This is a genomic window from Streptomyces sp. NPDC056580, assembly GCF_042793175.1.
Classification (GTDB): Bacteria; Actinomycetota; Actinomycetes; order Streptomycetales; family Streptomycetaceae; genus Streptomyces.
Window position 1 is genome coordinate 222,699 of record NZ_JBHTVE010000004.1, and the last position, 55,411, is coordinate 278,109.

The window sequence follows — 55,411 nt, forward strand, 5'->3', positions numbered from 1 at the left end:
CGATGATCGCCGTCCTCACCGCGGCCACCACCCCCCGCATCACCTTCTGCGTACTGCTGGCCGGCTGCGCCTTCGCCGCGACGTACACCACGGCCGGCCGCGTGCTGCGCTCGGTGACCCGCAAGGCCCGGCGCACCGACCGGGCGGCCCAGGCGCTGGCCGACCTCGCCGACAACGGCCCGCTCGCCGGGTTCGTGGCACGTGCCGGCCGGGTCCGCCTCGGCGCCCCGCTGCCGGTCGCCCTGGTGGGCGCCGCCGTGCTCGCCGCCTCCCTCTTCTCCGGCCCGGGCTGGGCGCCCGTCGCCGGCGCCGCCGTCTACGCCGCCACCGCGGGCCAGGCCCTGCGCCGCCCCCTCAAGGGCGCCCTCGACTGGCTGGTGCCGCCGCTGTTCCGCCTCGCCGAGTACGGCACCGTGCTGGTGCTGGCGGCCCACGCGGACGTGAACGGAGCCCTTCCCGCGGCTTTCGGCCTGGTGGCGGCCGTCGCCTACCATCACTACGACACGGTGTACCGCATCCGCGGCAACGCCGGAGCGCCCCCGGCCTGGCTGGTGCGCGCCGTCGGGGGGCAGGAGGGGCGGACGCTGCTGGTCACCGTCCTGGCCGCGGTGCTCACCGCCTCGCAGTTCAAGGTCGCGCTCACGGTCCTCGCCGTGGCCGTCGCCCTGCTGGTGCTCGTCGAGAGCATCCGCTTCTGGGTGTCCGCAGGGGCGCCCGCCGTACACGACGAAGGAGAACCCGCATGATCGGCCTCGTGCTGGCGGCCGGCGCCGGACGGCGTCTGCGCCCCTACACCGACAGCCTTCCCAAGGCTCTGGTGCCGGTGGGCCCCGCGGGCATAGAGGGCGAACCGACGGTCCTGGACCTCACCCTCGCGAACTTCGCCGAGATCGGCCTGACCGAGGCCGCGATCATCGTCGGCTACCGCAAGGAGGCCGTGTACGAGCGCAAGGCGGCCCTCGAGGAGAAGTACGGCCTCAAGCTCACCCTCATCGACAACGACAAGGCCGAGGAGTGGAACAACGCCTACTCCCTGTGGTGCGGCCGTGACGCCCTGAAGGACGGTGTGATCCTCGCCAACGGCGACACCGTGCACCCGGTCTCGGTCGAGCGGACCCTGCTCGCGGCCCGCGGCGAGGGCAAGCGGATCATCCTCGCGCTGGACACCGTCAAGTCCCTCGCGGACGAGGAGATGAAGGTCGTCGTGGACCCCGCCAAGGGCGTCCGGAAGATCACCAAGCTGATGGACCCCGCCGAGGCCACCGGTGAGTACATCGGCGTCACCCTCATCGAGGGCGGCGCCGCCCCCGAACTGGCCGACGCGCTGAAGACCGTCTTCGAGACCGACCCGCAGCAGTTCTACGAGCACGGCTACCAGGAACTGGTGAACCGCGGCTTCCGGATCGACGTCGCGCCGATCGGCGACGTGCAGTGGGTGGAGATCGACAACCACGACGATCTCGCCCGGGGACGGGAGATCGCGTGCCAGTACTGACCCGGCTGATCCCCTCGCCGGTCGTCGTGGACATCCGTCCGGGTGCCCTGGACGACCTGGCCGGGGTCCTCGCCGACGAGCGCATCTCGCAGTCCGGCCGGCTCGCCGTCGCCGTCAGCAACGGCTCGGGCGCCCGGCTGCGCGAGCGCCTCGCCCCGTCGCTGCCCGGCGCCACCTGGTACGAGGTCGGCGGCGGCACCATCGACGACGCGGTCCGGCTGGCCGGGGACATAAAGGCCGGCCGCTACGACGCCGTCGTCGGACTCGGCGGCGGCAAGATCATCGACTGCGCCAAGTTCGCCGCCGCGCGCGTCGGGCTGCCGCTGGTCGCCGTCGCGACCAACCTCGCGCACGACGGTCTGTGCTCGCCGGTCGCGACCCTGGACAACGACGCGGGCCGCGGCTCGTACGGCGTGCCGAACCCGATCGCGGTCGTCATCGACCTCAACGTGATCCGTGAGGCGCCCGTCCGTTTCGTGCGCTCCGGGATCGGCGACGCCATCTCCAACATCTCCGCGGTCGCCGACTGGGAGCTGGCCAACCGGGTCAACGGCGAGAAGATCGACGGTCTCGCCGCCGCCATGGCCCGGCAGGCCGGCGAGTCGGTGCTCAGGCACCCCGGAGGCGTCGGCGACGACGGCTTCCTGCAGGTGCTGGCCGAAGCCCTGGTCCTGACCGGCATCGCCATGTCCGTGTCGGGCGACTCCCGGCCCTCCTCCGGGGCCTGCCACGAGATCAACCACGCCCTCGACCTGCTCTACCCGAAGCGGGCGGCCGCCCACGGCGAGCAGTGCGGCATCGGCGCGGCCTTCGCGATGCACCTGCGCGGAGCGCACGAGGAGGCCGCGTACATGGCCCGGGTGCTGCGCCGCCACGGGCTCCCGGTGCTGCCGGAGGAGATCGGCTTCTCGGTGGACGAGTTCGTCCGCGCCGTGGAGTTCGCTCCGGAGACCAGGCCCGGCCGCTACACCATCCTCGAACACCTCGACCTCAAGACGAACCAGATCAAGGACACCTACGCCGACTATGTCAAGGCCATCGGTAGCTGAACTCCGTCCGGTCGTCCACCCCGTCGGGGTGAAGGACCGGCGCAGCGGTGAGCACTGGGGAGGACGCCTCTACATGCGAGAGATGTCCCTGCGCGTCGACCGCTACCTGGTGAACACCCGGGTCACGCCCAACCAGCTCACGTACCTGATGACCCTCTGCGGGGTGCTCGCGGCCCCGGCGCTGCTGGTGCCGGGGATCACGGGCGCCGTGCTCGGCGTGGTCGCCACCCAGCTCTACCTGCTGCTGGACTGCGTCGACGGCGAGGTCGCCCGCTGGAAGCAGCAGTACTCGCTCAGCGGGGTCTACCTCGACCGGGTGGGCGCCTACCTCACCGACGCGGCCGTCCTGGTCGGCCTCGGCCTGCGCGCCGCCGACCTGTGGGGCAGCGGGCGGATCGACTGGCTGTGGGCCTTCCTCGGCACGCTCGCCGCGCTGGGAGCCATCCTGATCAAGGCCGAGACCGACCTGGTCGGCGTCGCCCGGCACCAGGCAGGGAAGCCGCCGGTCCAGGACGCGGCGGCCGAGCCACGCTCCTCCGGCATGGCGCTGGCCCGCCGGGCCGCCTCGGCCCTGAAGTTCCACCGGCTGATCCTCGGCATCGAGGCCGCGCTGCTGATCCTGGTCCTGGCGATCGCCGACCAGATCCACGGCGACCTGTTCTTCACCCGGCTCGGCACCGCCGTCCTCGCGGGCATCGCCATGCTGCAGACCGTGCTGCACCTGGTGTCCATCCTGGCGTCCAGCAGGCTGAGGTGAGTGCCATGAGGGTCGGCGCGGTCATCATCACCATGGGCAACCGGCCCGAGGAGCTGCGGGCGCTGCTCGACTCCGTCGCCAAGCAGGACGGCGACCGGGTCGAGGTGGTCGTCGTCGGCAACGGCTCGCCCGTCCCGGACGTCCCCGAGGGCGTCCGGACCGTCGAACTGCCCGAGAACCTGGGCATCCCCGGCGGCCGCAACGTCGGCATAGCGGCCTTCGGGCCGGCCGGCCGCGACGTCGACGTACTGCTCTTCCTGGACGACGACGGCCTGCTGGCCCGCCACGACACCGCCGAGCTGTGCCGCGAGGCCTTCGCCGCCGACCCGAAGCTCGGCATCATCAGCTTCCGCATCGCCGACCCCGACACCGGCGAGACCCAGCGCCGGCACGTGCCCCGGCTGCGCGCCTCCGACCCGATGCGCTCCTCCCGGGTCACCACCTTCCTCGGCGGCGCCAACGCCGTGCGCACCCGGGTCTTCGCCGACGCCGGCGTCCTCCCGGACGAGTTCTTCTACGCCCACGAGGAGACCGACCTGGCCTGGCGGGCCCTCGACGCCGGCTGGATGATCGACTACCGGTCCGACATGGTGCTCTACCACCCGACGACCGCGCCCTCGCGGCACGCGGTGTACCACCGCATGGTCGCCCGCAACCGGGTCTGGCTGGCCCGGCGCAACCTGCCCGCGCTCCTGATCCCGGTCTACCTCGGGGTCTGGCTGCTGCTCACGCTGCTGCGCCGGCCCTCGGGCCCGGCCCTCAAGGCCTGGTTCGGCGGCTTCAAGGAGGGGTGGAGCAGCCCCTGCGGACCGAGGCGCCCGATGCGCTGGCGTACGGTGTGGCGGCTGACCCGGCTGGGCCGGCCCCCGGTGATCTGACAAGCTCGACCGTACGGCCCCGCCCCCCGCGGCCGGGCCGGCCGCCCGCGAAGACCAACGTGCACGACGTACTCGGAGACGAAAGCTTCCACCCGTGAGTGAGACAACGCATGACGCCGGAGTCGCGGTGACCGCGGCCCCGTCGCCCGACGAAGGGCTGACGGCGGCCGAGCTCGCCGGCAAGTACGGACTCGCCGTGAGCGGCGCCCGGCCCTCGCTCGCCGAGTACGTCCGCCAGCTCTGGGGGCGCCGCCACTTCATCCTCGCCTTCTCCCAGGCGAAGCTGACCGCCCAGTACAGCCAGGCCAAGCTGGGCCAGATCTGGCAGGTGGCGACCCCGCTGCTGAACGCGGCGGTCTACTACTTCATCTTCGGCGTCATCCTGCACGCGAGCCGGGGCATGTCCCAGGACGTGTACATCCCGTTCCTGGTCACGGGCGTGTTCGTGTTCACCTTCACGCAGAGCTCGGTCATGTCCGGCGTCCGCGCGATCTCCGGCAACCTGGGCCTGGTGCGCGCCCTGCACTTCCCGCGCGCCTCGCTGCCCGTCTCCTTCTCGCTGCAGCAGCTCCAGCAGCTGCTGTTCTCGATGGTCGTGATGTTCCTCGTGACGATCGGGTTCGGCAGCTACCCGGGCCTGTCCTGGCTGCTGATCGTCCCGGCGCTGGTGCTGCAGTTCCTGTTCAACACCGGTCTCGCGCTGATCGTCGCCCGCCTGGGCGCCAAGACCCCCGACCTCGCCCAGCTCATGCCGTTCGTGCTGCGCACCTGGATGTACGCCTCCGGCGTCATGTTCTCCATCAGCAAGATGATGGAGGGCCGCTCCGAGTGGGTGGTCCGGCTGCTCCAGGTCAACCCGGCCGCCGTCTACATGGACCTGATGCGCTTCGCGCTGATCGACGGGTACGACGCCTCGAACCTGCCGCCCCACGTCTGGGCCATCGCCCTGTTCTGGGCCGTGGTCGTCTTCGCCGGCGGTTTCGTGTACTTCTGGAAGGCGGAGGAGAGGTACGGCCGTGGCTGAGACCAACCCCCAGGACATCCCGGACCCGCGCCCGACCGTCATCGCGGACGAGCTGCACATCGTCTACCGGGTCAACGGCACCAGGACCGGCAAGGGCAGCGCCACCGCCGCGCTCAGCCGCATGCTCAGGCGCGGTTCCGACGACGCGGCGCGCGGCGTGCGCAAGGTGCACGCGGTGCGCGGAGTCTCCTTCGTCGCCCGCCGCGGCGAGGCCATCGGCCTGATCGGATCCAACGGCTCCGGCAAGTCCACGCTGCTGCGCGCCATCGCCGGGCTCCTCCCGGCCGAGAGCGGCAAGGTCTACACCGACGGCCAGCCCTCGCTGCTCGGCGTCAACGCGGCGCTGATGAACGACCTCACCGGTGAGCGCAACGTCATCCTCGGCGGGCTCGCGATGGGCATGTCCCGCGAGCAGGTCAAGGAGCGCTACCAGGAGATCGTCGACTTCTCCGGGATCAACGAGAAGGGCGACTTCATCACCCTTCCGATGCGGACGTACTCCTCCGGCATGGCGGCCCGGCTGCGCTTCTCCATCGCCGCCGCCAAGGACCACGACGTCCTCATGATCGACGAGGCGCTGGCCACCGGTGACCGCAACTTCCAGAAGCGCTCCGAGGCGCGCATTCGCGAGCTGCGCAAGGAGGCCGGCACGGTCTTCCTGGTCAGCCACAACAACAAGTCGATCCGCGACACCTGCAACCGCGTCCTGTGGCTGGAGCGCGGCGAGCTGCGCATGGACGGGCCCACCGAAGAGGTCCTCAAGGAGTACGAGAAGTTCACGGGCAAGTGACCCGCTTTCGGCCAGGGCCCCGCAGGATCTCTCCTGCGGGGCCCCGCGTCTGCAAAGGAAGCGTCAACTCGCGCTCCGCGCAGGAATCTTGACACCGATCGGTGTGTTGTTGTCATCCGGCGGACACCCCGCCGGTCCAAGCTGCGTTCTACAACGTAAGCTGTACCGGTCCCCGAAAGCGGCAAGTGGGGCCATAATGCGCGACACCCTCCGCCGGGCCGCTCCACGGAGGGCCAGGCGGCGTGTCCGAAATAGTGTGTATCGGATCGGCAGTGTAGAACGGGAGATGTGACGGCAATGGCTACGGAAACTCCCCAGCTCAACGCAGCATGTGCCGTCCACGTCCCGGGCAGCCCGTGGTGACGGCAGCCGGCCCGGCGCAGGACCTGGAGCGCGCCACCCTGGACAAGGCCGCGAGCGAGAACTTCCCCGTGGCCCCCTTCTTCCTGCCCCGGGCCTGGCGCGACGATCTCATGGCCGTGTACGGCTTCGCCCGCCTGGTGGACGACATCGGCGACGGCGACCTCGCCCCCGGTGGCGCCGACGCCCGCGCCCTCGGGGTGCCGCCCGCCGCGGCCGGGGACCGGCTCGCCCTCCTCGACGCCTTCGAGGCCGACCTGCGCCGGGTCTTCGACGGCACCCCGCGCCATCCGCTGCTGCGCCGCCTGCAGCCCACGGCCCGCCGCCGCTGCCTCACCCCGGAGCCGTTCCTGGGCCTGATCGCCGCCAACCGCCAGGACCAGCTCGTGCGGCGCTACGAGACCTACGACGACCTCCTCGCCTACTGCGAGCTGTCCGCGAACCCCGTCGGCCGCCTCGTCCTCGCCGTCACCGGCACCGCGACCCCGGAGCGGATCCGGCTGTCCGACGCGATCTGCACCGCGCTGCAGATCGTCGAGCACCTCCAGGACGTCGCCGAGGACCTCGGCCGGGACCGGATCTACCTGCCGGCCGAGGACATGAAACGTTTCCACGTCCAGGAAGCCGACCTCGCCGCGAAAACCGCGAGCGCTTCGGTGCGCGCCCTGGTTGCATACGAGGCACAACGCGCCCGCGATCTGCTGAATGAAGGCGCCCCCCTGGTGGGTAGCGTCCACGGCAGGTTGAGGCTGCTGCTCGCGGGGTTCGTGGCGGGGGGAAGGGCGGCGGTCCGGGCGGTCGCCGCCGCCGAACACGACGTACTTCCCGGCCCGCCCAGGCCCGGCAAGCTGCAGTTGCTGCGTGAGGCGGGCGCGACTCTGCGAGGAGAGGGGTGATCCGGACCGTGGAGTCTGTGCCGCACGTGTCCGCACCGGTACTCGCCGCCTACGGCTACTGCGAGGCCGTCACCGGGCACCAGGCCCGCAACTTCGCCTACGGCATCCGGCTGCTGCCGACGCCCAAGCGGCGTGCCATGTCCGCGCTCTACGCGTTCTCCCGGCGCGTCGACGACATCGGCGACGGCGGTCTGCCGGGCGAGGTGAAGGTCGCGCGGCTCGAGGACACCCGGGCCCTGCTCACCCGGATCCGCGCCGGAGAGATCGAGGAGGACCACACCGACCCGGTGGCGGTGGCGCTCGCCCATGCCGCGCGCGCCTTCCCGATCCCGCTGGGCGGCCTGGACGAGCTGATCGACGGCGTCCAGATGGACGTGCGCGGGGAGACCTACGAGACCTGGGACGACCTGAAGGCCTACTGCCGCTGCGTGGCCGGCGCCATCGGCCGCCTCTCGCTCGGCGTGTTCGGCACGGAGCCGGGCGCGCGCGGCTGCGAACGCGCCCCCGAGTACGCCGACACGCTGGGCCTCGCGCTCCAGCTCACCAACATCCTCCGGGACGTCCGCGAGGACGCCCAGGGCGGGCGCACCTATCTGCCCGCCGACGACCTGGCCAAGTTCGGCTGCTCGGCCGGCTTCGACGGGCCCACTCCACCGCAGGGCTCCGACTTCGCCGGCCTCGTGCACTTCGAAGTGCGACGGGCCCGCGCCCTGTTCGCCGAGGGCTACCGGCTGCTCCCCATGCTCGACCGGCGCAGCGGCGCCTGCGTGGCCGCCATGGCCGGCATCTACCGCCGGCTGCTGGACCGCATCGAGCGCGACCCCGAGGCCGTGCTGCGCGGCCGGGTCTCGCTGCCCGGACGCGAGAAGGCCTACGTCGCCGTGCGCGGCCTGTCCGGCCTCGACGCCCGGCACGTCTCCCGGCAGACCGTCAGGAGGCGCGCCTGATGGGCCCCGCGGAACCGTCCGGCTCCGGCCGCCCGGCGCGGCGGGCAACCCCGCGCCACGGCGTGGCGTCCCTGACTGCGACGGCCGAACGTGCACCGTTCATCCAGCACGCCCGGCACGCACGGAAGGACGCAGGATGAGCCACGGCTCCCGCGCCGCACAGGCGCACGCCGGTGCGCCGGCGCCGGGCGCCCCGGGGCGGCGCACCGCCGTCGTGGTCGGCGGCGGTCTCGCCGGCATCACCGCGGCGCTCGCGCTGGCCGACGCGGGCGTCGGCGTCACGCTCCTCGAAGGCAGACCCAGGCTGGGCGGCCTCGCCTTCTCCTTCCGGCGCGGCGACCTGACCGTCGACAACGGCCAGCACGTGTACCTGCGCTGCTGCACCGCCTACCGCTGGTTCCTCGACCGGATCGAGGGCACGGCGCTGGCACCGCTGCAGGACCGCCTGGACGTGCCCGTCGTCGACGTCGCCAGGCCCGAGGGCAGACGGCTCGGCCGGCTGCGGCGCGACCCGCTGCCCGTCCCCCTCCACCTGGGGCGCAGCCTGGCCACCTACCCGCACCTCTCGCTCGCCGAGCGCGCCGCCGTCGGGCGTGCCGCGCTCGCGCTCAAGGGGCTCGACCCCGCCGATCCGGCCCTGGACGACCAGGACTTCGGCGGCTGGCTGGCCGCGCACGGCCAGTCGGCGCGCGCCATCGAGGCCCTGTGGGACCTGGTCGGCGTCGCCACCCTCAACGCGGTCGCGGGCGACGCCTCACTGGGGCTCGCCGCGATGGTGTTCAAGACCGGTCTGCTGTCCGACCCGGGCGCCGCCGACATCGGCTGGGCGAGCGTCCCGCTGGGCGAACTGCACGACCGGCTGGCCCGCAAGGCGCTCGACTCCGCGGGCGTCCGTACCGAGGTCCGTACACGCGTCACCTCCGTCTCCCACAACGGGAACGGAGGCTGGAGCGTTCAGGTTCCCGGCGAGACGCTCCGGGCGGACGCGGTCGTCCTCGCCGTACCCCAGCGCGAGACGCACGGCCTGCTGCCGCCCGGCGCCCTCGACGCCCCCGGGCGGCTGCTCGAGATCGGCACCGCGCCCATCCTCAACGTGCACGTCGTCTACGACCGCCCGGTGCTCGCCCGGCCCTTCCTGGCCGCGCTCGGCACCCGCGTGCAGTGGGTCTTCGACCGCACCGACGCCTCCGGGCTGCGCGAGGGCCAGTACCTCGCGGTGTCCCAGTCGGCCGCGCAGGACGACATCGACGAACCGGTCTCCGTGCTGCGCGAGCGCTACCTGCCCGAGCTCGAACGGCTGATCCCCGGTACGCGCGGCGCCGTGGTGAAGGACTTCTTCGTGACCCGGGAGCGCACGGCGACGTTCGCCCCCACCCCCGGCGTCGGCCGGCTGCGGCCCGGCGCCCGCACCAAGGCCCCCGGCCTGTACCTGGCCGGAGCGTGGACCGCCACCGGGTGGCCCGCGACCATGGAGAGTGCGGTCCGCAGCGGCGTGAGCGCGGCCGACGCAGCGCTCGGCGCCCTGGGCCGGCCCCGCCCCGCCCGCCTCTTCGGGTTCGAGGAGGCGGCCTGATGACCCGGCGAAACGCGGCGGGGCCCCGCACCCCCGGTAGAGCAACAACAGGAGAGACTGTGCCCACTGTGCCCCCTGCCTCGACGGCCGATCCGAGGCCCGCGGTGGACGTGACCGCGCTGCTGGAGCGCGGCCGCACCCTGGCCACCCCGGTCCTGCGCGCGGCCGTCGACCGCCTGGCGCCGCCCATGGACACCGTCGCCGCCTACCACTTCGGCTGGATCGACGCCGCGGGCAACCCGGCCGACGGGGACGGCGGCAAGGCCGTCCGCCCGGCCCTCGCCGTGCTCTCCGCCGAGGTCACCGGCGCCGCCCCCGAGGTGGGCGTGCCCGGCGCGGTGGCCGTCGAACTCGTCCACAACTTCTCGCTGCTGCACGACGACCTGATGGACGGCGACGAGCAGCGCAGGCACCGCGACACCGTCTGGAAGGTGCACGGCCCCGCCCAGGCCATCCTGGTCGGCGACGCCCTGTTCGCGCTCGGCAACGAGGTCCTGCTGGAACTCGGCACCGTCGAGGCCGGCCGCGCCACCCGCCGGCTGACCACCGCCACCCGCGCCCTGATCGACGGTCAGGCCCAGGACATCTCCTACGAGCACCGCGACCGCGTCAGCGTCGAGGAGTGCCTGGAGATGGAGGGCAACAAGACCGGCGCGCTGCTCGCCTGCGCCTCCTCGATCGGCGCGGTGCTCGGCGGCGCGGACGACGCCACCGCCGACGCGCTGGAGCGCTACGGCTACCACCTCGGCCTCGCCTTCCAGGCCGTCGACGACCTCCTCGGCATCTGGGGCGACCCGGAGGCCACCGGCAAGCAGACCTGGAGCGACCTGCGCCAGCGCAAGAAGTCCCTGCCGGTGGTGGCCGCGCTCGCGGCGGGCGGCGACGCCTCCGGGCGGCTCGGCGAGATCCTCGCCGCCGACGCCAAGAGCAGCGACTTCGAGAACTTCTCCGAGGAGGAGTTCGCGGCCCGGGCCGCCCTCATCGAGGAGGCCGGCGGCCGCGAGTGGACGGCCGGGGAGGCGCGCAGGCAGCACGCGATCGCCGTCGAGGCCCTGGACGCCGTCGACATGCCCGACCGGGTGCGGGCCGCCTTCACGGCGCTCGCCGATTTCGTCGTCGTACGGAAGAGATGATCACTATCGGTCGAATAGCCCTCGCGTAGTCGCCGGCCGGTGTCGCGGATGACGGCACCGGCCGACGGCGGACCCACAGCAGCACGACTCGCACGACTGCACGAAGGGGAAGCCATGACAGCGACGACCGACGGAAGCACCGGAGCGACCCTGCCGCCCCGCGCTGCCGCGGCCAGCGAAACAGACGTCACCACCCCCGCGGCGGCCGGGGTACCAGAAGCCGCCCGAAGCGCCGCGCGGCGCGCCACCGACTTCCTGCTCGCGCGGCAGGACGCCCAGGGCTGGTGGAAGGGCGACCTCGAGACGAACGTCACGATGGACGCCGAGGACCTGCTGCTCCGCCAGTTTCTCGGCATCCTGGACGAGGAGACGACCCGGGCCGCCGCCCTGTTCGTCCGCGGCGAGCAGCGCCCGGACGGCACCTGGGCCACCTTCTACGGCGGCCCCGGCGAACTGTCCACCACCATCGAGGCGTACGTCGCGCTGCGCCTGGCCGGCGACGCCCCCGACGCCCCGCACATGGCGAAGGCCTCCGCCTGGGTCCGCGAGCAGGGCGGCATCGCAGCCTCCCGGGTCTTCACCCGCATCTGGCTCGCCCTGTTCGGCTGGTGGAAGTGGGAGGACCTGCCCGAACTCCCGCCGGAGCTGATCTACTTCCCGCGCTGGATGCCGCTCAACATCTACGACTTCGGATGCTGGGCCCGGCAGACCATCGTCCCGCTGACCATCGTCTCGGCCAAGCGCCCGGTCCGCCCGGCCCCCTTCCCGCTGGACGAGCTGCACACCGACCCCGCCGACCCCAACCCGGTCAGGCCCCTCGCTCCGGTGGCGAGCTGGGACGGCGCCTTCCAGCGCCTGGACAAGGCGCTGCACCGGCTTCGCAAGGTGGTCCCGCGCCGGCTGCGCAGGGCCGCGATGAACTCCGCCGCCCGCTGGATCATCGAACGGCAGGAGAACGACGGCTGCTGGGGCGGCATCCAGCCCCCGGCCGTGTACTCGGTCATCGCGCTGCGGCTGCTCGGCTACGACCTCCAGCACCCGGTGATGCGCGAGGGCCTCGCCTCGCTGGACCGCTTCGCCGTGTGGCGCGAGGACGGCGCCCGGATGATCGAGGCCTGCCAGTCCCCGGTGTGGGACACCTGCCTCGCCACCATCGCGCTCGTCGACGCGGGCCTGCCCGTCGACCACCCACAACTGGTCAGGGCGGCCGACTGGATGCTCGGCGAGGAGATCGTCCGGCCCGGCGACTGGGCCGTCAAGCGGCCCCAACTGCCGCCCGGCGGATGGGCGTTCGAGTTCCACAACGACAACTACCCGGACATCGACGACACCGCCGAGGTCGCCCTCGCGCTGCGCCGGGTCCGCCACCACGACCCCGAGCGGGTGGACCACGCCATCGGCCGGGCGGTGCGCTGGAACCTGGGGATGCAGTCGAGGAACGGCGCGTGGGGCGCCTTCGACGCCGACAACACCAGCCCGTTCCCCAACCGGCTGCCGTTCTGCGACTTCGGCGAGGTCATCGACCCGCCGTCCGCGGACGTCACCGCGCACGTGGTGGAGATGCTGGCCGCCGAGGGACTGGCCCACGACCCGCGCACCCGGCGCGGCATCGACTGGCTGCTCGCCGAACAGGAGGCGGACGGCTCCTGGTTCGGGCGCTGGGGCGTCAACTACCTCTACGGCACCGGCTCCGTGGTGCCCGCGCTCACCGCGGCCGGCCTGCCCGGCTCGCACCCCGCGATCCGGCGGGCGGTGGCCTGGCTGGAGCGGGTGCAGAACGACGACGGCGGCTGGGGCGAGGACCTGCGCTCCTACAAGCACGTCAAGGAGTGGAGCGGCCGCGGCGCCTCCACCGCCTCGCAGACCGCCTGGGCGCTGATGGCGCTGCTCGCGGCGGGGGAGCGGGACTCGCAGGCCGTGGAGCGCGGCGTCCAGTGGCTGGCCGCCACCCAGCGGGAGGACGGCTCCTGGGACGAGCCGTACTTCACCGGCACCGGCTTCCCCTGGGACTTCTCCATCAACTACCACCTGTACCGGCAGGTGTTCCCGCTCACCGCGCTCGGCCGCTACCTGCACGGCGACCCCTTCGAGCGGCCGCCGCTCGCCCGGGCCAGGAGGCCCCGCTCCGACGGCAGGAAGCCGCTGCCCGAGGCCACGGTGAGCTGAGGTGAGCACCCGGCCCGCCGCGTCCGCGCTGCTGATCGCCTGCGCGCTCGGCATCGAGCACCTCGCCCTGCGCACCGGGGACCGGGGCGGGGCGAGCGGGCCGGTCACCTTCGTCCGTACCGGCATGGGCGCCCGGGCGGCGGAACGGTCCGTCACCCGGCACCTGTCCGAACCGGCGCTCACCGCCGCGGCCGTCCTGGCCACCGGCTTCTGCGCCGGACTCGTCCCCGGCATGCACCCCGGCGACCTGGTCGTCGCCGAGGAGACCCGGGACCCGCGCGGGACCGTCCCGTGCGTGGGCACCGAACCGCTCGTCAGGGAACTCGCCCGGGTCCTGCCCGGGCGCACCGTCCACACCGGGCCGCTCATCGGCTCCGACCACGTCGTCCGGGGCCCGGAGCGGGCCGCGCTGGGCGCGACCGGCGCGATCGCGGTCGACATGGAGTCCGCGGCCACCCTGCTGAGCGCCGTGCGCGCCGGTGGGCGTCCGGTTGCGGCCGTACGGGTGGTGGTGGACGCTCCTGAACACGAACTCGTCCGGATCGGCACGGTACGCGGTGGTATATCGGCCTTCCGCGTGCTCCGCTCCGTTCTTCCCGCATTTTATGAATGGCACCGTTCTTTGTCGCTCCCCCGGAGGTGAGCCAGATGGCCATGCCGTTGCGTCAGTCCATCAAGGTCGCTACATACCTGGCCGAACAGAAGATCCGCAGGCGGGACAAGTTTCCGCTCATCGTCGAGCTGGAACCGCTCTTCGCCTGCAACCTCAAGTGCGAGGGCTGCGGCAAGATCCAGCACCCGGCCGGTGTGCTCAAGCAGCGCATGCCGGTCGCCCAGGCCGTGGGCGCGGTGCTCGAGTCCGGTGCGCCGATGGTGTCCATCGCCGGCGGCGAACCGCTGATGCACCCGCAGATCGACGAGATCGTGCGCCAGCTCGTGGCAAGGCGGAAGTACGTCTTCCTCTGCACCAACGCGATGCTGCTGCGCAAGAAGATGGACAAGTTCACGCCCTCGCCCTACTTCGCCTTCGCGGTCCACATCGACGGGCTGCGGGAGCGGCACGACGAGTCGGTCGCGAAGGAGGGCGTGTTCGACGAGGCGGTGGCGGCCATCAAGGAGGCCAAGCGGCGCGGCTTCCGGGTGACCACCAACTCCACCTTCTTCAACACCGACACCCCGCAGACGATCGTCGAGGTGCTCAACTTCCTCAACGACGACCTGGAGGTGGACGAGATGATGATCTCGCCCGCCTACGCCTACGAGAAGGCGCCCGACCAGGAGCACTTCCTGGGCGTGGACCAGACCCGCGAGCTGTTCCGGAAGGCGTTCGCCGGCGGCAACCGCCGCAAGTGGCGGCTCAACCACTCGCCGCTCTTCCTGGACTTCCTGGAGGGCAAGGTCGACTTCCCGTGCACGGCCTGGGCGATCCCGAACTACTCGCTCTTCGGCTGGCAGCGCCCCTGCTACCTGATGAGCGACGGCTACGTCCCGACGTACCGCGAGCTCATCGAGGAGACCGACTGGGACAAGTACGGCCGCGGCAAGGACCCGCGGTGCGCCAACTGCATGGCGCACTGCGGCTACGAGCCCACCGCCGTCCTCGCCACCATGGGCTCCCTGAAGGAGTCGCTGCGGGCCATGCGCGAGACCGTCTCCGGAAACCGTGAGTGACGCCGTGACCGCCGTCCCCCTGGGCGTCCCCGAGGTACCGGCCCGCCCGGTCGCGCCGCGGCGTCTGTCGCGGCGGATCCACGTCGGGCCGGTCGCGGTCGGGGGCGGAGCCCCGGTCTCGGTGCAGTCGATGACGACGACCCGCACGTCGGACATCGGCGCCACCCTGCAGCAGATCGCCGAGCTGACCGCGTCCGGCTGCCAGATCGTCCGTGTCGCCTGTCCCACGCAGGACGACGCGGACGCCCTCGCGACCATCGCCCGCAAGTCGCAGATCCCGGTCATCGCGGACATCCACTTCCAGCCCAAGTACGTCTTCGCCGCCATCGAGGCCGGCTGCGCCGCCGTCCGCGTCAACCCCGGCAACATCAAGCAGTTCGACGACAAGGTCAAGGAGATCGCGCGGGCCGCCAAGGACCACGGCACCCCGATCCGGATCGGCGTCAACGCGGGCTCCCTGGACCGGCGGCTGCTGCAGAAGTACGGCAAGGCGACCCCGGAGGCGCTGGTCGAGTCCGCGCTGTGGGAGGCGTCCCTCTTCGAGGAGCACGACTTCCGCGAGATCAAGATCTCGGTCAAGCACAACGACCCGGTCGTCATGATCGAGGCCTACCGCCAACTCGCCGAGGCCTGCGACTACCCGCTCCACCTCGGCGTGACCGAGGCCGGCCCCGCCTTCCAGGGCACCATCAAGTCGGCCGTCGCCTTCGGCGCCCTGCTCTCCCAGGGCATCGGCGACACCATCCGCGTCTCCCTCTCGGCCCCGCCCGCCGAGGAGGTCAAGGTCGGCATCCAGATCCTGGAGTCGCTGGGGCTGCGGCAGCGGCGGCTGGAGATCGTCTCCTGCCCGTCCTGCGGCCGTGCCCAGGTCGACGTGTACAAGCTGGCGGAGGAGGTCACCGCGGGACTGGACGGCATGGAGGTGCCGCTCAGGGTCGCGGTGATGGGGTGCGTGGTCAACGGTCCGGGCGAGGCCCGCGAGGCGGACCTGGGCGTCGCCTCCGGCAACGGCAAGGGCCAGATCTTCGTCAAGGGCGAGGTCATCAAGACCGTTCCCGAGTCGAAGATCGTGGAGACCCTCATCGAGGAGGCCATGAAGCTCGCCGAGGGGACGAGCGCCGCGGACGGGTTGAGTTGAGGCAAGGCACGGCACGGACCGAGAGGGGGCCCAGCGTGACGATCCTGGAGACCATCCGGCGACCACGCGACCTGAAAGCGCTGTCCGAGGCGGAACTCGGCAAACTGTCCGAGGAGATACGCGAGTTCCTGGTTCACGCGGTGGCCAGGACCGGTGGTCACCTCGGGCCCAACCTGGGGGTGGTGGAACTCTCCATCGCGCTCCACCGGGTCTTCGAGTCGCCGGTCGACCGCATCCTGTGGGACACCGGCCACCAGAGCTACGTGCACAAGCTGCTGACGGGACGTCAGGACTTCTCCAAGCTGCGCGGCAAGGGCGGCCTGTCCGGCTACCCCTCCCGCGAGGAGTCCGAGCACGACGTCATCGAGAACAGCCATGCCTCCACCGCGCTGGGCTGGGCCGACGGCCTCGCCAAGGCCAACCAGGTGCTGGGGGAGCGGGGCCACGTGGTCGCCGTCATCGGCGACGGCGCGCTGACCGGCGGCATGGCCTGGGAGGCGCTGAACAACATCGCGGCCGCCAGGGACCGGCCACTGATCGTCGTCGTCAACGACAACGAGCGCTCCTACGCCCCGACCATCGGGGGCCTCGCCAACCACCTGGCCACCCTGCGCACCACCGACGGGTACGAGAAGGCCCTCGCGTGGGGCAAGGAGGTGCTGCTGCGCACCCCGGTGGTGGGCAACACGATCTACGAGTCCCTGCACGGCGCGAAGAAGGGCTTCAAGGACGCCTTCGCCCCGCAGGGCATGTTCGAGGACCTGGGTCTGAAGTACGTCGGCCCGATCGACGGGCACGACATAGGTGCCGTCGAGTCGGCGCTGCGCCGTGCCAAACGCTTCCACGGACCGGTCGTGGTCCACTGCCTCACGGAGAAGGGCCGCGGCTACGAACCCGCCCTCGCCCACGAGGAGGACCGCTTCCACACCGTCGGCGTGATGGACCCGCTCACCTGCGCGCCGCTCTCCCCGGCCGGCGGGCCGTCCTGGACCTCGGTGTTCGGCGACGAGATCGTGCGCATCGGCGAGGAACGCGAGGACGTCGTCGCGATCACGGCGGCCATGCTGCACCCGGTGGGCCTCGGTCCCTTCGCCGAGCGGTTCCCCGACCGGGTGTGGGACGTCGGCATCGCCGAGCAGCACGCGGCGGTCTCGGCGGCCGGGCTCGCGACCGGCGGACTCCACCCCGTCGTCGCCGTCTACGCCACCTTCCTCAACCGCGCCTTCGACCAGCTGCTGATGGACGTGGCCCTGCACCGCTGCGGGGTCACCTTCGTGCTGGACCGGGCCGGCGTCACCGGAGTGGACGGGGCTTCCCACAACGGCATGTGGGACATGTCCGTCCTCCAGGTCGTGCCCGGGCTGCGGATCGCCGCCCCGCGCGACGCCGGGCAGCTGCGCGCCCAACTGCGCGAGGCCGTCGCCGTGGACGACGCGCCCACCCTGGTCCGCTTCCCCAAGGAGTCGGCCGGCCCGGACGTACCGGCCGTCGGCCAGGTGGGCGGCATGGACGTCCTGCACCGCGACGAGCACCCCGAGGTGCTGCTGGTGGCGGTCGGCGTGATGGCGCCCGTGTGCCTCCAGGCGGCCGAACTGCTCGCCGCCCGGGGCGTGGGCTGCACGGTGGTGGACCCCCGCTGGGTCAAACCCGTCGACCCCGCCCTGCCGGGCCTCGCCGCCGGACACCGCCTGGTCGCCGTCGTGGAGGACAACAGCCGTGCGGCCGGAGTCGGTTCGGCCGTGGCCCTCGCTCTCGGCGACGCGGACGTGGACGTGCCGGTACGGCGGTTCGGCATCCCGGAGCAGTTCCTCGCGCACGCCAAACGCGGCGAGGTGCTGGCCGACATCGGCCTCACGCCCGTGGAGATCGCCGGGCGCGTCAGCGCGAGCCTGGGCGCTGCCGCGAACGTCCCCGCCAGGCGGACGACTGGACTTCCGCAACAGGGCCCGGCCGTCGCGTCCGTCGACGGCGCAGCCAAGGAGAGTGAATGAGCACGGAGTTCGACCTCGGCGCCCTCCTCGCCGAGCGCGGAGCCGAACGCTACGAGCTGCACACCAAGCACCTCAACCCGCAGCTCCCGCGCATGCTGCACACCATCGGCTTCGACCGCGTCTACGAACGGGCCGAGGGCGCCCACTTCTTCGACGCGGACGGCACCGACTACCTGGACATGCTCGCCGGGTTCGGCGTGATGGGCCTCGGCCGCCACCACCCGGTCGTCCGCAAGGCACTGCACGAGGTCCTGGACCTGGGCCTCGCCGACCTCACCCGTTTCGACTGCCAGCCGCTGCCGGGCCTGCTCGCCGAGCGGCTGCTGGCCCACAGCCCGCACCTGGACCGGGTGTTCTTCGGCAACAGCGGAACGGAGGCGGTGGAGACCGCCCTGAAGTTCGCCCGGTACGCCACCGGCAGGCCCAGGGTCCTGTACTGCGACCACGCCTTCCACGGCCTGACCACCGGCTCCCTGTCGGTCAACGGCGAGGACGGCTTCCGCGACGGCTTCGCCCCGCTGCTGCCCGACACCGCCGTACCCCTCGGCGACCTCGACGCCCTCGCCCGGGAGCTGAAAAAGGGCGACGTGGCCGCCCTGATCGTCGAGCCCATCCAGGGCAAGGGCGTGCACGAGGCGCCGCCCGGCTATCTGCGCGCGGCCCAGGAACTGCTGCACCGGCACAAGGCGCTGCTGATCGTCGACGAGGTGCAGACCGGCCTCGGCCGCACCGGCGACTTCTACGCCTACCAGCACGAGGAGGGCGTGGAGCCCGACCTGGTGTGCGTGGCCAAGGCGCTGTCCGGCGGCTACGTGCCGGTCGGCGCCACCCTGGGCAAGGAGTGGATCTTCAAGAAGGTCTACTCGTCCATGGACCGCGTCCTGGTCCACTCGGCCAGCTTCGGCGCCAATGCCCAGGCCATGGCCGCCGGGCTCGCCGTGCTCTCGGTGATGGAGAACGAGCAGATCGTCGCCGGGGTGCGCACGACCGGTGAGCTGCTGAGGTCACGGCTCACCGCGCTGATCGACCGCTACGAGCTGCTCGCGGACGTGCGCGGCCGGGGCCTGATGATCGGCATCGAGTTCGGGCGGCCCTCCTCGCTGAAGCTGCGCGGCCGCTGGACCATGCTGCAGGCCGCCCGCAAGGGCCTGTTCGCGCAGATGGTGGTCGTCCCGCTGCTGCAGCGCCACCACATCCTCACGCAGGTCTCCGGCGACCACCTCGAGGTGATCAAGCTCATCCCGCCGCTGATCATCGACGAGGGCGACGTGGACCGGTTCGTCACCGCCTTCACCGCCGTCATGGACGACGCGCACAGCGGCGGCGGCCTCATGTGGGACTTCGGGAAGACGCTGATCAGGCAGGCGGTGGGCAACCGATAGAGACGCACGCCGAACGGATTTGCCTCTGAGGCAAGAAATTTGCCGCAGAGGCAAATCTGCGGCTCAATGGAGGCATGAACGCCTCAGAAGTCCCGCCGCCGGCGGGCGCGGGCGGCGACCTGCCCGCCGTGGCGCCGCAGCTGCGCGAGCTGCGGCGGCGCGCCGGCCTCACCCTGGAGGCGGCGGCCCGCTCCGCCGGGCTCTCGCCCGCCCACCTCTCCCGGCTGGAGACCGGCGGGCGCCAGCCCTCGCTGCCGATGCTGCTCGCGCTCGCCCGTACCTACGGTACGACCGTCTCCGAACTGCTGGGCGAGCGGGTCGCCGACCGGGACGCCATCGTGCGCGCCGCCGACATGGAGCCCACCCGGGCCGGCGGCTGGACCTACTACCAGGCCGGCGCTTCCGGACGGGGCATGCAGGCGCTGCGCGTCCGGGTGCCCCACGGCGCCCAGGACGACATCGTGCGCGTCCATCCCGGCGAGGAGTGGCTGCACGTCCTCAAGGGGCGTCTCAGACTGCGCCTCGGCGACACCGCGCATCTGCTGGCCCCCGGCGACAGCGCGCACTTCGACTCCCTCACCCCGCACCGTCTGGCCGCCGAGGACCAGGACGGCGTGGAGCTGCTGTTCGTCCACACCCTGCTGCAGAGCCCCACGGCCGCGCTGTGCCTGGGCCCCTCGACTGGAGAACTGCCATGAGCGACTTCGAGGAGAAGTTCCCCCGATCCCTGTGGATCCGGCTGATCATCTACATCGCCGTGGGCCACCTGTTCGCCGCGTTCCTCTACCTGCTGTTCGCGGTGGGCGCCAAGAGCTGACGGAGGTCAGTCGAGCAGGCGCTCCCGCAGCCGCTCACGCGTCCTCTCGGTGAGCCCCAGGCCCTGCTCGAAGTAGGCCTCGACCCCGCCCCACGTCGCGTCGATGCTCGCGAACGCCGCCTGCAGGTACTCCTCCCGAGCGTCGAACAGCGGGCTGAGCAGCTCCATCACCTCAGGGGTGTAGGCGGTGTCGGGGCTGCCGTTGCGGCGCACCTTGTAGCGGCGGTGCTTGGCGTTGGACTCCAGGTAGTCGGCCACGATCGCGTCCCGCTCCACGCCCACCGCGAGCAGGGTGACCGCTACCGAGATGCCCGCCCGGTCCTTGCCGGCGGCGCAGTGCATCAGCGCGGGGACGCTGTCCTCGGCCAGCGAGTGCAGCACCCGGGAGTGCTCGGCGGTGCGCTCGGTGACGATCGTCCGGTACGAGGCGACCATCCGGGCGGCGGCCTTGCCGTCCGCGAGGATGTCGCGCAACTGGTCGAGGTCGCCGTCGCGGACCATCTTCCAGAACTCGGCGCCGTCCGCCGGGTCGCTCAGCGGCAGGTTGACGTTCCGCACGCCCGGCAGGTCGACGTCCGGGCCCTCCAGCCTGTGGTCGGCCGCGTTGCGGAAGTCGAACACCGTGCGCAGGCCCAGGGAGCCGAGGTAGGCGGCGTCCTCCTCCGTCGCGTGCGCGAGGTGGCCGCTGCGGAACAGCACCCCCCGGCGCACCCGCCGGCCGTCCACGGTCGGCATTCCGCCCACGTCGCGGAAGTTGCGCACGCCGGCCAGCTCGGGCTCGGTCGACGGGACCTGCTGCGTCACGGGGGCTCCTCCCGGTCGGACCCCGCCGGCTCGGTTCGCCGGCGGGCGCTGCGACGACGATACGACACCGTCACCTCGGGCAACGAGTTGTCCACAGGCGTTGCCAGCCGAGCGCACGGGCCCCGATGATGTGCGCACCTGAGCGGATCTGTTGGCACCTGTGAGGTCTCGATGGTGGACATCGCCGAGAACGGTCGCACCTGGCTCCTGACCGGGCCCACCAGCGGCTACGCGCTGCACCTGACGGAGGCGGACGAACTGCTCCACCTCCACTGGGGCCCGCGCATCGCGCTCGCCGACGCCGAGGCCCTGGCCCGGAGCCCGCTGCCCGGCTACCGGCCCTTCGAGTCCCCGCTCGACGGCCGCGAGGAGTACCCCGTCGAGGGCGGCCCCCGCTTCGTCCGTCCCGCCCTGTCCGTGCGCACCGGCGAGCGGCGCGGCACCGAGTGGCACTTCGTGTCCTACGAGGTGGCGGACGGCCCGGAAGGCGGCGCCGAGGGCGCGGAGCTGCGGCTGCGCTTCGACGACGACGGACTGGCGATCACCCTGCACCACCGGATGCGCGGCGACGTCGTGGAGCGCTGGGTCACCCTGGACAACCGCGGGCACGCGCGCGTGGAACTGCTGCGCGCCGACGCCGCCACCTGGACCCTGCCCGACCGCGACGGCTGGCGGCTGTCCCAGCTCCACGGCCGCTGGGCCGCCGAGTCCCTGCTCACCCGCGCGCCGCTCACCCACGGCGAGAAGGTCATCGGCAGCCGCCGCGGCCACACCGGCCACCAGCACCTGCCCTGGGTCGCCCTCGACACCGACGCCACCGAGGAGCGCGGCGAGGTCTACGGCTGCGCGCTCGGCTGGTCGGGCTCCTGGCGGATCGCGGTCGCGCAACTCCCGGACGCGCGCGTGCAGATCACCGGCGGCGCCGGCCACGACGACTCGGGCCTGCTGCTCCTGGAGCCGGGGGAGTCGTACACCACCCCCGTCTTCGCGGGCCTGTGGAGCGACGGCGGCTTCGGCGGGGCCAGCCGGACCTGGCACGCCTACCAGCGCGCGCACGTGATCCCGGACGCCGGGCGGGACCGGCCGGTGCTGTTCAACTCCTGGGAGGCGACGTTCTTCGACATCTCCGAGGAGCAGCAGGCGGCGCTCGCCCGGCGGGCGGCCGGCATCGGCGTCGAGCTGTTCGTCGTCGACGACGGCTGGTTCGGCGCCCGCACCAGCGACCGGGCGGGCCTCGGTGACTGGGCCCCGAACCCGGACCGCTTCCCGCACGGCCTCAAGCCCCTGGCCGACCAGGTGCACGGCCTCGGCATGAGGTTCGGCGTCTGGGTCGAGCCGGAGATGGTCAACCCGGACAGCGACCTGTACCGCGCCCACCCCGACTGGGTCCAGTACCAGCCGGGCCGCAGGCGGACCGAACTGCGCAACCAGCTCGTCCTCAACCTCGCCCGCGAGGACGTCCAGGAGTACCTGTGGGAGCGGCTGGACGGCCTGCTGTCCGGCGCCCCGATCGACTACGTGAAGTGGGACTTCAACCGCTGCTTCACCGACGCCGGGTGGCCGGGGGAGCCGTACCCGCAGCGCCTTTGGGTCGACCACGTCCGCGCGCTGTACGCCCTGCTGGACCGGTTGCGCGCCGCCCACCCCGGGGTCGCCTTCGAGTCCTGCTCGGGCGGCGGCGGGCGGATCGACCTCGGGGTGCTGAGCCGCACGGACCAGGTGTGGACCTCCGACAACACCGACCCGCTCGACCGGCTCGCCATCCAGCACGGTTTCAGCCAGATCCATCCCGCGCGCGTGATGGCGGCCTGGGTCACCGACAGTCCCAACACCCAGCTCAACGGCAGGTCGAGTTCATTGCGCTTCCGGTTCGTCAGCGCCATGGCGGGCGTGCTCGGGGTCGGGGGCGACCTCACCGAGTGGACCGACGGTGAGCTGGCCGAGGCCCGTGAGTGGGTGGCCCTCTACAAAGAGATCCGGCCGCTCGTCCAGCGCGGCGACCTGTACCGGCTGCGGCCCCCGGCGGGAGGCCTGAGCGCCGTCCAGTACCTGCTGGGGGACGAGACGGTGGTCCTGGCCTGCCTCCAGGCGCAGAGCTACGGCGAGCCGGTACCGCGCGTGCGGCTGCGCGGACTAGACCCGGCGGCGTCGTACGAATGCCGTGAAACGGGCGAAGTGCACCGAGGTGCCGTGCTGCTGCACCACGGGGTGCGGACCGGCCTGCGCGGCGACCTGGACGCGACGGTCATCCGCCTGCGCCGCATATGATCCTTCTGACCAGGTTCGATTCTTCACTCCAACTTGTCCTGAGATGAGGGGACCTGGTGGGGGAGCGTGTGAGCAGCGTCATAGGCGTGACCGTCCGCTGTTCATCATGTCCACCTGATCCCCATGAGCGGCCGGGGACTTGAGGAAGCCGCGCGGCCCGGAATGCACACACGGTGACCGCGAATCCCCCTTTTCGATCTTCTGGTGCCCGAAAGCCGGGAATCGGCCGCTTGTCTCCCTGTCACCAGCTCGCTTACGTTCACCACCGATCCGGACGGAACGCCGAATCCTGCCGCCGCCCGGAACCCCACACATGACCCGTGATCGGCAGGAGCGGGGGACCCACCAGGCACGACCGCCTGTCCCGGTCTCCGCGACAGGCTCGGGGTGCAGCCGCGCATCGCGCGGCAGGGCAACTCCAGCCCGAACCCGACAGCTCACCCCGCAGGCGCCGGAGAGGAATGCGCCATGCCCGCGAAGGGTAAGCACCGCCGTCCCAGGACCCGGCGTTTCACCCGGTCCATCGCCGTCGCCGGAACCGGCGGCGCCGCCCTGGCCCTGCCCCTGCTGGGGGCCGCCGGAGCGCACGCCGCCACCGCCCAGCCCGTCACCGGGGCGGCCGTGCGGCCGGTGAAGACCGTGCAGAGCACGGCGGCCGTCCAACGGGACGCCGGTGCCCGCACCTACACGGTGAAGTCCGGCGACTGCCTCGCGCGGATCGCCGACGAGCAGCGTGTGAGCGGCGGCTGGCAGCGGCTCTACGCGGACAACCGGCAGGCCGTCGGCGAGGATCCGGCGCTGATCCACCCGGGTCTGAAGCTGTCGCTCGGCAAGAAGGCCGCAGCCCCGGCCCGCACCGGGACCTCCGCCTCCTCCGACACCGCCTCCTCCGACACCGCCACCTCGAACGCCGCATCCTCGGACACCGCGCGGTCCGCGCGGCCGTCGGACGCCCGGGCGGTGGCCCCGGCGAAGGCCGCCCCGGCCACCCAGGCGTCCCCCGCGGCCCGGACGGCCGAGGCCGTGCCGGCCGCCGCCCCGGCCGGCGGCTACACCCTGCCGGTCACGGTCCCCACCGTCGGCACCGGCTACCACGTGGCGGGCAGCATGTGGTCCAGCGGCTACCACACCGGCGTCGACTTCGTCGTCCCCACCGGCACCTCCCTCAAGGCCGTCGGGGCCGGCACCGTCGTCTCCGCCGGCTGGGGCGGCGCGTACGGCAACCAGGTCGTCGTCAAGCTGAACGACGGCTACTACGCCCAGTACGCCCACCTCTCCCGGCTCTCGGTGTCGGCCGGTCAGACGGTGACCGCCGGTCAGCAGGTCGGCCTGTCCGGCGCGACCGGCAACGTGACCGGACCGCACCTGCACTTCGAGATCCGCACCACGCCGGACTACGGCTCGGACGTGGACCCGGTCGCCTACCTGCGCTCGCACGGCGTCGCCCTCTAGTCGCTCCCGTCAGGGGCGCGCGACGCACCACCACCCGCCCGACACGCCTCCGAAGGCCGGACCCCCGATCCCCGGGTCCGGCCTCCGGTGTGCCCGGACGGTCCGCGTAGCGGCTCTATTCCTGGGTTGGCAAATTCTTTACGGGTGTCTCATCTCACCGTTAGTCAACCCCTGCCTACGGTCGCGTAGGTCACATCCGAAGGTGAATCATGGTCCGACGTGGCAGACGATTCGAAGAGTGACAACACATCAGTGATCGGGTCGTACGTGGCGGTGGGGGACAGCTTCACCGAGGGCGTCGGCGACCCCGGGCCCGACGGGGCGTTCGTGGGCTGGGCCGACCGGTTCGCGGTCCTGCTCGCCGACCGGCGCCCCGAGGGCGACTTCAACTACACCAACCTAGCGGTCCGCGGGAAGCTCCTCGACCAGATCATCGAGCACCAGCTCCCGCAGGCGGTCGAACTGGCTCCGGACCTGGTCTCCTTCTGCGCGGGCGGCAACGACATCATCCGGCCCGGCACCGACCCCGACGAGGTGGCCGAGCGCTTCGAGCGGGCCGTCGCCCGCCTCGCGGCGGCCGCGGGCACGGTGATGGTGACGACCGGCTTCGACACCCGGGGCGTGCCGGTGCTCAAGCACCTGCGCGGCAAGATCGCCACCTACAACGGGCACGTCCGCGCCATCGCCGACCGGTACGGCTGCCCGGTGCTGGACCTGTGGTCCCTGAAGTCCGTCCAGGACCGCAGGGCCTGGGACAACGACCGGCTCCACCTCTCGCCCGAGGGGCACACGCGCGTGGCGCTGCGGGCCGGGCAGGTCCTCGGCCTGGAGATCCCGGCCGACCCGGAGCAGGCCTGGCCCCCGCTCCCGCCCCGGGGCACCCTGGAGATCCGCCGGGACGACGTCCACTGGGCCCGCGAGTACCTCGTCCCGTGGATCGGACGCCGGCTGCGCGGCCAGTCCTCCGGGGACCACATCACGGCGAAGGGCGCCCTGTCGCCGGACGACATCAAGACGCGCATCGCCGCGGTCGCCTGACCCCGGTCCACGGCGCGCCCGCACCCGTGCCGGCCCCGTGCCGGCACGGGGCACGCCCGCGCCTCGGGCGGGACCCGGCCCGCGACCCCGTTCCCCGGCGTCAGGCCGGCGCGATGCTTCCGGGCGGTGGCCCGGAAGGGCGCCCGGCCCGGGGTTCCGCGCGGGCCGGCCGGCTCAGCGTCCGCGGGTGGTCAGTTCGCCCGGCCGCAGGCCCAGCTCACGGGCCAGGGCGTCGTCCACCCACTCCTGGGCGCGGGTGCGCGCCACCGCGCCCGGGTAGGACGTGAGCTGTACGGCCAGGCCGTCGAGCAGGGCGGTCAGCCGCAGTGCGGTGCTCGCGGGGTCGGGGCAGGTGAACTCGCCCGCCGCCACGCCCTCGGCGACGACTTCGGCGATCGCCGCCTTCCAGCGCTGGTCGAGGTCCCGGGTGACCGCCCGCAGGGCCGGCTCGCGCAGCGACACCGCCCAGCCCTCGATCCACAGCCGCCAGCCCTTGGCCTGGCCCGTGGGCGCGTACCAGCGCACGGCGGCGCGCAGCCGGCGCAACGCGGAGGTCCGCCGGCCCAGCAGCGCCCGCAGCCGCGTCAGGTCCTCCTCGGCCGCGTAGGCGAAGGCGGCGGCGACCAGCTTCTCCTTCGTCGAGAAGTGATAGAGCACCAGCGCGTTGCTCACCCCGAGCGCCGCGGCCACGTCGGCGATCCTGACCGCCGCCACGCCCCGCGCCTCGATCTGCCCGATGGCCGCCCGCAGCATCTCCTCCCGCCGCTCGGCCACGCTCAACCGCACTCTCGCCACGCGGTCACCTTAGACCGTCCGGGGGACACCGCCCCAGACCCGCCGGTCCCCGCCCGGCGGGCGTCAGCGGTCCAGGCCGAAGCGGTCCGCGATCACCGGCAGGCGGCCCGCCGCCAGGGCGTGGGCGGCGGCGCGCGGAGTCGTCCCGTCGGCCCGCGCGCGGTCCAGCACCAGCCCGGTCAGCGCGCGCATCGAGCGGCGGACGTGGGCGAACGCCTCTTCGGCGTCCGGGCCTATGTCGCCGAACAGCGTCCACCACCACCAGGCGTTGGTTGCGGAGTTGACCACCACGTCCGGCAGCACCGTCACCCCGCGCTCGGCCAGCAGCCGCTCCGCCTCCGGCAGTACGGGCATGTTGGCGGCCTCGGCGATCCAGCGGGCGGTGACCCGCTCCTGCCCGGCGGCGTCGACCGCGTACGACACCGCCGCCGGCACCAGCACCTCGGCGTCCGCCGAGAGCCAGGCGCCGGCGGGCAGTTCGCGGTCGCCCGGGCGCAGCACCGAGCGGTCGAGCGTGCCGTACGCGTCCCGCGCCGCCAGCAGCGCCTCCACGTCGAGGCCGTCCGGATTGGCGACGGTGCCCTTGACGTCGGCCACCGCCACCACCGTCAGACCCGCGCGCGCGAGGAAACGCGCCGTGGCCCCGCCCATCGTGCCCAGCCCCTGCACGGCCACCCGGGTGCCCCGGTACGGCACCGAGGCCCGGTCCAGGGCCGTCAGCACCGATTCGGCCACCCCGCAACCGCCCACCAGCTCGTCCAGGCCGATGCCGTCGACCCGCACCGCGAAGGCGTCCGCGAGCCGGGCCCGGGCCGCCGGCTCGTCGTCCAGCAGCGGGAACACCGCCTGGACGGTGGAGACCAGGCCCGCCTCGGCGGCGGCCCGGTCCACCAGGTCCTGGCTGAGGCCCAGGTCCTCGCCGGTGGTCCAGCAGCTCTCGACGTAGGGCCGCACGGCGCGCAGGTAGCGCACGAGCAGCCCGTAGGCCGCCGGGTCCCGCGGATCGCAGTCGATGCCGCCCTTGGCGCCGCCGAGGGGGACGTAGCGGGCCCGGGGGTCGTAGTGCAGCGCCTCCTTCATCGTCATGCCGCGCGCGAGTCCGGTGACCTCCTCCAGCGTGCAGCCGGGGCGCATGCGCAGCCCGCCGCTGGCCACCCCCCGGACCAGTCGGTCGACGACCAGGAAGCCCTGGCGTCCGGTGACGTGGTCGGTCCACACGAGCGACAGGTGAGGTGCGGCGGTCATGGGGGCTCCCGGGTGACGGTTACTGAACGGCGAGTCAGTATTCGCAGCCGCCGCTCCCCTGTCAAAGCGCCGTGCGGACCGGGACGGCCGCGGTGCGTCGGGCCGGGCGGGGGCGGGGCCGCGCTGTCGGTGGGGCCGTCCATAATGGAGGACCTCAGCGACTCCACTGGAGGTAACCGTGACCGGTCGGCGTTCCAAGAGGTCCGGGCTCGGCGCACTGCGGCCCGAGGCCTTCGGCGCGCAGCCGAGCGGTGAGCGCCTCGCCCGGATCCGCCGTTCCCCGCATTTCAGGAACGGCGTCTTCCAGAACCCGGGCGGCACCGCCCGCACCCGGCCCTCCGGCTCGCCGCTCGACCTCGCCAAGGTCTTCCTCGACAAGGACACCCGGCCCCTGCGCTCCCCGGCCGGCACCGTCCCGGTGCACGCCACCACCCTCGCCGACCTGGCCAAGCCGCCCACGACCGGGCTGCGGGTGACCTGGCTCGGCCACTCCAGCGTGCTCGTGGAGATGGACGGTCACCGCGTCCTGTTCGACCCGGTCTGGGGCGAGCGCTGCTCGCCGTTCCCCTTCGCCGGGCCCAGGCGGCTGCACCCGGTGCCGCTGCCGCTGGCCGCGCTGGGCCCGGTCGACGTGGTGGTCGTCTCGCACGACCACTACGACCATCTGGACATGCCCACGATCAAGGCGCTGGCCGGCACGGACACCCTGTTCGCCGTGCCGCTGGGCGTCGGCGCGCACCTGGAGCGCTGGGGCGTCGCGGCCGAGCGGCTGCGCGAACTCGACTGGCACGAGTCGACCGAGATCGGCGGTCTCACCCTGACCGCCACCCCGGCCCGCCACTTCTGCGGCCGCGGCCTGCGCAACACCCAGCACACCCTGTGGGCGTCCTGGGCCGTCGCCGGCGAGGAGCACCGGGTCTACCACAGCGGTGACACCGGCTACTTCGAGGGCTTCCGGGAGATCGGCGCCGCCCACGGCCCGTTCGACGTCACGATGATCCAGATCGGCGCGTACAGCGAGTTCTGGCCCGACATCCACATGACCCCCGAGGAAGGCGTGCGCGCCCATCTCGACCTGCAGGGCGGCGCTCCGCACGGCGTGCTGCTCCCGATCCACTGGGGCACCTTCAACCTCGCCCCGCACCCGTGGGCCGAACCCGGCGACTGGACCAAGGAGGCCGCCGAGGAGGCCGGCCAGGCGGTGGCCCTGCCCCGGCCGGGCGAGCCCTTCGAAGCCGCCGGGAAGCTCCCCGCCGAGGCCTGGTGGCGATTCGCCTCCGCACCCGTCGCCCACCTCCGGCGCCGGCCCCAGGAGCCGCGGGCCGCGGCGGAGCTGGACCGGGCCGAGGTCGACCTGGCCGGCGAGCGGTGAGGCAGGACCGCCTGCCACGCCGAAGAAAAGGATGTGCAAGGATTCCGTAAAAGGGTGCCGCGGACTACGATCTCGGCCTGTGATGCGCATTCTCATGCAGGCGGGCAACGACCCCTTCAGTGTGCCCTCGGTCGAAAGCACCTTGGTGCGCAACAGCATTCGGGGCAACGTCGGCAATCTGATGTACACGAATGCCGCCTACCGGCACATGTCCGTGCCGGACGCGGAGATACGGGTCGACACGACGCACTTCGCCGAACTGACGGTCGCGGACGCGGACCGGATCAACGACGAATGCGACGTCTTCGTACTACCGATGGCCAATGCCTTCAAATCGAAGTTCATTCCGCACATGCACATCCTCGCGGACCTCATCGGCAAGCTGAAGGTGCCGGTGGTCGTGTTCGGAGTCGGCGCACAGGCGAAGCTCGATTACGACACCGCATTCCTGAAACCCGTCGACGAGGCCGTCAAGCGGTTCGTCGGGGCGGTGCTCGACCGTTCGGCGTCCATCGGCGTGCGGGGCGAGTTCACCCAGCGCTACCTCGGCGAACTCGGCTTCCGTGACGTCGACGTCATCGGATGCCCCTCGGTCTACTTCCGCGGCCCCGGCTTCCGGATGGAGCACCCGGGCGGGCAGGCGCTGCCCGAGGGGGCCCGGATCGCCCTGTCCACCGCGCTGCGGCTGGCCAACGCCGAACTCGCCTCCGCCATCAACGACTCCATCCTCAAGCAGCACCCCGGGCTCACCTACTTCGCCCAGGAGGGGCGCGACCTCCAGACGCTCTACTGGGGTGACACCGCCGTCGCCGCCCGGCAGCCCACGCCGATGCCCGACCTCAGCTCGCACCCGCTGATACGCTCCGCCGACGTGTGCGTCCCGCTGGAGCCGCACAGCTGGATGGACGCCCTGGCCCGGTACGACTTCGCCCTCGGAACGCGCATCCACGGCAATATCGCCGCCCTGGTGGCCGGCACCCCGGCGTTCGTCCTCGCCCACGACTCGCGGACGCTCGAACTGTCCCGCTACCACCACATCCCGCACCGGGTCATCACCGACCTGGACGCCGACGCCGACGTCGCCCGCCTCTATGCCGAGGCCGATTACACGGCTTTCAACGCCGACTATGCCGAGGGATTCCAGCGGCTGCTCGACTTCATGACAAGAAACGGCCTGCGGAACACCTACGAGCACGGGGACGGCGGAGCCGAATACGACCGCCGGGTGCGGGCCGCGGAATTCCCGAGTCCGTTCCGCCGCTCCGAGGCCGAGAGCGTGGACGACCTGCTGTTCCGCATCACCATGCTCCGGGAGCAGAACAAGGCGATAGCGCGCCAGGCCGCCAGGGCCGAGAAGAAGGCCGCCGCCCAGGCCGGCCACATCAGGAAACTCGAAGCCGCGCTCGCCGCGCAGCGAGAGTCCAGCGAGAAGCGGCTGCGGGCCCTGGAGGCCCAGGCGAAGAGGCGGCTGCCCACCAAGGCGCGGCGTCTCGTCAAGCGGCTCAGGCCGAAGTGACGGGGCCCGCCGCGAGTGACGGAAGGTGACTGATCCTCGGTTCCGCCGCCGCGGCCGCCGCCCGCGGCGTCCGGTCGGCCGGACACCGCGATCCGCTCGGCGGCCTTTCCGGGGGCCGGTACGCACACCAGTGCGTACCGGCCCCCGCTGCTTGGTTCTGACCAGTTCTGACCAGGTCGGATCAACTCCTTACGGCTCTGCCCCGTCGGCCCCGCGCGGTCGTCGGTCTGTCGTACGACGCCTCATACCAGAGCGGGACGCTGCCCGGAGGACTTTGTCGACTGGCCATCGCGCCTGATGCACAGGCGACTACTGTGAGTGTCCGTCGCCCGACGCAGGCCTGGGCGAACCAGGCCGACGGACCAGTACGAGGACGCAGATGTCTCATCTCCGTGCACCGGCCGCCCGTGCCGACCGCCGTGAGGGCGGCCGCCACGGAAGGCCGGTCGCCCGACCCGCTCCCGCACTGCCCGAGACGCACATACGGCCCCAGCTCATGCGGCTCGCCGTGCTGCCGCCCGTCGCCGTCGCCCTCAGCGCCACCGCCGCCGTCCTGTTCACCGTCCGCTCCACCGGCGCCCGCCCCGGCGCCGCCCTGTGGGCCGTGCTGACCGGAGCGGTGGCGGTGACCGCCGCGGGCGTCCTGATCGCCGCCGTGGCCGCCGACCGCGCCGCCCGCTCGGTCGCCGGCCGGGTCGACGCCCTGCGCCGCGGCGCCGCCCGCGGCGAGGCCGAACTGCACGCCCTGGTCGAGGCGTTGCGGCAGGGTGAGGCGCCGACCAGGCGGGGGCCGGGCCGGCGGCCGCCCGCGGACGCCGACGACTTCGACCTGCTCGCCGCCGACCTGGCCCGGGCGCACGACGGCGCCGTCACCGCCGTCGTGCGGGCCGCCCAGCTCTCCAGCCAGGCCGGCAGCGAACAGAAGCTGGAGGTCTTCGTCAACCTGGCACGCCGGCTGCAGTCCCTGGTGCACCGGGAGATCTCCATCCTCGACGACCTCGAGAACGAGATCGAGGACCCCGACCTGCTCAAGGGCCTGTTCCACGTCGACCACCTCGCCACCCGGATCCGGCGGCACGCCGAGAACCTCGCCGTGCTCGGCGGCGCGGTGTCCCGGCGGCAGTGGAGCAACCCGGTGGACATGACCGAGGTGCTGCGCTCGGCCATCGCCGAGGTCGAGCAGTACTCCCGGGTCAAACTGGTCCCGCCCGTCGACGGCGAACTGCGCGGCCACGCCGTGGCCGACGTCATCCACCTGCTCGCCGAACTCGTGGAGAACGCGACGGTGTTCTCCGCCCCGCACACCCAGGTGCTGCTCCGCGCCAGCCTCGTCACCGCCGGGCTCGCCGTGGAGGTCGAGGACCGCGGGCTCGGCATGCCCGTCGGCGAGCAGCACAGGATGAACGCCCTGCTCGCCGACCCCGACCAGGTCAACGTGGCCAGCCTGCTGGCCGACGGCCGCATCGGCCTCTACGTGGTCTCCCAGCTCGCCCGGCGGCACGGCATCTCGGTGCGCCTGCAGAGCAACATCTACGGCGGCGTGCAGGCCGTACTCGTCGTCCCCCAGGCCCTGTTGGGCACGGCGCCGGGTGCGGCCGGGGCCGGCGCCGGCGGGACGGCGGTGCCCCAGCCCCGGGATCCGGCGGTGCAGGGCCGATCGGCGCCGTCCGCCCAAGCCCCTTACTCCACGACGGCGTTCGGGTCCGGCTCCGGACCGGCGGACGCGGAGCGGGCCGCCGGAACCGGCCCGGGCGGCGAAGGGCCCGCGCCGGAGCCGGACCCCGCCCCGGCCACCGGCCGGCGGCGGCACGCGCTGCGCGGGTCCGGGCACCCCGGCGACCCGAACGCCGTTGATCGGAAGGGGAGTACGCACCCGGACGAGACGCACGGCGCGACCGCCCGCGGCGAAGCCGAGCGGAGCGGACCGGTGCCGGACGGCGGCGCCCCGGCGCCGCTTCCCGTGCGGGCCGCGCGGGAGAAGCGGGCCAACCCCGCGGAGGCGGTACCGGGCATCGGACCCGAGCACCGGCCGGTGGTCGAATCCCGCGCGGGCGTCCTGCCCGCCCCGCGCGCCGCCACGGCCGTTCGCGGCACCATGGGCAGACCCGGGCTGCCGCGCCGCCGCGCCCGGGAGCACATCGTTCCCCAGTTGCGCGGCGGCCCCGCCCCGCGGCAGGACGCCGGGCCCGTCGCGGGCCACGACCCCGGGCTGATGGCCGCCTTCCAGCGCGGCATGGGGCTGGCCGAGGCGCAGCGGGACACGGAGCCGGATCCGCGCCCCCCGGCCCCGCAGCACGTCCACTCGCCCGCCGCCGAAGGCACCGGCCGCCCCGGCGGGAGCGCACCGGCCGGATGACCCCGCCGTCCGGTCCCACGGACCCCCGCCCCCGTCCCCGGCACCCCCGTCCCCAGCACCACCACCTCCAGCGCTCCGCTGGTCCTCGTACCCCTAGGAGTCGATCCACCATGGCGAGCGATGCGCCGACCGCCCAGGCATCCGACCTCGACTGGCTGCTGAGCGGCCTCGTGCAGCGCGTACCGCACACCTCCAGCGCGGTGCTCCTGTCCTGCGACGGACTGGTGAGGTCCGTGCACGGCCTCGATCCCGACAGCGCCGACCACATGGCGGCCCTGGCCTCCGGCCTGTACTCCCTCGGCCGCAGCGCCGGTGTCCGGTTCGGCGACGGCGGCGACGTCCGCCAGGTCGTCGTCGAACTCGACTCGGCGCTGCTCTTCGTCACCACGGCCGGCTCCGGCACCTGCCTCGCCGTGCTCGCCGGCCGCGAGGCCGACGCCGCGGTGCTGGGCTACGAGATGGCGATGCTGGTCAAGAGCGTGCGCCCCTACCTGGTGACCGCGCCCCGCCGGCACGCCGCCGAACCCACGGCGACGAGGCCTTGAGGGTGGCCGCAGCCGGCGACGGGCCCTGGCTCGACGACGCCGCCGGACGGCTGGTGCGCCCTTTCACGGTCAGCGACGGGCGCACCGAGCCCAGCATCTCCCTCGACCTGATGTCGCAGGTGATGGCCACCGGCGTCACCCCGCTCGGCTACCTGGGTCCCGAGCACGCCCAGGCGCTCGAGGTGTGCCGGGCGCCCGTCCCGGTGGCGGAGGTCGCCGCGCACCTGAGACTGCCCGCGGTGGTCACCAAGGTGCTGCTGTCGGATCTCGTCGACTGCGGGGCGCTGACCACCAAGCCACCCGTCTTCCACCACACGCCCACTGACCGGTCTCTGCTGGAGGCAGTGCTCGATGGACTACGACGACAGCTCTGACCTGTTCCCCACCGCGCTCAAGATCCTCGTGGCGGGCGGGTTCGGGGTCGGCAAGACGACCTTCGTGGGAGCGGTCAGCGAGATCGCCCCGCTCAGCACCGAGGAGTTGCTCACCACCGTCAGCGCCGCCACCGACAACCTCGACGGCATCGAGAACAAGGTCGAGACGACGGTCGCCATGGACTTCGGCCGGATCACCCTCGATCCGCGGCACGTGCTCTACCTGTTCGGCACGCCGGGGCAGGAGCGGTTCTGGTTCATGTGGGACGAGCTGTCGGAAGGGGCGCTCGGCGCGGTCGTCCTCGCCGACACCCGCCGGCTGCAGGAGTGCTTCGCGGCGGTGGACTTCTTCGAGGAGCGCGGCCTCGCCTTCATCGTCGCCGTCAACGAGTTCGACGGCGGCCACCGCTACGACCCCGAGGAGGTGCGCGCCGCCCTCGACCTCGACCCCCGGATCCCCGTCGTCCCCTGCGACGCCCGCATCTCCAGTTCGGGCGTGCAGACCCTGCTCGCCCTCGTGCGCCACCTCATCGCCCACGCCACGGCGCCCGCGCCGAGCCGCGGCGCCCACATGTGATCCAGCCAAACCGCCGACGGAGCCGCCCATGAGGTACGTCCACGACGCCGGAGAACGGTCATGAGCTACGAGCCGCCCCGTCCGGTGAGGGGTCTGCTGCTCACCCCCGAGGACAAGGACGCCCCAGCCCGGGCCTCCAGACTCCGCGAACTCGGCCTGGGGGAGCGGGCCGAGCCCGCTCTAGACGCCTTCGCGGACCATCTCGCCCGGCTCACCGGGGCGCCGTACGCGATGGTGAACTTCGTCGGCGAGGACACCCAGTTCTTCGCGGGCCTGCGCGTCCCGGCCGTCGCCGCCGTGGTCCGGGAGGACGGCGGCAGGCCCGAGGTCGGCCGCTTCCTGCCGCGCGACCACGGCTTCTGCCCGCACGTGGTGGTCCGGCGCAAGGCCCTGGTCCTGGAGGACGTCCGCGACTACCCGCGGTTCGCCGGCAACCCGGTGGTCGACGAGTACGGCATCCGCTCCTACCTGGGCGCCCCGCTCATCGACAGCTCCGGCATGGCGCTGGGCACCGTGTGCGCCGCCGACGTCGCCCCACGGGCCTGGGGCAGGACCGGGCTGGAGACGATCAAGTCGCTGGCCGCCGGACTCGCCGCGCACATGGAGGGATCGGCGCGCGACGGCCTGCCGCTGTGAGGGGACGCCGGCCGGTCCCGGGCGCACGGCGCGGTCCCCGCCCGTGGGGCGTGAAGGAAAGCTGAGGCGGCGGTTAAGAAAAGATCGATGGACCCCGGCGCGCGCGTGCGGCAGATTGCGGGGTGATTCCACCCCTCTGACCCGGTGCGGGCCGCTCGGCATGCCCGCGGGCCGGGACCTCACCCACAGGAGCCGTAGCGTTGAAGGCGCTGGTCAAGGAGAAGGCGGAGCCCGGGCTCTGGCTCACGGACGTCCCGGAGCCCGCCATCGGTCCCGGTGATGTGCTGATCAAGGTCATGCGGACCGGTATCTGCGGCACCGACCTGCACATCAGGGCCTGGGACGGCTGGGCGCAGCAGGCGATCCGCACCCCGCTCGTGCTGGGGCACGAGTTCGTCGGGCAGGTCGTGGAGACCGGCCGCGACGTCGCCGACATCCGGGTCGGCGACCGGGTCAGCGGCGAGGGCCACCTGGTGTGCGGCAAGTGCCGCAACTGCCTGGCCGGGCGGCGCCATCTGTGCCGGGCCACCGTCGGCCTCGGGGTGGGCCGGGACGGCGCGTTCGCCGAGTACGTCGCGCTGCCGGCGTCCAACGTCTGGGTGCACCGCGTCCCCGTCGACCTCGACGTCGCCGCGATCTTCGACCCGTTCGGCAACGCCGTGCACACCGCGCTGTCGTTCCCGCTCGTCGGCGAGGACGTCCTGATCACCGGCGCCGGCCCGATCGGCCTGATGGCCGCGGCGGTGGCCCGCCACGCCGGCGCCCGCAACGTCGTCGTCACCGACGTCAGCGAGGAGCGCCTGGAGCTGGCCCGCAAGATCGGCGTCAGCCTCGCCCTGAACGTCGCCGGGACCACCATCGCGGACGGACAGCGTGAACTCGGCCTGCGCGAGGGCTTCGACATCGGCCTGGAGATGTCCGGCCGCCCCGAGGCGATGCGGGACATGATCGCCAACATGACGCACGGCGGCCGGATCGCCATGCTCGGACTGCCCGCCGAGGAGTTCCCGGTCGACTGGGCGCGTGTCGTCACCTCGATGATCACCATCAAGGGCATCTACGGCCGCGAGATGTTCGAGACCTGGTACGCGATGTCGGTCCTGCTGGAGGGCGGCCTGGACCTCGCCCCCGTGATCACCGGCCGCTACGGCTACCGCGACTTCGAGGCGGCCTTCGCCGACGCGGCCTCCGGCACGGGCGGCAAGGTCATCCTCGACTGGACCGCCTGATCCCCGGCCCGGTTCGCCCCTCCTCCCTCGTACTCGCTGGAGTCCCTCATGTTCACCTCTGTCCGTGACGACCTGCGCGCCACCCTCGAAGAGATCCGCGCCGCCGGTCTGCACAAGCCCGAGCGGGTCATCGACACCCCGCAGTCCGCGACCGTCAACGTCAGCGCCGGCGGCCGCCCCGGCCAGGTCCTCAACTTCTGCGCCAACAACTACCTCGGCCTCGCCGACCACCCCGAGGTGGTCGCCGCCGCCCACGAGGCGCTCGACCGCTGGGGCTACGGCATGGCCTCGGTCCGCTTCATCTGCGGCACCCAGGAGGTGCACAAGGAGCTGGAGGCCCGCCTGGCGGCCTTCCTCGGCCAGGAGGACACCATCCTGTACTCCTCCTGCTTCGACGCCAACGGCGGTGTCTTCGAGACCCTGCTCGGCGAGCAGGACGCGGTGATCTCCGACGCCCTCAACCACGCCTCCATCATCGACGGCATCCGGCTGTCCAAGGCCCGCCGCTTCCGGTACGCCAACCGCGACCTCGCGGACCTGGAGGCGCGGCTGAAGGAGGCGACCGAGGGCGGCGCCCGGCGCAAGCTGATCGTCACCGACGGCGTCTTCTCCATGGACGGCTACGTCGCGCCGCTCGCTGACATCTGCGACCTCGCCGACCGCTACGACGCGATGGTCATGGTCGACGACTCGCACGCCGTCGGCTTCGTCGGCCCCTCCGGCCGCGGCACCCCGGAACTGCACGGTGTGATGGACCGCGTGGACATCATCACCGGCACCCTCGGCAAGGCGCTCGGCGGCGCCTCCGGCGGCTATGTCGCCGCCCGCGCCGAGATCGTCGCCCTGCTGCGTCAGCGCTCGCGCCCGTACCTGTTCTCCAACACCCTCGCCCCGGTGATCGCCGCCGCCTCCCTGAAGGTCCTCGACCTGCTGGAGTCCGCCGACGACCTGCGCGTCCGGCTCGCCGAGAACACCGCGCTGTTCCGCCGCCGGATGACCGAGGAGGGCTTCGACATCCTCCCCGGCGACCACGCCATCGCCCCCGTCATGATCGGCGACGCGGCCGAGGCGGCCCGGATGGCGGAACTGCTGCTGGAGCGGGGCGTGTACGTGATCGGCTTCTCCTACCCGGTCGTCCCGCAGGGCCAGGCCCGCATCCGCGTCCAGCTCTCCGCCGCGCACTCCACCGAGGACGTGGACCGGGCGGTCGACGCGTTCGTCGCGGCGCGCGCCGAACTGTCGGTCTGACCGGCCCGGACATGGGGCGATAATTGACCCCATGATCGAAGCGCGGCGGCTCCACATCCTCCGTGCGGTGGCCGACCACCGCACGGTCACGGCGGCGGCCGCCGCGCTCTACCTCACCCCCTCCGCCGTCTCCCAGCAGCTCACCGCGCTGGAGCAGGAGACCGGCCACCGGCTGGTCGAGCGGAGCGCCAAGGGCGTACGCCTGACCCCGGCCGGCGAGATCCTGCTCAGCCACACCAACGCCGTCCTGGCCCAGTTGGAGCGGGCCGAGGCAGAGCTGGCCGCCTACGGCTCGGGGGAGGCCGGCACGGTCACCGTGGCCGCCTTCGCCACCGGCATCGCCGAGGTGGTGGCGCCCGCCGTGGCCCGGCTGGCCTGCTCGGCGCCCGGGATACGGATCCGGGTCCAGGACGCCGAGGGTGACGCCAGCCTGCCGATGGTGCTGGACCGGCAGGTCGACGTGGCCGTGGCCGTGGAGTACCGGGGCGCCCCGGCCGCCGGCGACCCCCGGCTGACCCATGTCCCGCTGTACGCCGAGCCCTTCGACGCCGTCGTCCCCGTGGGCCACCGCCTCGCCGACGCCGACGAGGTGCCCCTGGCCGAGCTGGCCAAGGACGTCTGGATCGGGCCGTACCCCGGCAACCCCTGCCACGACGTGGTCGTCCTGGCCTGCGAGAGCGCCGGGTTCCAGCCCCGGCTGGAGCACTCCTCCGACGACTTCCGGGCTGTTGTCGCCCTCGCCGCGGCCGACGCGGGCGTGGCCCTCGTGCCCCGCTCCGCGCTGCGCGGCATGGACCTCGCCGGCGTGGTCGTCCGCCCGGTCGACGGGGTGGCCCCCACCCGCCGGGTCTTCGCGGCGGTGCGCCGGGGCGCCGAGGGGCACCCGCTCATCCGCCCGGTGCTCCAGGCCCTGGGACGGGCGGCGGGCGTGAGCCTTCCGTAACACGTCCGTCTCATCTGAGGGATAGCGTCCCGGATGTGAGAACCGAAACCCCCGACCCCGTGGACGCCCGGATCGGCGCCCGGCTGGCCGAACTGCGTGCCGGCCGCGGCTGGTCCCTGGGCGAGCTGGCCGAGCGCAGCGGAGTGAGCAGGTCGACCCTCTCCCGGGCCGAGCGCGCCGAGACCAGTGCCACCGCGTCCCTCCTCAACCGTCTCTGCCACGTCTACGGACGCACCATGTCCCAGTTGCTCAGCGAGGTCGAGGCGGAACCGGCCGCGCTGGTCAGGGCGGCCGAGCAGCGGCTCTGGCAGGACCCAGCCGCCGGCTTCGCACGCCGGTCCGTCTCCCCGCCGCACGGCAGCCTGCGCGGCGAACTCGTCGAGGGCCGGCTCACCCAGGGCGCCGACATCGCGTACGACCGCCCGCCCGTGCCCGGCCTGGAACAGCACCTGTGGGTCCTGGACGGCACGCTGGAGGTGACCACCGGGGACACCAGCCATGCCCTCGGCACCGGGGACTGCCTGCGGATGCGGGTCTACGGGCCGACGCGGTTCCGCTGCCCGGGACCCGGCGGGGCGCGCTACGTGCTGGCGGTGGTGCGGCCATGACCGTGCTGCGCTGGACCGACACCGAACTGCGCGGAAGGTCACGGGAACTGGCCCGCCTGCTGACCGACACCGTGGACGGGGGAGCCTCGGTCGGGTTCCTCGCACCGCTCGGGCCGGCCGAGGCCGCCGGCTGGTGGCGGGAGCGGGCCGACGCGGTGGCGGCCGGCCGGCTCGCGGTGTGGGTGGCGGTGGACGGCACGGACCGGGTGACGGGCACGGTCAGCCTGGCCCTGCCCGACAAGCCCAACAGCCGCCACCGCGCCGAACTCGTCAAGCTGATGGTGCACCGCTCCGCGCGCGGACAGGGCCTCGGGCGCAGGCTCCTCGCCACCGCCGAGCGGGCGGCGGCCTCCGCCGGCATCACCCTGGTCCACCTGGACACCGAGACCGGCAGCCCCGCCGAGCATCTGTACCGCTCGGCCGGCTGGACCCTGGCCGGCACCATCCCCGACTACGCGGCGAACCCGTCCGGCGAACTGCGCCCGACCACCCTCTACTACAAGCGGCTCGCTCCGCCCGCCGGGTGACTGTCAGAGGCGGGGGCTACGGTGCCTGGCATGCCGGACGCAGAAGACGTACGCCGTATCGCCCTGTCCCTGCCGGACACCACGGAGAAGACCGCCTGGAGCATGCCCACGTTCCGCGTGGCCGGGAAGATGTTCGCCACCCTCCCCGAGGCCGAGACGTCCATCGCCGTGCGCTGCCCGAAGGAGGAGCGCGACGAACTGGTGCTGGCCGAACCGGAGAAGTTCTGGATCGCCGGCCACGAGGCCCAGTTCGCCTGGGTGAGGGCGCGGCTCGCCGCGCTGGACGACGAGGCCGAACTGCGCGACATCCTCGCCGACTCCTGGCGCCAGGCCGCCCCGCCCCGGCTCCAGGACGCGCACCCGGACCTGGGGGCGCCGGGCGGCCGCTGAAAACGGCTCGGCGGGCGCCGGCGCGGCATGACATGATCCCGCGCGGCGCACCAGGCGAGGGCGGGGAGCCGGGAGGGGTGGACGCGGGATGACGGGTACGCGGTCACGGCGCCACGGCGTCGCGGAAACGGGTACGGGGCGGGGACGCCGGGACCAGACCGCCGGGGGCCCGGCGGTCTGGTCCCGGGACTTCGCGCTGTTCTTCGTGGCGAGGGCCGTCGCGCGGCTCGGCGACACCATGCTCCCCGTGGCGCTCGCCGCCGGCCTGCTGCGGCACGGGTACGGCGCGGGCGCGGTCGGTCTCGCCATGGCCTCCACGTCCGCCGCCTTCGCGGGCCTCGTCGTGTTCGGCGGGGTGATCGCCGACCGGTTCAGCACCCGCAGACTGATGATCGGCGCCGATCTGGTCCGGCTCGTCACCCAGTCCCTCGCCGCGGGCCTGTTCTTCGCGGGGCACGTGGTCCTGTGGCAGATCTGCGCCATCGGGGTCGTCGGCGGCGTGGCCGCCGCCGTCTTCCAGCCGGGCGTGGCCAGCACCGTGCCCCGGCTCGCCCCCGACGTCCAGGGCGCGAACGGCGCGATCCGCGTCGCCGAGTCCGCGGCCCAGCTCGCCGGACCGGCCGCGGCCGGCCTGCTGGTCGGCTTCGCCTCGCCCGGCGGTGTGTTCGTCGCGCACGCCGCCACCTACGCGGTGAGCGCCCTGTGCCTCCTGCTGCTGCGGCTGCCCCCGCTGCCCGCGGGCGGCCGCACCGCCGGGCCCGGACTGCGCGCCTTCCGGGCCGATCTGCTCGAGGGCTGGCGGGAGTTCAGGTCCCGGACCTGGCTGTGGGGCGTGATCGTCATCTGGGGCGTGTACATGATCGCCACCTGGGGCCCGACCGTGCCGCTGGTGGCCACCGAGGTCGTGCAGCACCACGGCCCGCGCGCCTACGGCCTGATCAACTCGGCCCTCGGCGCGGGCACGGTCGTCGGCGGCCTGTTCGCCCTCCGGCTGCGCCCGCGCCGCATGCTGCGCGCCGGGGCGCTCGCCCTGTTCGCCTTCTTCGGCTTCCCGGTCGCCGTCGGCGCCGGTCTCGGCGTACCGGCCATGGCGGTGGGCGCGGCGGTGGCCGGGGCCGGGATGTCGTTCTGGGGCGTGATGTGGGCGACCAGCGTGCAGACCCAGGTGCCCGGCGACGTCCTCAACCGCATCCACGCCTACGACGTGGCCGGTTCCCTGGCGATGATGCCCGCCGGCCAGGCCCTGGCCGGACCGGCGGCCGCCGCCCTCGGCGCCGGGCACGTGCTGCTGGCCGCGGGCGGCGCGAGCCTGCTGGTGGCTGTGGCGCTGCTCTCGGTCCCGGCGATACGAGACCTCACCCGTGCCGACGGCCAGGCCCCGGCGCGCTGAACGTCCCCGGGCGCCCGCCCGCGCGCCCCCGCGCCATCCGAGAGGCGTACGACCCCAGCCGCCGGAAACGGATGCGCGACCACCGACCCGAGTGCGGTATTGTTTCCCTGCGCGTTTCGACCGGGGAAACCCCAGGTCAAACGGCACCGGGACGTGGCGCAGCTTGGTAGCGCACTTGACTGGGGGTCAAGGGGTCGCAGGTTCAAATCCTGTCGTCCCGACCAGCTTCTTGCGATGGTCGGAGGTCGTTCTCTCAGCGATGAGAGGACGGCCTTTGTCGTGTCCGCCGCTCCTCCGCCCGCGGCTCGCCCGCACCGGCCCCGTCGCCCTTCCCGGCGTCCTCGTCAGCCGCCCCGTCCGGCCCAAGGGTGCGCAGGGCATGGTGTTCCCCGGTGGTGATCTCGGCGACCATCGAGGCCAGTTGCCGGCAGGCCCGCTCGATCTCGCGCTGGGAGTCGGCCCGCTCACCGAGGACCGCGGCGAGCAGCAGCGCGGTCAGGGCGGCGGAACCGTTGAAGGCCTGCAGAGTGATCATGCGGGTGACCAGGTCGTGGCCGGCGAACGGACCCGACCGCCGCGCGGCGGCCACGATCGCGAAGGCCGACACGGCCAGCGCGCAGGGGGCGGCCCCGGCCAGCCGGAAGCGGAAGGCCGCCCAGAACAGCAGCGGGAAAGCCAGGAACAGCAGCGGCGCGCGACCGGCCTCCAGGAAGCCGACGCCGACCGTGACCACGGCGAGCAGCAGCCCCTCCGCCCACCGGACCGGCGCCACGTCCCTCGGCCAGTGGGCCCTGGCCAGCACCAGCAGCACCGGCGTGACCACGAGGACGCCCGTCGCGTCACCGGTCCACCACACCGTCCAGGTCGGCCAGAAGCGGTCGGGGGTCAGCGCACCGGAGATCACCAGGGCCGCGGTGCCCGTCGTCGAGCTGATCAGCATCCCGGTGAAGGCGCCCAGGAAGATCAGCGCCAGCGCGTCCCGCAGCCGGTCCAGTTCCTCGCGGAACCCGGTGCGGCGCAGCAGCGCGTAGGAGCACAGGGGCGCGAGGGTGTTGCCGGCCGTGATGGCCAGCACGGCCGGCAGCGACGGCCCCAGCGCGATGTTGACCAGGAACGCGCCGAGCGTGATGCCGGGCCAGACCCGCGGACCGCGCAGCAGCAGGGCCGCCACCGCGATCCCGCTCGGCGGCCACACGGGAGTGACCTGACCGCGCACCAGCTCCTGGAGCAGGCCCAGCCTGGCCGAGCCGTAGTAGAGAGCTGCGACGACGCAGACCTCGAGGGCGGCCGAACCGCCGCTCCGGAGCCGTTCCCGCCACGCCAGAGACATCGGGCGACCTCCGCTCACCATCGCCCCGAGCCCATCATCCGTCCGTTGCGCGTCCCGTGCCCGTCAGGGCTGCCGGTCCGCGCGCCCCGGTCAGCCGACCGGGGTGCGCAGGGCGAGGATGGCCATGTCGTCGTGGCCGTCGCTGGGGTGGTGGTCCGCCAGCTCCCGGACGAACTCCGGCAGCGGCAGGGCGGCGTACGACGCGGCGAGCTCGGCGAGTTCGCGCAGGCTCTCGTCGATGACGTGGGCGGGATGCTCGATCAGGCCGTCGGTGAAGAAGACCACGGTGGCGGCCGGGGGCAGCGGACGGGAGTGCTCGGGGCGGGGCTGCCCGGGGTCCACGCCGAGCGGCAGCCCGGGCTCGACGAACAGGAACTCCGCCCGGTGCTCCGGTGCGATCAGCATGGGCGGGACGTGGCCGGCGGTGCTCCAGCGCAGCCGCCAGCCCGGCCCCTCGGGTTCGATGCGGGCCAGCGTGGTCGTCGTGACCGGGTTGTCGGTGATCGCCTCCAGCGTCCGGTCGAGCTGGGCGAGGACCGCGCCGGGCGGATTGCGGTGGTCGAACAGCAGGGCGCGCAGCATGTTGCGGGTGGAGGCCATCGCGGCCGCCGCCTGCAGGTCGTGGCCGACCACGTCGCCGATGACGACGGCCAAGGCGCCGTCGGGCAGCCGTACGGCGTCGTACCAGTCCCCGCCGAGCTGACTGGGCTCCGCCGCGGGCCGGTAGATGGCGGCGGCGGTGAAGGGCCGCAGGTCGGGCAGGGTGGGCAGCAGCAGCCGCTGGAACTGCTCGGCGCCGACCCGGACCCGTTCGAACAGCCGGACGTTCTCGATCGCGATGCCGGCCGCGCTGGCCAGGGCGACGACCACGTTCTCGTCGTGCAGGTCGAAGGGGCGCCCGTCCAGCCGCTCGGAGAGGTAGAGGTCGCCGTAGATCTCGCCGCGGACGCTGATCGCGACACCCATCAGCGTCCGCATGGGCGGGTGGCCGGACGGGAAGCCGACGGAGGACGGGTGGGCGGTGATGTCGTCGACCCGCAGCGGCTCCGGGTACCGGATCAGATGGCCGAGGACGCCGAGGCCACGCGGCAGGCCGGACTCTTCCAGCGCCCGGCGTTCGGGCTCCGAAAGCCCCTCCGCGATGAACTGCTCCAGCCCCTCACCGGCCCGGTTGAGCACGCCGAGGGCCCCGTAGCGGGCGCCGACCAGCTCCATCGCCGTGGTCACGATGCGGTGCAGCACAGCGGGCAGCTCGACCTCGCGGCTGATGGCCACGACCGCGTCCAGCAGGCCCTGCAGCCGGTCCATGGTGAACAGCAGCCCGCGCAACTGCTCGTCGATCCGGCCCAGCTCGGACCGCAGGCGCGAGTGCAGGTCGGGCAGGGGCGGACGCCGCGGGTGCCGGCCCTCCCGGTGTCCGGCCATCACGCGCGCCCGGCCGTCCGGCGCCCGGTTCCCGCGCCCGCTCGCCGGCCGCGGCGGACCGGCTCGGACGGCCCCCCGGTCCAGCGGTGCATGCCGGCCTCCTGACACGATCCCCCGTGGCGGCTGTGTCGTCCTTCGATTGTGGCATCGTCGGGCCGCGGCCTCAGCGGGAGCGGGCCGGGGTGCCGCGAACGGGAGCGGCACCCGCCGGCGGCGTCAGGACACGCACCCCACATGGGCGAGGGCCTGCTTCAGCAGCACGCCGTGCCCGCCCGGCATCTCGCTCTGCACGGCCGCCGAGGCGGCCTCCTGCGGGCTGAACCAGACCAGGTCGAGCGCGTCCTGCCGGGGGCGGCAGTCGCCGGTGACCGGCACGATGTAGGCCAGCGACACGGCGTGCTGACGGGGGTCGTGGTACGGCGTGATGCCGGCCGTCGGGAAGTACTCCGCGACCGTGAACGGCTGCAGGGACGCCGGCACCCGGGGCAGCGCGACCGGGCCGAGGTCCTTCTCCAGGTGGCGCAGCAGCGCGTCCCGGACCCGCTCGTGGTGCAGGACCCGGCCGGACACCAGGGTCCGGCTCACCGTTCCGTCCGGCCCGATGCGCAGCAGCAGCCCGATGCTCGTGACCTCGCCGCTGTCGTCCACGCGCACCGGCACGGCCTCGACGTACAGGATCGGCATCCGGGCCCTGGCCATCTCCAGTTCGTCCGAGGTCAGCCAGCCGGGCGTGGTTTCGGTCATGTCAGACATTGCTTGATCATACTTTCCGGGCGGGGCGCTCGCTGAGGTCGCGGGCCGGTTCGTCCATGGGCAGTCGGTACAGCCGGCGGGCGTTGTCGCGGCCCGTCCAGGCCGCGATGCGCAGGGCGTCGGGCAGGCTCAGCTCGTCGGCGTCCACCCGGTCCTCGAGCAGCGCGGCCAGGGCACGGCGGAAGGACAGCGCGCCCAGGTGGTGGAACTCGGCCAGACCGTAGGCGTCGGAGCTGTACAGCAGTTTGCGGAACGGGGTGATCTCCAGCGCCTCCTCCAGCACCGCCCGGCAGCGGGCCGGGCCGGTGTGGTGCAGGGCGAGGCCGACGTCCAGGTGCACCTGCTCGAAGACCGCCGACAGATAGGCGGCCTGGCGGTGGTACGGCCAGCAGTGCAACAGCAGGACCGGTACCGTGCCCGCGGTCAGCCGCAGCCAGTCCGTGAGCAGCGCGGGGTCGGCGTGGTGCAGCCGCAGGTCGGCGTCGCCGAAGCCGGTGTGCAACTGCAGCGGCAGGCCCAGGTCGACCGCGGTCCACAGCAGGTGCCGTTCGAGGACCGGATCGGCGAGGCGTCCGCCGCGCGCGAGCCAGTGCCCGGCCGCCCGGGTCACCTCGCCCGGTGCGGGCCGCTCCGGGGCGAGGGCGAAGCCGGTGCGGTAGGCGGCCACCGACTTCACGGCGACCACCCCGGGCCGTCGCACGGCCTCCTCGGCGGCCGACCGGAACGCGTCGGCGTACCCGCCGGCCGTGACGCCCCGGGCCGCCGTCCGCTCGGCCACCTGTTCCAGCCGCACCACCTCGTGGGCGGCGGCGCCCGAGGCTCCGGCCAGCTCGGCGGGGGAGGTGACCGGGTGCGGGGCGTAGCCGGTGTCGACGCAGAACACCCCCACTCCGGCGGCGGTCAAGAAGCGGCGGTTGACCTCGCGCCAGCCCATCTCTCGGCGCCGGGCCAGGTACTCCTCGGCGGGCGCGTGCCGGGGCAGGTCCAGCAGCGGCGCGCAGTGCCGGCGCACGGCCACGCCGACCGGGCTGTCGAAGGCCGACACGCCGGGCCACGCGTCGCCCTCGGTGAGCAGCGACTCGAACTCGGCGGGCGCGAGGCCGGCCGTGACGGCGCCGTGGCAGTGGTGGTCGACCAGCGGCAGCGCGGCGAGGGCCTCGTGGACCGGTCCGGGCGCGGCCACGGTCAGTACCTCCAGCGGTAGGCCGCCGCCACCCGCGCGTCGTCCATGCCCGCCACGGCCTCCGCCTCCCCGAGGCGTACGGCGGTCACCGCGTCCGCCAGGACCGGGCCCAGCGCGGCCCGCAGCACCGCGTCGGCCCGGAACTCCTCGACGGCCTCCGGCAGCGACACCGGCAGGCGCCGCACGCCGAGCGCGGCCGCCTCGTCCGGGCCGTACCTGGCCGGGTCCCCGGTGATCTCCTCCGGCAGCGGCAGGGACGCCGCCAGGCCGTCCAGTCCGGCGGCGATGACGCAGCCGAGCGCGAGGTACGGGCTGGCGGCCAGGTCGACCGGTTTGACCTCCATGTTGGCCTCCTGGGCCTGATGGCCCGTGCTGCCGGTGACCATCCGCAGCGCGGCCTCGCGGGTCTCCCGGCCCCACGCGGCGAAGACGCCCGCCCACTGGGAGGGCCTGAGCCGCAGATAGCTGGCCGGACTGGGCGCGGTCACCGCCGTCAGCGCGGGCAGGTGCGCGAGCACCCCGGCCGCGAACGACTCCGCCTCGGCCGTCATGCCGTACCGGCCGTCGCCGCCGGCGTGCAGGTTCACGCCGTCGCGCCAGCACGACAGGTGCAGGTGGCCGCCGTTGCCCACGCCCTCGGCGAGGACCGCGGGCGCGAACGACACCCGCAGGCCGTGCCGCCGCGCCACGGCCCGGATCGTCTGGCGCACCAGCACGCTGCGGTCGGCGGCGGCCACCGGGTCCAGGGCCCCCACCGAGACCTCGAACTGCCCGGCCGCGTACTCGGGATGGATCTGGTCGACGTCCACTCCCTGGGCGGCGAACGCCGCGAGCAGGTCGGCGGTGCAGTCGCTCAGCTCGACCTGCCGGACGGCCCCGTACGCCGGACCGGAGACCGCCGGGACGAACTCGCCGTCCGGCGCGTCGTCGCGCCCGAACGCCCACTCGACCTCGACGGCCGCCTTGAAGACGAGACCGTGCTCCGCCGCCGCCCGCGCGACGGTGCGGCGCAGGAAGGTGCGGCCGCAGCCGGGGTGCCGCTCGCCCTCCTGGGTGATCCGGTCCACGGGCGCCCAGGCCCAGCCGGGCTGCCCGGCCAGCACCACGAGCCGGTCGAGATCGGGGTGGAGCCGCAGATCGCCGTCCGGGGAGCCGAGGACGTCGGTGGTGACGATCGAGTCGTCGGACAGGAACGTGTCGAAGACCGGTGACATGCCGACCCCCCAGGCCACGGCCGCTTGGAGCCGGGCCGTGGGGATCGTCTTCACCCGGGCGACGCCCGCGGTGTCCACGTACGCGAGGACGATGCCGTGCACGCCACGCGCGGTCAGCTCGGCGGTGAGCGGGGCGGCCCGCTCCAGGTCGCCGGGCCGCCCGCCGGGCACCGGGTCGGCAAGGGTGGTCATACGTCCTCCTCGACGGGCTCGGCCCCGGCCGGGGCGGCGGGGCCGGACCCGGCTCCGGTCCGCTCAGGGTTTCACGGCCACCGCGCCGAACTGCGGTACCGCGGCGGCGTCGGGCTCGGCGCGCCACTGCGAGCACGGCACCAGACCCGGTTCGACCGGCTCCAGGCCGTCGAGGAACGCGGCGATCTCGGCCCGGCCGCGGGCGGTGATCGGCGGGGTGGCGTTGGCGTTCCAGAACTCCATCGCGGCGATGTTGCCCTCGCCGCCCACCTCGGCGTCGGAGGTCGGGTGGGTGAGCACCAGGAAGCTGCCGGAGGGCATCGCCGCCATGATCCGCCGCACGATGTCCCGGGCCTTCGCCGTGTCCAGGACGAAGTTGAGGATGCCCAGCATCATCACCGCGACCGGCCTGTCCAGGTCCAGGGTCCGGGCCGCGCCGCGCACGATGGACCCGGGGTCGTGCACATCGGCGTCGATGTAGTCGGTGACGCCCTCGGGGGAGCTGGTGAGCAGCGAGCGCGCGTGCACCAGGACGATCGGGTCGTTGTCGACGTAGACGATCCGCGAGTCGGGCGCGAGGCGCTGCGCGATGTCGTGCGTGTTGTCCACCGTCGGCAGGCCCGTGCCGACGTCGAGGAACTGGCGCACCCCCCGCTCGGCGGCCAGGTATCGCACCGCCCGGCCGAGGAAGTCCCGGTCCGCCCGGGCCACCGCCCGGATCACCGGGAACATCCCGGCGACGTGCTCGCCGACCCGCTGGTCGACCTCGTAGTTGTCCTTGCCGCCGATCCAGTAGTTCCAGACCCGCGCGTTGTGCGCCACGGAGGTGTTCAGCCTCGCCGTACCGGCGGCCGGGGATTGGCCCTCGCTCACGTATCCGCCCTTCTCACGTGCGGTTGCCCGCCGTCATTGTGCCGTCCCCTTGATCACGCTGTCCCGGAAACCCCGGACCGTGACGGCGCGGGCACCCAGCGGTGCTCCCCGGCGCATGAGGAACACTGGACCAGCAACCCCTCCCCGATCCGGAAGCAGGACATGCACGCCACGCCCGCGCCCCTCGCCGACCTCCCCGCGCCCGTCGCCGGCCCCGCCGACATCCGGCTCGTCGTCACCGACATGGACGGCACCCTGCTGGACGACGCCAAGCGCGTCCCCGACGGCCTGTGGCCGATGCTCGCCGAACTGCGCCGCCGGGGCGTGCTGTTCAGCCCGGCCAGCGGCCGCCAGTACGCGACGCTGGCCCGGGAGTTCGCGGACGTCGCCGAGGGGATGGTGTTCATAGCGGAGAACGGCACCTACGTCGTCCGCGACGGCGTGGAACTCAGCTCCGACCCGCTGGACCCGGCGGTCGCGGCGGAGGTCGCCCGTACGGTGCGGCGGCTCGGCGCGGACGGCGTCGACGTGGGCGCCGTCGTGTGCGGCAAGCGGTCGGCGTACGTGGAGCGGTCCGACGAGGCGTTCCTCGCCGAGGTGCGCAAGTACTACGTCGAGCACCGCGTCGTCGAGGACGTCACCGCCGTCGAGGACGAGGTGATCAAGGTCGCGCTGTTCGACTTCGGCCCGGCCGAGCACACCACCGCGCCGGCCCTCGGGGCGTTCGCCGCCACCCACCAGGTCGTCGTGTCCGGCGAGCACTGGGTCGACGTCATGAACCGCACGGCGAACAAGGGCGCCGCCCTGCGCGGCCTGCAGCGGGAACTGGGCATCACCCCGGCGCAGACGATGGTGTTCGGCGACTACCTCAACGACCTGGAGATGCTGGACGCCGCCGAGTGGTCCTTCGCCATGGCCAACGCCCATCCGGAGGTCGTGCGCAGAGCACGCCGCCTCGCCCCGGACAACAACGACAACGGGGTGCTGCGGACCATCGCCGAGGTGCTCGGGATACCGCTGCAGCGGGCCTGAGTCAGCGCTTCAGCCCGACCGCGCCGTACAGCGAGACCGGCGCGGCGTCGCCGGGCGCCTCCTCCGGGCGCCACCGGTCGACCGACACGATGCCGGGCGGCAGCAGTTCGAGGCCCTCGAAGAACACGCCGATCTCGCTGCGCGAGCGGGCCACCAGGGTGACCCCGCCCGCCGCGTACGCGGCGATGCCCCGGCGGACGTTCTCCGGCTCGAAGTCGGCCGTCAGCGTCGACAGCACCAGGCAGCTGCCCGGGGCCAGCGCGTCGACCAGCGTGCGGACCAGGTCGTGGACGCCGTCCTCGTCGGCGAGGAAGTGCAGCAGGGCGATCAGGGAGAGGGCGACGGGGCGGCCGAAGTCCAGGACGCGGCAGGCCTGTTCGAGGATGGCGCCCGGATCGCGGGCGTCGGCCTGGAGGTACTCGGTCACCCCCTGAGGGGTGCCGCGCAGCAGCGCGTGCGCGTGGGCCAGCACGATCGGGTCGTTGTCCACGTAGACGACGCGGGCGTCCGGCGCCACGGACTGGGCTATCTGGTGCAGGTTGGGCTCGGTGGGTATGCCCGTGCCGATGTCCAGGAACTGGCGGACGCCGGTCCCGGCGGCCAGCGCCCGGGTGGCCCGGCGCATGAAGGCCCGGTTGGCGAGCGCCGCGCGCGGGGCGCCGCCGTCGATCTCCGCGATCTGCCGGCCGAGCCGTTCGTCGACGGGGTAGTTGTCCTTGCCGCCGAGGAACCAGTCGTAGACCCGGGCCGGATGCGGCCGGGTGGTGTCGATGGCCTGGGCGGCCGGCTCGGTCCCCGTCACGTGCGCTGCTCCTCCGCTCGACCGGCCCCTGTGGTCGGCGGGGGGATCGGAAGGAGTCTGACACGGTCACGATGCGCGGCGCAGACAGTCTTCGGCCACCTGTTCGTCCAGTGCCGCCCGCACCAACGCCGCGGCCAGCACGGCGGGTTCGGTGTCCCCGGCGAGCCGCGCGAGCCGGCCCGGGTCCTCCGGCAGGCCGAGCCGGGCGGCGCCGGACAGCGCCTTGCGGTCGAGGTACGGGGCGACGTCCGGCCACACCCGCTGGGCCTCGCGCAGGAAGATGTCGGCGCCGGCCGGCCCGATGCCCGGCTCCTCCTGGAGGAGCCGCTTGAGTTCGCCGGTGTCGCCGCCCGCCTCCTCGTGCAGCCGGCGCAGATCGCCGTGCCAGCGTTCGGTCAGCAGCTCGGCGCCGTCCCCGAGCTGGGTCGCGGTGCGCTCGTCGTAGCGCCGGTAGCCGCCCCGGCCCAGCGCGTCCACCCGTTGCCGCCGGCCGGCCGCGGCCATGCGCCGCGGGCTGTCGAGGTGGTCCTCGTGCAGCGCCCGGGCCGTGGCCACCGCGACCGAGGCCCGGATCCGCGCGCTCAGCAGGAGGGACAGCACGAGGAGCCGGTACAGCGGCTGCGGGGTGTCCTTCAGCCGGATCCCCGCCTCCTCGGCGTAGGTGCGCCCGTGCGCGGACACCAGCTCCTGCACGACCCGTTCGTCGCGGTTCACGGCGTGGCGCCCTACGGCTTGAGCGGGTCGTGTCCCAGGGTCATCAGCCGGTGCCGGCGGCGGGTGTCCTCCGGCGTCCGCTCCGGCTCGGGCTCGTTCTCCAGGTCCACCAGTTCGACGACGGTGTCGACGACCCGGCGCATCACCCGCACGTCGTCGTCGGTGAGGTCGGTGCGGCGCTTCTGGAGGATGGCGAGGACATGCCGCCCGGTGGGCGAGCCGGCCTCCTCGGGCAGCGGCTCGGCCTCCTCGTCGGCGTCCCGGACCCTGAGCCAGGACGCGAGTTCCGCCGAGGTCATGTTCACCACGCGGTGGAAGTCCTCCCAGAGCGCGTCGATGTCGGGTGGCTCCGCCATGGATCTCCCCTTCCGGGTGCGGGGCCGGCTCACGTGCGGCGGGCCGGCCGTCGTGCGTCGGGCCGGTGCCGGATCACTTCTCGTCGCGCGGCCAGTTCTCGGCCTCGAACATCCAGCGCTGCTTCTCCAGGTCCGCCGTGATGGCGATGAGCAGGTCCTGGGTGACCGGGTCCGGCTCGTCGGTCGCGGCGATGCGCTCGCGCAGCCGGCCGATCGCGGACTCCAGGGCCGACACCATCAGGGCCACCACCTCGGTGTCGCGCAGCCAGCCCTCCTTGGCGCCGGGCAGGGCGAAGGTGTCGGCGATGGTCCCGGGCCGCCCGTCCGGCGGCAGGCCGAGGGCGGCGGCGCGTTCGGCGACCGTGTCGGAGTGGGCGCGGGCGGTGTCCACCACCTCGTCGAGCTGGAGGTGGATCGAGCGGAACCGCGGCCCGACGATGTTCCAGTGCGCCTGCTTGCCGACCAGCGACAGGCCCAGCAGGTCGACCAGGGTGTCCTGCAGGGCGGTACCGGTGATCTTCAGCGCCTCGTCGGACAGCGTGCTCTTCACCACGGTCATGGTGCGGTTCTCCCTTCCGTCGGCTGATTCCGTGACGCGGGAATTCGTACCGTCCTGTCCGGCTGGGTGCCGTGACATCCGGGTTCGTGCCGTCACGTCCGACGATGCGGGTGCCCGGCGTGTGCCGGGGCAAACGCGCCTGCTCAGCGGGGGAGTACCCGGTCCAGGAACCGGGTCAGCTCGGCGAAGACCTCGGCCCGGTTCGTCTCGTTGAACACCTCGTGCCGTGCTCCGGTGAAGATCCGCTCGGTCAGCCGGCCGCCGCTGAGCCGTTCCACGCCGGTCCGGCTGCCCGGCAGCGGAACCAGCCGGTCGTCGTCCCCGTGCAGCCACAGCAGCGGCAGCGCCCCGACGCCGCCGCCGTCGTCGACGGCCCTGAGGGTCCGGGTGAACGCCTCCAGCGTGGGCCGCTTCATCGGGCCGTGCCACACCAGCGGGTCGGCGGCGTACGCGGCGCCCACGGCGGGGTCGCGGGAGAGCGCGGCGGGGCTGATGGGGGTGTCCGGGATCTCGTCCAGGGCGAGCAGCCGCCCGGGCAGCTCCCAGGCGCCGATCACCGGCGCGGACAGGACCAGCGCGCTCAGGTCGGCCCCGTGCCGCTGGGCGTACCGGGCCGCGATCAGGCCGCCCATCGAGTGGCCGGCCATGACGAGCGGCAGCCCGGGGTGGGCGGCGCGGGCCAGGGCGGCCACCCGGTGCACGTCCGTGACCACGTCCTCGAAGTCCTCGATCATCACCCGTTCACCGGCCGACCGCCCGTGCCCGGTGTGGTCGGGACCGTACACGGCGGCCCCGTGGCGGCCCAGCACGCCGGCGAGTTCGTCGTACCGGCCGGCGTGTTCCCCGTACCCGTGCACCACGAGGGCCAGGTACCGCGGCTGCGGGTGCGGCCACTCGGTCACGGCGATGCCGCCGAGGTCGTGCTCGCGGACGTCGGTCATGTCTCCTCCAGCCGGTTCGGCGCGGGTCACGGGAGGATCTTCCCAGGAGGCGCACGGTCGGGCTATAGTCCAAAACTAGCAGTGCTAATTAAGGGTGCTGCGGAACGGACCCTGGGGTCCGTGCTGATCCACAACGCCGTCGGTCAGGAGTCCCAGCAGTGCGTCCCGTCCACTTCGCGGCCGCCCGCCGCACCCCCATCGGCAAGCTGCGCGGAGCCCTGTCCACGGTGCGGCCCGACGACCTGGCGGCCGGCGTGATCCGCTCTCTGGTGGCCGGCCTGCCCGCGCTGGACCCGGCCCGGATCGACGACGTCTACTGGGGCGCCGCCAACCAGGCGGGCGAGGACAACCGCAACGTCGCCCGGATGGCCGCCCTGCTCGCGGGCCTGCCCGAGACCGTGCCCGGCGCCACCGTCAACCGGCTGTGCGCATCGGGCCTCGAGGCGGTCACCGCCGCCGCCCGCACCATCGCCGCCGGCGAGGCCGACGTCGTGCTCGCGGGCGGCTCCGAGTCCATGAGCCGCGCCCCCTTCGTGCTGCCCCGCCCCGACGAGGCCCTGCCGCACCGCATCGAGACCCACGACACCCGGCTCGGCTGGCGTCTGGTCAACCCCGCCATGAAGGACCTGCACGGTCTGCTGGCCATGGGCGAGACGGCCGAGGAGGTCGCCGAGCGGTACGGCGTCTCCCGCGCCCGCCAGGACGAGTTCGCCCTGCGCAGCCACCAACTGGCCGCCGCCGCGCGCAAGAACGGCCACTTCGACGACGAGCTCCTGCCGGTGGAGCGCCCCGACGGCGTCACCGTCGAGCAGGACGAGTGCGTCCGTGAGGACACCTCGCTGGAGAAACTGGCCCGGCTGAAGCCGGTGTTCCGTGCGGGCGGCACGGTCACGGCGGGCAACGCCTCCCCGATGAACGACGGCGCGGCCGGACTGCTGCTGGTCAGCGAGGAGGTGCTGGACGAGCTGGGCCTGGAGTCCCTCGGCCGGTACGTCGCGGGCGCGTCGGCGGGCGTCCACCCCGACGTGATGGGCATCGGTCCGGTCCCCGCCACCCGCAAGGCGCTGGCCCGGGTCGGCTGGACGGTCGGCGACCTGGGGGAGGCCGAGTTCAACGAGGCGTTCGCCGCCCAGGCCCTGGCCTGCGTCGACCAGTTGGGCATCGACCCCGACCTGGTGAACCCCACCGGCGGCGCGATCGCCCTCGGCCACCCGCTCGGCTGCTCCGGCGCCCGCATCCTCACCACCCTGCTGCACCGGATGCGCCGCACGGGCGCCGGGCGCGGACTCGCGACCATGTGCGTCGGCGTCGGGCAGGGCAGTGCCGTGCTGGTCGAGAGGCCCTAGCCGGCGGGGGCCGGACGGGGGGTCAACGGGAGTCCCCGGCCCGGGGACCGGAAGCAAGAGCCGCAGCAAGAACGGAGCACCACTGGCATGGCAACCCTGTCCGTCGCCGCCATCCTCGCCGAGAACGCCCGGCGCCGCCCGCACCGCACGGCCCTCGTCGAAGGGGATCTGCGGCTGACCTTCGAACAGGTGTGGCAGCGCGCCCGGGGCCAGGCGGGCGCGCTCGCCGGGCTCGGCGTCCGGCCGGGTGACCGGGTCGCCCTGATGGCCCCCAACACCGCCGACTTCCCCATCGCCTACTACGCGATCGCCGCGGCCGGCGCGGTCGTCGTCCCCGTGCACCTGCTGCTGTCGCCGCCGGAGGTCGAGCACGTCCTGGAGGACAGCGGCGCCACGCTGCTCCTCGTGCACCCCGCGCAGGCGGCGACCGGGCGGGCGGCCGCCGGGGCCCTCGGCGTCCGCGTGGCCGAGCTGGGCGGCGAACTGGACGCCCTCGCGGCCGGCGCCGAGCCCCTGACCTCGTACGTGTCCCGCGCCGCCGACGACCCGGCGGTGATCTTCTACACCAGCGGCACGACCGGCGTGCCCAAGGGCGCCGTGCTCAGCCACTTCAACCTGGTGATGAACGCGACCGTCAACGCCTTCGACGCCAACGACATCCGCGCCGACGACGTCGCGCTCGGCGCGCTGCCGCTCTTCCACGCCTTCGGCCAGACGGTGTCGCTCAACTCCACCTGGCGGGCGGGCGCGACGCTGGTGCTGCTGCCCCGCTTCGACGCGGCCCGCGCCATCGAGCTGATGGTGAAGGAGGGCGTCAACACCTTCCACGGCGTGCCCACCATGTTCGTCGCGCTCGCCGCGGCGGCCGCCGACGCCGACGCCCTGCCCGGGCTGCGCGTGTGCGTATCGGGCGGCGCGTCGCTGCCGGTCGCGGTGCTGGAGCGGTTCGAGGCCGCGTTCGGCGCCCGGATCTACGAGGGCTACGGGCTGTCGGAGACCTCCCCGACGGCCACCGTCAACCAGCCGGTGTTCGGCACCAGGGCGGGCACCATCGGCCACCCGCTGTGGGGCGTCGACGTGGAGATCGCCCGCGCCGAGGTGGAGGACCGGATCGAACTGCTGCCGCCGGGCGAGCTGGGCGAGGTCGTCATCCGCGGCCACAACGTCTTCTCCGGTTACCTCGGCCGTCCCGAGGCCACCGCCGAGGCGCTGGTCGACGGCTGGTTCCGCACCGGGGACCTCGGCGCCAAGGACGACGAGGGCTTCCTCAGGATCGTCGACCGCAAGAAGGACGTCATCATCCGCGGCGGC

54 protein-coding genes, 1 tRNA gene and 1 riboswitch (2 of these 56 only partly in view) are annotated in these 55,411 nt (G+C 73.3%); of the genes, 41 read left to right on the plus strand and 14 right to left on the minus strand.

Features of this window, described 5'->3' with window-relative positions; translation table 11 throughout:
• The 20 genes from ACFQ9Z_RS09895 to ACFQ9Z_RS09990 form a co-directional block, all read left to right on the plus strand.
• On the plus strand, positions 1 to 746 hold the end of the coding sequence (locus tag ACFQ9Z_RS09895; RefSeq protein WP_383013635.1) for a DUF5941 domain-containing protein. 1,042 nt of this gene lie to the left of the window's left edge; the window shows 746 of its 1,788 coding nt (coding positions 1,043-1,788); its start codon lies off the left edge, out of view; the stop codon is at positions 744 to 746.
• On the plus strand, positions 743 to 1,495 hold the full coding sequence (locus ACFQ9Z_RS09900; RefSeq protein ID WP_383013638.1) for a sugar phosphate nucleotidyltransferase: 753 nt from the start codon (positions 743 to 745) through the stop codon (positions 1,493 to 1,495). Before ACFQ9Z_RS09895 ends, ACFQ9Z_RS09900 begins: the two co-directional genes overlap by 4 nt.
• Complete coding sequence (locus ACFQ9Z_RS09905) at positions 1,483 to 2,544, plus strand: iron-containing alcohol dehydrogenase family protein (protein ID WP_383013641.1); 1,062 nt, start codon at positions 1,483 to 1,485, stop codon at positions 2,542 to 2,544. Before ACFQ9Z_RS09900 ends, ACFQ9Z_RS09905 begins: the two co-directional genes overlap by 13 nt.
• Complete coding sequence (locus tag ACFQ9Z_RS09910; protein ID WP_383013644.1) at positions 2,522 to 3,301, plus strand: CDP-alcohol phosphatidyltransferase family protein; 780 nt, start codon at positions 2,522 to 2,524, stop codon at positions 3,299 to 3,301. The genes ACFQ9Z_RS09905 and ACFQ9Z_RS09910 overlap by 23 nt, the downstream gene beginning before the upstream one ends.
• Before the next feature lie 5 nt (positions 3,302 to 3,306).
• Positions 3,307 to 4,179 (plus strand): glycosyltransferase family 2 protein, encoded by an 873-nt coding sequence (locus ACFQ9Z_RS09915; RefSeq protein ID WP_383013647.1) that lies wholly within the window; start codon positions 3,307 to 3,309, stop codon positions 4,177 to 4,179.
• A gap of 94 nt (positions 4,180 to 4,273) precedes the next feature.
• Positions 4,274 to 5,203, plus strand: coding sequence for an ABC transporter permease (locus tag ACFQ9Z_RS09920; protein WP_383013650.1), 930 nt, complete (start codon positions 4,274 to 4,276; stop codon positions 5,201 to 5,203).
• Complete coding sequence (locus ACFQ9Z_RS09925) at positions 5,196 to 5,993, plus strand: ABC transporter ATP-binding protein (RefSeq protein WP_383013653.1); 798 nt, start codon at positions 5,196 to 5,198, stop codon at positions 5,991 to 5,993. Before ACFQ9Z_RS09920 ends, ACFQ9Z_RS09925 begins: the two co-directional genes overlap by 8 nt.
• Before the next feature lie 329 nt (positions 5,994 to 6,322).
• Positions 6,323 to 7,249 carry a squalene synthase HpnC gene (gene hpnC / locus ACFQ9Z_RS09930; protein ID WP_383013656.1) on the plus strand — a complete coding sequence of 309 codons (927 nt, stop codon included), beginning with the start codon at positions 6,323 to 6,325 and terminating at the stop codon, positions 7,247 to 7,249.
• Complete coding sequence (gene hpnD, locus ACFQ9Z_RS09935) at positions 7,246 to 8,196, plus strand: presqualene diphosphate synthase HpnD (RefSeq protein ID WP_383013659.1); 951 nt, start codon at positions 7,246 to 7,248, stop codon at positions 8,194 to 8,196. The genes hpnC and hpnD overlap by 4 nt, the downstream gene beginning before the upstream one ends.
• On the plus strand, positions 8,196 to 8,336 hold the full coding sequence (locus ACFQ9Z_RS09940) for a DUF6380 family protein (RefSeq protein ID WP_383013662.1): 141 nt from the start codon (positions 8,196 to 8,198) through the stop codon (positions 8,334 to 8,336). Before hpnD ends, ACFQ9Z_RS09940 begins: the two co-directional genes overlap by 1 nt.
• Complete coding sequence (hpnE, locus tag ACFQ9Z_RS09945; protein ID WP_383013665.1) at positions 8,333 to 9,769, plus strand: hydroxysqualene dehydroxylase HpnE; 1,437 nt, start codon at positions 8,333 to 8,335, stop codon at positions 9,767 to 9,769. The genes ACFQ9Z_RS09940 and hpnE overlap by 4 nt, the downstream gene beginning before the upstream one ends.
• Entirely contained in the window at positions 9,769 to 10,902 is a 1,134-nt protein-coding gene (locus ACFQ9Z_RS09950; protein ID WP_383013668.1) for a polyprenyl synthetase family protein, read from the plus strand. The genes hpnE and ACFQ9Z_RS09950 overlap by 1 nt, the downstream gene beginning before the upstream one ends.
• A 114-nt stretch (positions 10,903 to 11,016) precedes the next feature.
• Positions 11,017 to 13,068: a squalene--hopene cyclase gene (gene shc / locus ACFQ9Z_RS09955; protein WP_383013671.1), complete on the plus strand. Its 2,052-nt coding sequence runs from the start codon at positions 11,017 to 11,019 to the stop codon at positions 13,066 to 13,068.
• A gap of 1 nt (position 13,069) precedes the next feature.
• Positions 13,070 to 13,711 (plus strand): 1-hydroxy-2-methyl-2-butenyl 4-diphosphate reductase, encoded by a 642-nt coding sequence (locus ACFQ9Z_RS09960; protein WP_383013674.1) that lies wholly within the window; start codon positions 13,070 to 13,072, stop codon positions 13,709 to 13,711.
• Positions 13,712 to 13,716: 5 nt separating this feature from the next.
• Complete coding sequence (gene hpnH, locus ACFQ9Z_RS09965) at positions 13,717 to 14,739, plus strand: adenosyl-hopene transferase HpnH (RefSeq protein ID WP_383013677.1); 1,023 nt, start codon at positions 13,717 to 13,719, stop codon at positions 14,737 to 14,739.
• A 4-nt stretch (positions 14,740 to 14,743) separates the two neighbouring features.
• Entirely contained in the window at positions 14,744 to 15,877 is a 1,134-nt protein-coding gene (gene ispG, locus ACFQ9Z_RS09970; protein ID WP_383013680.1) for a flavodoxin-dependent (E)-4-hydroxy-3-methylbut-2-enyl-diphosphate synthase, read from the plus strand.
• 35 nt (positions 15,878 to 15,912) lie between these two features.
• Entirely contained in the window at positions 15,913 to 17,868 is a 1,956-nt protein-coding gene (gene dxs, locus ACFQ9Z_RS09975) for a 1-deoxy-D-xylulose-5-phosphate synthase (RefSeq protein WP_383013683.1), read from the plus strand.
• Complete coding sequence (locus ACFQ9Z_RS09980; RefSeq protein WP_383013686.1) at positions 17,865 to 19,250, plus strand: aspartate aminotransferase family protein; 1,386 nt, start codon at positions 17,865 to 17,867, stop codon at positions 19,248 to 19,250. Before dxs ends, ACFQ9Z_RS09980 begins: the two co-directional genes overlap by 4 nt.
• A gap of 74 nt (positions 19,251 to 19,324) precedes the next feature.
• Complete coding sequence (locus ACFQ9Z_RS09985; RefSeq protein ID WP_383013689.1) at positions 19,325 to 19,948, plus strand: helix-turn-helix domain-containing protein; 624 nt, start codon at positions 19,325 to 19,327, stop codon at positions 19,946 to 19,948.
• Positions 19,945 to 20,067, plus strand: coding sequence for a DUF6126 family protein (locus ACFQ9Z_RS09990; RefSeq protein ID WP_190019420.1), 123 nt, complete (start codon positions 19,945 to 19,947; stop codon positions 20,065 to 20,067). The genes ACFQ9Z_RS09985 and ACFQ9Z_RS09990 overlap by 4 nt, the downstream gene beginning before the upstream one ends.
• Positions 20,068 to 20,073: 6 nt before the next feature.
• On the opposite strand, the gene ACFQ9Z_RS09995 is transcribed toward ACFQ9Z_RS09990, so the two are convergent.
• The gene (locus ACFQ9Z_RS09995; protein ID WP_383013693.1) at positions 20,074 to 20,871 is read right to left on the minus strand and encodes a tyrosine-protein phosphatase; all 798 of its coding nucleotides are present in this window, start codon (positions 20,869 to 20,871) and stop codon (positions 20,074 to 20,076) included.
• A 171-nt stretch (positions 20,872 to 21,042) separates the two neighbouring features.
• Between ACFQ9Z_RS09995 and ACFQ9Z_RS10000 the strand changes: the two genes are divergently transcribed.
• From ACFQ9Z_RS10000 to ACFQ9Z_RS10010, 3 genes are all read left to right on the plus strand, one after another.
• Positions 21,043 to 23,139, plus strand: a complete 2,097-nt coding sequence (locus tag ACFQ9Z_RS10000) for an alpha-galactosidase (RefSeq protein WP_383013696.1) — start codon at positions 21,043 to 21,045, stop codon at positions 23,137 to 23,139.
• A 270-nt stretch (positions 23,140 to 23,409) separates the two neighbouring features.
• Positions 23,410 to 23,603: riboswitch (cyclic di-AMP (ydaO/yuaA leader) on the plus strand.
• Positions 23,604 to 23,607: 4 nt separating this feature from the next.
• The gene (locus ACFQ9Z_RS10005) at positions 23,608 to 24,591 is read left to right on the plus strand and encodes a peptidoglycan DD-metalloendopeptidase family protein (RefSeq protein ID WP_383013699.1); all 984 of its coding nucleotides are present in this window, start codon (positions 23,608 to 23,610) and stop codon (positions 24,589 to 24,591) included.
• 252 nt (positions 24,592 to 24,843) lie between these two features.
• Positions 24,844 to 25,629, plus strand: coding sequence for an SGNH/GDSL hydrolase family protein (locus ACFQ9Z_RS10010; protein WP_383014460.1), 786 nt, complete (start codon positions 24,844 to 24,846; stop codon positions 25,627 to 25,629).
• A gap of 174 nt (positions 25,630 to 25,803) precedes the next feature.
• Here ACFQ9Z_RS10010 and ACFQ9Z_RS10015 read toward each other — a convergent pair whose 3' ends face one another.
• Together ACFQ9Z_RS10015 and ACFQ9Z_RS10020 are read right to left on the minus strand one after the other, a co-directional pair.
• Positions 25,804 to 26,424 carry a TetR/AcrR family transcriptional regulator gene (locus ACFQ9Z_RS10015; protein ID WP_383013703.1) on the minus strand — a complete coding sequence of 207 codons (621 nt, stop codon included), beginning with the start codon at positions 26,422 to 26,424 and terminating at the stop codon, positions 25,804 to 25,806.
• Positions 26,425 to 26,487: 63 nt separating this feature from the next.
• Positions 26,488 to 27,669, minus strand: coding sequence for a Glu/Leu/Phe/Val dehydrogenase dimerization domain-containing protein (locus ACFQ9Z_RS10020; RefSeq protein WP_383013706.1), 1,182 nt, complete (start codon positions 27,667 to 27,669; stop codon positions 26,488 to 26,490).
• 178 nt (positions 27,670 to 27,847) lie between these two features.
• Here ACFQ9Z_RS10020 and ACFQ9Z_RS10025 point away from each other — a divergent pair, with 178 nt between their 5' ends.
• The 15 genes from ACFQ9Z_RS10025 to ACFQ9Z_RS10095 all read left to right on the plus strand — a co-directional run bounded on the left by ACFQ9Z_RS10025 (position 27,848) and on the right by ACFQ9Z_RS10095 (position 41,604).
• Positions 27,848 to 29,041, plus strand: coding sequence for an MBL fold metallo-hydrolase (locus ACFQ9Z_RS10025; protein WP_383013709.1), 1,194 nt, complete (start codon positions 27,848 to 27,850; stop codon positions 29,039 to 29,041).
• Between the two features lie 82 nt (positions 29,042 to 29,123).
• Positions 29,124 to 30,557, plus strand: a complete 1,434-nt coding sequence (locus tag ACFQ9Z_RS10030) for a polysaccharide pyruvyl transferase family protein (RefSeq protein ID WP_383014463.1) — start codon at positions 29,124 to 29,126, stop codon at positions 30,555 to 30,557.
• A 379-nt stretch (positions 30,558 to 30,936) separates the two neighbouring features.
• Positions 30,937 to 32,913, plus strand: coding sequence for an ATP-binding protein (locus ACFQ9Z_RS10035; protein ID WP_383013713.1), 1,977 nt, complete (start codon positions 30,937 to 30,939; stop codon positions 32,911 to 32,913).
• 110 nt (positions 32,914 to 33,023) lie between these two features.
• Positions 33,024 to 33,458, plus strand: a complete 435-nt coding sequence (locus tag ACFQ9Z_RS10040; protein ID WP_383013716.1) for a roadblock/LC7 domain-containing protein — start codon at positions 33,024 to 33,026, stop codon at positions 33,456 to 33,458.
• 2 nt (positions 33,459 to 33,460) lie between these two features.
• Positions 33,461 to 33,832, plus strand: coding sequence for a DUF742 domain-containing protein (locus tag ACFQ9Z_RS10045; RefSeq protein ID WP_383013719.1), 372 nt, complete (start codon positions 33,461 to 33,463; stop codon positions 33,830 to 33,832).
• Entirely contained in the window at positions 33,810 to 34,409 is a 600-nt protein-coding gene (locus tag ACFQ9Z_RS10050; protein ID WP_383013722.1) for an ATP/GTP-binding protein, read from the plus strand. Before ACFQ9Z_RS10045 ends, ACFQ9Z_RS10050 begins: the two co-directional genes overlap by 23 nt.
• A 60-nt stretch (positions 34,410 to 34,469) precedes the next feature.
• Entirely contained in the window at positions 34,470 to 35,045 is a 576-nt protein-coding gene (locus ACFQ9Z_RS10055) for a GAF domain-containing protein (protein WP_383013725.1), read from the plus strand.
• Between the two features lie 200 nt (positions 35,046 to 35,245).
• Positions 35,246 to 36,274 carry an L-threonine 3-dehydrogenase gene (tdh, locus tag ACFQ9Z_RS10060; protein ID WP_383013729.1) on the plus strand — a complete coding sequence of 343 codons (1,029 nt, stop codon included), beginning with the start codon at positions 35,246 to 35,248 and terminating at the stop codon, positions 36,272 to 36,274.
• Positions 36,275 to 36,322: 48 nt separating this feature from the next.
• On the plus strand, positions 36,323 to 37,522 hold the full coding sequence (locus ACFQ9Z_RS10065) for a glycine C-acetyltransferase (protein WP_383013732.1): 1,200 nt from the start codon (positions 36,323 to 36,325) through the stop codon (positions 37,520 to 37,522).
• A 31-nt stretch (positions 37,523 to 37,553) separates the two neighbouring features.
• Complete coding sequence (locus ACFQ9Z_RS10070) at positions 37,554 to 38,465, plus strand: LysR family transcriptional regulator (protein WP_383013735.1); 912 nt, start codon at positions 37,554 to 37,556, stop codon at positions 38,463 to 38,465.
• A gap of 35 nt (positions 38,466 to 38,500) precedes the next feature.
• Positions 38,501 to 39,073, plus strand: coding sequence for a helix-turn-helix domain-containing protein (locus tag ACFQ9Z_RS10075; RefSeq protein WP_383013739.1), 573 nt, complete (start codon positions 38,501 to 38,503; stop codon positions 39,071 to 39,073).
• A complete protein-coding gene (locus ACFQ9Z_RS10080) occupies positions 39,070 to 39,600 on the plus strand; it encodes a GNAT family N-acetyltransferase (protein WP_383013742.1) in 531 nt (176 codons plus the stop codon). The genes ACFQ9Z_RS10075 and ACFQ9Z_RS10080 overlap by 4 nt, the downstream gene beginning before the upstream one ends.
• 30 nt (positions 39,601 to 39,630) lie before the next feature.
• Positions 39,631 to 39,990, plus strand: a complete 360-nt coding sequence (locus tag ACFQ9Z_RS10085; RefSeq protein WP_383013745.1) for an MmcQ/YjbR family DNA-binding protein — start codon at positions 39,631 to 39,633, stop codon at positions 39,988 to 39,990.
• A gap of 88 nt (positions 39,991 to 40,078) precedes the next feature.
• Positions 40,079 to 41,380: an MFS transporter gene (locus ACFQ9Z_RS10090; protein WP_383013748.1), complete on the plus strand. Its 1,302-nt coding sequence runs from the start codon at positions 40,079 to 40,081 to the stop codon at positions 41,378 to 41,380.
• A 147-nt stretch (positions 41,381 to 41,527) separates the two neighbouring features.
• Positions 41,528 to 41,604 (plus strand) — tRNA-Pro (locus ACFQ9Z_RS10095).
• Between the two features lie 29 nt (positions 41,605 to 41,633).
• Here the strand turns inward: ACFQ9Z_RS10095 and ACFQ9Z_RS10100 are convergent.
• From ACFQ9Z_RS10100 to ACFQ9Z_RS10125, 6 genes are all read right to left on the minus strand, one after another.
• On the minus strand, positions 41,634 to 42,710 hold the full coding sequence (locus ACFQ9Z_RS10100; RefSeq protein ID WP_383013751.1) for an MASE1 domain-containing protein: 1,077 nt from the start codon (positions 42,708 to 42,710) through the stop codon (positions 41,634 to 41,636).
• Between the two features lie 90 nt (positions 42,711 to 42,800).
• On the minus strand, positions 42,801 to 44,135 hold the full coding sequence (locus ACFQ9Z_RS10105) for a PP2C family protein-serine/threonine phosphatase (RefSeq protein WP_383013754.1): 1,335 nt from the start codon (positions 44,133 to 44,135) through the stop codon (positions 42,801 to 42,803).
• A 216-nt stretch (positions 44,136 to 44,351) separates the two neighbouring features.
• Positions 44,352 to 44,879, minus strand: coding sequence for an NUDIX hydrolase family protein (locus ACFQ9Z_RS10110; protein WP_383014466.1), 528 nt, complete (start codon positions 44,877 to 44,879; stop codon positions 44,352 to 44,354).
• 16 nt (positions 44,880 to 44,895) lie between these two features.
• A complete protein-coding gene (locus tag ACFQ9Z_RS10115; protein ID WP_383013756.1) occupies positions 44,896 to 46,071 on the minus strand; it encodes an amidohydrolase family protein in 1,176 nt (391 codons plus the stop codon).
• A 2-nt stretch (positions 46,072 to 46,073) separates the two neighbouring features.
• Entirely contained in the window at positions 46,074 to 47,477 is a 1,404-nt protein-coding gene (locus ACFQ9Z_RS10120) for a glutamine synthetase family protein (protein WP_383013759.1), read from the minus strand.
• Between the two features lie 63 nt (positions 47,478 to 47,540).
• Positions 47,541 to 48,350, minus strand: coding sequence for an SAM-dependent methyltransferase (locus ACFQ9Z_RS10125; protein WP_383013761.1), 810 nt, complete (start codon positions 48,348 to 48,350; stop codon positions 47,541 to 47,543).
• A gap of 162 nt (positions 48,351 to 48,512) precedes the next feature.
• On the opposite strand from ACFQ9Z_RS10125, the gene ACFQ9Z_RS10130 reads away from it, so the two are divergent.
• Complete coding sequence (locus ACFQ9Z_RS10130; RefSeq protein WP_383013764.1) at positions 48,513 to 49,382, plus strand: Cof-type HAD-IIB family hydrolase; 870 nt, start codon at positions 48,513 to 48,515, stop codon at positions 49,380 to 49,382.
• A 1-nt stretch (position 49,383) separates the two neighbouring features.
• On the opposite strand, the gene ACFQ9Z_RS10135 is transcribed toward ACFQ9Z_RS10130, so the two are convergent.
• From ACFQ9Z_RS10135 to ACFQ9Z_RS10155, 5 genes are all read right to left on the minus strand, one after another.
• Complete coding sequence (locus tag ACFQ9Z_RS10135) at positions 49,384 to 50,184, minus strand: SAM-dependent methyltransferase (RefSeq protein WP_383013768.1); 801 nt, start codon at positions 50,182 to 50,184, stop codon at positions 49,384 to 49,386.
• A gap of 66 nt (positions 50,185 to 50,250) precedes the next feature.
• Positions 50,251 to 50,898 carry an endonuclease gene (locus tag ACFQ9Z_RS10140; protein WP_383013771.1) on the minus strand — a complete coding sequence of 216 codons (648 nt, stop codon included), beginning with the start codon at positions 50,896 to 50,898 and terminating at the stop codon, positions 50,251 to 50,253.
• Positions 50,899 to 50,909: 11 nt separating this feature from the next.
• Positions 50,910 to 51,254, minus strand: a complete 345-nt coding sequence (locus ACFQ9Z_RS10145) for a DUF3140 domain-containing protein (protein ID WP_383013774.1) — start codon at positions 51,252 to 51,254, stop codon at positions 50,910 to 50,912.
• 73 nt (positions 51,255 to 51,327) lie between these two features.
• Complete coding sequence (locus ACFQ9Z_RS10150; protein WP_383013777.1) at positions 51,328 to 51,813, minus strand: Dps family protein; 486 nt, start codon at positions 51,811 to 51,813, stop codon at positions 51,328 to 51,330.
• A 143-nt stretch (positions 51,814 to 51,956) separates the two neighbouring features.
• Positions 51,957 to 52,754 (minus strand): alpha/beta hydrolase, encoded by a 798-nt coding sequence (locus tag ACFQ9Z_RS10155; protein WP_383013781.1) that lies wholly within the window; start codon positions 52,752 to 52,754, stop codon positions 51,957 to 51,959.
• Positions 52,755 to 52,912: 158 nt separating this feature from the next.
• Between ACFQ9Z_RS10155 and ACFQ9Z_RS10160 the strand changes: the two genes are divergently transcribed.
• Both ACFQ9Z_RS10160 and ACFQ9Z_RS10165 read left to right on the plus strand, forming a co-directional pair.
• Complete coding sequence (locus ACFQ9Z_RS10160) at positions 52,913 to 54,100, plus strand: thiolase family protein (RefSeq protein ID WP_383013784.1); 1,188 nt, start codon at positions 52,913 to 52,915, stop codon at positions 54,098 to 54,100.
• 87 nt (positions 54,101 to 54,187) lie between these two features.
• On the plus strand, positions 54,188 to 55,411 hold the 5' portion of the coding sequence (locus tag ACFQ9Z_RS10165) for a long-chain fatty acid--CoA ligase (RefSeq protein ID WP_383013786.1). It continues 288 nt past the right edge of the window; only the first 1,224 of its 1,512 coding nucleotides appear in the window; its start codon is at positions 54,188 to 54,190; the stop codon falls past the right edge of the window.

What these genes read in the sequence shown, in the direction of transcription:
- hpnH (WP_383013677.1), top strand. Translation starts at nt 13,717, where the DNA reads ATGGCCATGCCGTTGCGTCAGTCCATCAAGGTCGCTACATACCTGGCC.
- ACFQ9Z_RS10030 (WP_383014463.1), top strand. Translation starts at nt 29,124, where the DNA reads ATGCGCATTCTCATGCAGGCGGGCAACGACCCCTTCAGTGTGCCCTCG.
- ACFQ9Z_RS10055 (WP_383013725.1), top strand. Translation starts at nt 34,470, where the DNA reads ATGAGCTACGAGCCGCCCCGTCCGGTGAGGGGTCTGCTGCTCACCCCC.
- ACFQ9Z_RS09985 (WP_383013689.1), top strand. Translation starts at nt 19,325, where the DNA reads ATGAACGCCTCAGAAGTCCCGCCGCCGGCGGGCGCGGGCGGCGACCTG.
- ACFQ9Z_RS10040 (WP_383013716.1), top strand. Translation starts at nt 33,024, where the DNA reads ATGGCGAGCGATGCGCCGACCGCCCAGGCATCCGACCTCGACTGGCTG.
- ACFQ9Z_RS10065 (WP_383013732.1), top strand. Translation starts at nt 36,323, where the DNA reads ATGTTCACCTCTGTCCGTGACGACCTGCGCGCCACCCTCGAAGAGATC.
- ACFQ9Z_RS10035 (WP_383013713.1), top strand. Translation starts at nt 30,937, where the DNA reads ATGTCTCATCTCCGTGCACCGGCCGCCCGTGCCGACCGCCGTGAGGGC.
- ACFQ9Z_RS10150 (WP_383013777.1), bottom strand. Translation starts at nt 51,813, where the DNA reads ATGACCGTGGTGAAGAGCACGCTGTCCGACGAGGCGCTGAAGATCACC.
- ACFQ9Z_RS10110 (WP_383014466.1), bottom strand. Translation starts at nt 44,879, where the DNA reads ATGACCGAAACCACGCCCGGCTGGCTGACCTCGGACGAACTGGAGATG.
- ACFQ9Z_RS10050 (WP_383013722.1), top strand. Translation starts at nt 33,810, where the DNA reads ATGGACTACGACGACAGCTCTGACCTGTTCCCCACCGCGCTCAAGATC.
- ACFQ9Z_RS09910 (WP_383013644.1), top strand. Translation starts at nt 2,522, where the DNA reads ATGTCAAGGCCATCGGTAGCTGAACTCCGTCCGGTCGTCCACCCCGTC.
- ACFQ9Z_RS10105 (WP_383013754.1), bottom strand. Translation starts at nt 44,135, where the DNA reads ATGGCCGGACACCGGGAGGGCCGGCACCCGCGGCGTCCGCCCCTGCCC.
- ACFQ9Z_RS10085 (WP_383013745.1), top strand. Translation starts at nt 39,631, where the DNA reads ATGCCGGACGCAGAAGACGTACGCCGTATCGCCCTGTCCCTGCCGGAC.
- hpnE (WP_383013665.1), top strand. Translation starts at nt 8,333, where the DNA reads ATGAGCCACGGCTCCCGCGCCGCACAGGCGCACGCCGGTGCGCCGGCG.
- ACFQ9Z_RS10080 (WP_383013742.1), top strand. Translation starts at nt 39,070, where the DNA reads ATGACCGTGCTGCGCTGGACCGACACCGAACTGCGCGGAAGGTCACGG.
- ACFQ9Z_RS10020 (WP_383013706.1), bottom strand. Translation starts at nt 27,669, where the DNA reads ATGACCGCCGCACCTCACCTGTCGCTCGTGTGGACCGACCACGTCACC.
- ACFQ9Z_RS10100 (WP_383013751.1), bottom strand. Translation starts at nt 42,710, where the DNA reads ATGTCTCTGGCGTGGCGGGAACGGCTCCGGAGCGGCGGTTCGGCCGCC.
- ACFQ9Z_RS09915 (WP_383013647.1), top strand. Translation starts at nt 3,307, where the DNA reads ATGAGGGTCGGCGCGGTCATCATCACCATGGGCAACCGGCCCGAGGAG.
- shc (WP_383013671.1), top strand. Translation starts at nt 11,017, where the DNA reads ATGACAGCGACGACCGACGGAAGCACCGGAGCGACCCTGCCGCCCCGC.
- ACFQ9Z_RS10090 (WP_383013748.1), top strand. Translation starts at nt 40,079, where the DNA reads ATGACGGGTACGCGGTCACGGCGCCACGGCGTCGCGGAAACGGGTACG.
- ACFQ9Z_RS10070 (WP_383013735.1), top strand. Translation starts at nt 37,554, where the DNA reads ATGATCGAAGCGCGGCGGCTCCACATCCTCCGTGCGGTGGCCGACCAC.
- ACFQ9Z_RS10155 (WP_383013781.1), bottom strand. Translation starts at nt 52,754, where the DNA reads ATGACCGACGTCCGCGAGCACGACCTCGGCGGCATCGCCGTGACCGAG.
- ACFQ9Z_RS10000 (WP_383013696.1), top strand. Translation starts at nt 21,043, where the DNA reads ATGGTGGACATCGCCGAGAACGGTCGCACCTGGCTCCTGACCGGGCCC.
- ACFQ9Z_RS09980 (WP_383013686.1), top strand. Translation starts at nt 17,865, where the DNA reads ATGAGCACGGAGTTCGACCTCGGCGCCCTCCTCGCCGAGCGCGGAGCC.
- ACFQ9Z_RS09950 (WP_383013668.1), top strand. Translation starts at nt 9,769, where the DNA reads ATGACCCGGCGAAACGCGGCGGGGCCCCGCACCCCCGGTAGAGCAACA.
- ACFQ9Z_RS09900 (WP_383013638.1), top strand. Translation starts at nt 743, where the DNA reads ATGATCGGCCTCGTGCTGGCGGCCGGCGCCGGACGGCGTCTGCGCCCC.
- hpnC (WP_383013656.1), top strand. Translation starts at nt 6,323, where the DNA reads ATGTGCCGTCCACGTCCCGGGCAGCCCGTGGTGACGGCAGCCGGCCCG.
- ACFQ9Z_RS10130 (WP_383013764.1), top strand. Translation starts at nt 48,513, where the DNA reads ATGCACGCCACGCCCGCGCCCCTCGCCGACCTCCCCGCGCCCGTCGCC.
- ACFQ9Z_RS09940 (WP_383013662.1), top strand. Translation starts at nt 8,196, where the DNA reads ATGGGCCCCGCGGAACCGTCCGGCTCCGGCCGCCCGGCGCGGCGGGCA.
- ACFQ9Z_RS10145 (WP_383013774.1), bottom strand. Translation starts at nt 51,254, where the DNA reads ATGGCGGAGCCACCCGACATCGACGCGCTCTGGGAGGACTTCCACCGC.
- ACFQ9Z_RS10120 (WP_383013759.1), bottom strand. Translation starts at nt 47,477, where the DNA reads ATGACCACCCTTGCCGACCCGGTGCCCGGCGGGCGGCCCGGCGACCTG.
- ACFQ9Z_RS09990 (WP_190019420.1), top strand. Translation starts at nt 19,945, where the DNA reads ATGAGCGACTTCGAGGAGAAGTTCCCCCGATCCCTGTGGATCCGGCTG.
- ACFQ9Z_RS10005 (WP_383013699.1), top strand. Translation starts at nt 23,608, where the DNA reads ATGCCCGCGAAGGGTAAGCACCGCCGTCCCAGGACCCGGCGTTTCACC.